Genomic DNA, 56432 nt, shown 5'->3' on the forward strand with positions numbered 1-56432 from the left:
CAGGAGATCTTGTTCCCCTGGAGCGGCCTTGTGTCGCGAAAGGGCTGCGCAGCAGCCCCTATCCGCTACAACTCGGTATCACAGGCCACCAACTGCCTCACCAACCCTTGCGCCAGCGCCGACAACCCATACCCCACCCGGCTCACCACCCCATAGCGGGTGTAGAACGCCTCTTCCTGCTCCGGCGCCAGGTCCACCAGTTTCAGCGCGACCAGCGCCCGATCTCCTTCATAAGGCCGCAAGTTCGCGCTGCAAGCGATGCCGATGGTGTCCGAGTGCAGCACGACGTTGAGCAGCGCATAGCCATGCTCGCATTCCACGCTGGGCAGAAAATCCTGTCGCCCGCTCAGGTCGCTAAGGATCTTGCGGATGTTCGGCGGGCGAAACGTGGTGGCCAGCGGGTAGTCGAACAGGTCCCGCGCCCTTACCTCGGCCAGCTCGGTCAATGGATGCCCCCGGCGGCAACAGAAGTGCCAGCGCTGTGGCCTGAGCTTGTGCACCTGGTAGTCCGGATCGGCCTCGAACTGGCGCGTGTCGGCGACGAAGAACTCGATCTCCTCGGCAATCAGCCGGCGATTGAGCGCCTGCCAGTTGTCCACCTGGAAGCAGGTGCGCGCTGCCGGGTATTCGGCGACGAAACGCGCCACCGCCCGGGGTACCAGCCCACCGGCTGGCGCTGGCCCGGAACCGAAGCGCACCACGCCGGTGGTGGCGCCGTTGAACTGGTTGATCTCGTTGACCAGGTTGTGCGCCCCATGCACCAGCCGCCGCGAATGCTCCAGCACCAGCAGCCCCTGCCGGGTCGGTGCCAGCTCCTTGCTGGCGCGGTCGACCAGGCGACAGCCGACGTTGTGCTCCAGCGTCTGGATGCTGCGGCTGAAGGCCGATTGCGAAAGGTTCACCGCCGCTGCCGCGCCGACGAAACTGCGGTGTTCGACAAGGGCGATGAAGTGGCGGAGCTGGCGCAGGTCGATATGCATTTTCTACATGGAAACTTTCGGTGGAATGCAATTGCTGGGAAGGGTTGGGAACCTTATAAAGGGAGTCACTTATTCCACAAAATATGAATTACAAATATTTATATACATTAAAAGAATATAAGCCCGCCTGACCGCGATTCGGTTCCGTCAACGGAAATGCTCGCCTGGGCCCATGCCTCAAGGAGCATCCGCATGTCCCGACTTTCCCGTTGGCCGGCGCGCGCGTCGTCGTTCGTCCTGCAACCCCTGGCGGCCGGGGTCCTGCTGGCCGCCGCCGGCAGCAGCTTCGCCGAGCAAGCACCTTCCGCGCCGGTCGCCGAGCCGCAAGCCAAGCTCGGTACCGTCACCGTCAATGCACGGCGCCGTGAGGAGACCGCCCAGAGCGTGCCCACGCCGATCAGCGTGCTTGGCAGCGAAACCCTGGAAACCCAGCGCATCTATCGGGTGCAGGACCTGCAGCAACTGGTGCCGAGCACCAACGTGTCCTACGTGCATGCCCGTCAGTCGAGCATTTCCATTCGCGGGCTGGGCAACAATCCGGCCAGCGACGGCCTGGAAGGCAGCGTCGGTGTGTATCTGGACAACGTCTACCTGGGCCGCCCGGGCATGGCGGTGTTCGACCTGCTCGACGTCGAGCAGCTGGAGGTGCTGCGTGGCCCGCAAGGCACGCTGTTCGGCAAGAACACCACCGCCGGGGTGCTCAACATCACCACGCGCAAGCCGACCTTCCATCAGGAGGGCAGCGTGCAGTCGTCGCTGGGCGAGGATGGTTACTGGCAGACCCAGGGCAGCTTTTCCGGGCCGCTCACCGACACCCTCGCCGGGCGCATCAGCGCCTACCACACCGAGGACGACGGCTATGTGAAGAACGTCTACAACGGGCATGACCTCAATGGCGGCAAGCGCCAGGGCTTTCGCACCCAGTTGCTGTTCAAGCCCAGCGAAACGTTCAACCTGCGCTGGATCGGCGAGTACAACGAAGAAAGCTCGGATAACGGCATCCTCAGCCTCTACAGCACCGGCCCGACCATCAATGGCGTGAACCGCTACGAGAGCCTGGCGGCGCAGGCCGGCGCCACCCTGGTATCGGGCAAGGATCGCAAGGTCAATTTCGACGCCGACCAGATGGTCAAGGTGTTCCAGGGCGGCACCTCGGTGGAGGCCAACTGGACCCTGCCCAACGACTTCACCCTGACCTCGATCAGCGCGTATCGCTGGTGGGACTTCACCCCGCGCAACGACGACGGCCTCAACGTGGCGGCCGCCTACAACGCCGGTGTTTCGGTGCGTGACAAGCAGTACTCGCAGGAAATCCGCCTGGCCTCGCCCAGCGGCGGCTTCTTCGACTACGTGCTCGGCGCCTACTACTTCAAGCAGGATCTGGACAACAAGTCCTTCACTTACTACGGGCCTCAGGCCGACATCTGGAACCTGACGCCCTCCGGCGCGCTGGCCAACGTCACCACCCTCGGCAACGGCCATATCGATACCGACAGCTATGCGCTGTTCGCCCAGGGCACCTGGCACCTGACCGAGCGCCTGGACTTCACCGCCGGGGTACGCGGCACCTACGAAGAGAAAAGCGCCTGGGTGACCCGCGATGCGCCCGCCGGAGGCGCCGCGGTGACGGGCGCGGCGGCGACCGCGCGGCAGGGTCGGGTAGGGGCCTACGATTCGGGCGACCTGAACCAGTACAGCTTCGCCCCGTCCGGGCTGCTCAGCCTGGGCTACCGCTTCAGCGACGACGTGCTGGGCTACGCCAGCCTGTCTCACGGCGAGAAGTCCGGAGGCGTCAACCTCACCGTCGGTGCCGCGCCGCGCCTGGGAACCGATTCGCTGCTGGTCGGCACCGAGCGCGCCAACAACGCCGAGCTCGGGATCAAGAGCACCCTGCTGGATAGCCGCCTGCAGCTCAACACCAACCTGTTCTGGACCCAGGTGCATGGCTACCAGGCCAACGTCTACGACCAGGTCAACCGTGTGCAGTACCTGGCCAACGCTGGCAGCGTGCGTTCGCGGGGACTGGAGTTCGAGGCCACGGCCCTGCCGGTCCGTGGCCTGACCCTGAACTTCAACGGGTCATGGAACGACGTGCGCTACACCGACTACAAGGACGCGCCGTGCCCGCCCGAGGTGAGCCTGGCCAACGCGGCGGCCACTTGCGATCTCACTGGTCATCAGGTGGTCGGCGCCTCCAAGTACATCGCCAACCTCAACGGCCAGTACAAGTGGCAGCTCAGCGATCGCATCGAGCCATACGTCACCGCCAGCTACGCCTTCCGCTCGAAGGCCGTCGGCACCATCGATGACTCCGAGTACGGCCAGATCCCCAGTTACGCCATCGTCAACCTGTCCACCGGCGTGCGCCTGGATCAGGGCGACGGCGTGCTCGACCTGTCGCTGTGGCTGAAGAACGCCGGCGACAAGACCTATTTCACCAGCCTGTGGAACTCCGCCAACGGTGGCTATGCCGGCGTGCTGGGGACTCCGCGCACCCTGGGCGCCACCGCCCGTTACGACTTCTGAGCACAAGGAGCTTTGCCATGAATGCCAAGACCCAACCGCACGACCTGCCCGAGGGCGCCTGCCTCACCGCCAAGGTGCCCGACCGCGACCAGTCCCTGCTCGGCGACGTGGTGGTCAACCCGTATCGACTGGCGCCGCTGACCGCGATCATCCGCGACGGGGGCCGCGTCCTGAGCGGCGCCCATGTGCGCGTGCTGGGGCGCGGCGAGCGCGGCGTGGACATCGCCTACGAGGTGTCCGACCGCTCGCTGTGGACCTACGGCGGGATTCCGGTGTTCGGCCTGTATCCGGACCACGTCAATCAGGTGGAGGTGAGCTACAAGCTCGATGGCGAGCGCATCCGCGAACGTTACGAGATCTATGCCCCGGCGGTGCGACTGCCGGTGGTGGCGAAGCAGACCGCCGCGCTGCCCGAGGTGGAGCCGATCAAGGTCGCGCCGGGCTTCGAAAAGCGCCTGTACCTGTTCAACCACCTGCTGGCCGAAATCCCCGGGGGCCGCGCCTTCAAGTGGAACGGCCTGGGTGGGGCCGCCGAATGGGATTCGGTGGGCAACAACTGGATCGCCGACAGCAACGGTGATGTGCGCTGGTACCTGGATATCGAGCAGATTCACGATTCCAATCGTCGCGATGGCCTGGGTGGCACCATGGGCTTCCACCAGACCCGCGACGGCAAGCTGATCTGGGGCCAGGGCCAGACCTACTCGAAGTTCGACCTGCTGGGGCGCAAGGTGTGGCAGCGCGGCCTGCCGGACAAGTTCGCCGACTTCTCCCACGAGATTCGCGAGACGGCGAATGGCACTTACCTGCTGCGGGTCGGCACCAGCGACTACCGCCGCCCGGATGGCAAGCGCGTGCGCTCGATCCGCGACCATATCATCGAGGTCGACGAGGCTGGCGACGTCCTGGACTTCTGGGACCTCAACCAGATTCTCGACCCTTATCGCAGCGAGCTGCTGGAAACCCTGGGCAAGGCGGCGATCCAGCTGCCGGACGGCGTGCAGAAGCAGGACGACCGGTTGGCCAACGAGCTGGCCGAGGGCGACCTGCCGTTCGGCGACACGCCGGGGGTGGGCACCGGGCGCAACTGGGCCCACGTCAATGCCATCGACTACGACGCCGATGATGACAGCATCATCGTTTCAGCGCGGCATCAAGGCGTGGTGAAGATCGGTCGCGACAAGCAGGTGAAGTGGATTCTCGCCGCGCCACAAGGCTGGCCGGCGCGGTTGCGGGACAAGGTGCTCGAGCCCGTGGGCGAGGGCTTCGAATGGTCCTGGACCCAGCACACCGCCTGGCTCACCGGGCGCGGCACGCTGACCGTGTTCGACAACGGCTGGGGCCGCGATTTTGGCCCGACCAGGCTGGCCGGCAACTACAGCCGGGCGGTGGAGTACAGGATCGACGAGGCCAAGGGCACGGTCGAGCAAGTGTGGCAGTACGGCAAGGAGCGCGGGGATGAGTGGTACAGCCCGATCACCTCGGTGGTGGCGTACCGGGCCGATACCGATACCCAGTTCATCTACTCGGCTTCGGTGAATTTCCTGACGCCCGAGAAGCTGACGAGCACTGTGCTCAATGAAGTGCGTCGCGGCACCCAGGAGGTGGCGGTGGAGCTGAAAGTGCACAGTCGCCAGCCGGGCAGCGTGGGTTACCGGGCGCTGGTGATCGACCTCGACAAGGCGTTCTGACCCCTTCCTTCTGACCGATGGTCTAACCTCTTACGGCCCAATCGCGGGGCAAGCCCGCTCCCACAGGAACCCTGCGCTCCTTGTGGGAGCGGGCTTGCCCCGCGATTGGGCCGTTTGTCAGGGGGGTGTTCAACCATTCGTTCTTTTTTTCGAACAGCCTATTGTCCAACACCCCAACCCCCGCTTAGCATTCCGTTTGAGATTTCAAACGCTCGGCACCCAGGCGTCGAACACCCTGGTGCACGAATTCCTGATGGCCGCCCCCTTTTGGGGGCGCCTTTTCAACAATCAATAATTCGCAGTAAAGGGAAGCCGACATGCAGCTCAAAGACGCTCAGTTGTTCCGCCAGCAGGCCTTCATCAACGGTGAATGGCTGGATGCGGACAGCGGTCAGACCATCAAGGTGACCAACCCGGCCACAGGTGAAGTGATCGGTACCGTGCCGAAGATGGGCGCCGCCGAGACCCGCCGCGCCATCGAGGCCGCCGACAAGGCCCTGCCGGCCTGGCGCGCACTGACCGCCAAGGAGCGTGCCGGCAAGCTGCGTCGCTGGTTCGAGCTGATGATCGAGCACCAGGACGACCTGGCCCGCCTGATGACCACCGAGCAGGGCAAGCCACTGGCCGAAGCCAAGGGCGAGATCGCCTACGCCGCCTCGTTCATCGAGTGGTTCGCCGAGGAAGCCAAGCGCGTCTACGGCGATGTCATCCCTGGCCACCAGCCGGACAAGCGCCTGATCGTCATCAAGCAGCCGATCGGCGTCACCGCCGCCATCACCCCATGGAACTTCCCGGCCGCGATGATCACCCGCAAAGCCGGCCCGGCCCTGGCCGCCGGTTGCACCATGGTGCTCAAGCCCGCGTCGCAGACCCCATACTCCGCCCTGGCCCTGGTCGAGCTGGCCACCCGTGCCGGCATCCCGGCGGGCGTGCTGAGCGTGATCACCGGCAGCGCCGGCGAAGTCGGCAGCGAACTGACCGGCAACGCCCTGGTACGCAAGCTGTCCTTCACCGGCTCCACCGAAATCGGTCGCCAGCTGATGGAAGAATGCGCCAAGGACATCAAGAAGGTGTCCCTGGAGCTGGGCGGCAACGCGCCGTTCATCGTGTTCGACGACGCCGACCTGGACAAGGCCGTCGAGGGCGCGATCATCTCCAAGTACCGCAACAACGGCCAGACCTGCGTCTGCGCCAACCGTATCTACGTGCAGGACGGCGTCTACGACGCGTTCGCCGAGAAGCTCAAGGCCGCCGTGGCCAAGCTCAAGATCGGTAACGGCCTGGAAGAAGGCACCACCACCGGCCCGCTGATCGACGGCAAGGCTGTCGCCAAGGTCCAGGAGCACATCGAGGACGCGGTCGCCAAGGGCGCCAAGGTGCTCTCCGGCGGCAAGATCATCGAAGGCAACTTCTTCGAGCCGACCATCCTGGTCGACGTGCCGAAAACCGCCGCCGTCGCCAAGGAAGAGACCTTCGGCCCGCTGGCGCCGCTGTTCCGTTTCAAGGACGAGGCTGAAGTCATCGCCATGTCCAACGACACCGAGTTCGGCCTGGCCTCGTACTTCTACGCCCGCGACATGAGCCGCGTGTTCCGCGTCGCCGAGGCCCTGGAGTACGGCATGGTGGGTATCAACACCGGCCTGATCTCCAACGAAGTGGCGCCGTTCGGCGGCATCAAGGCCTCGGGCCTGGGCCGCGAAGGCTCCAAGTACGGCATCGAGGACTACCTCGAAATCAAATACCTGTGCATCAGCGTCTGATCGCCAGGTAAACGCTTTTACCTCTGCCAGCGGGGCGCGAGAGCGACGTCTCGCTGGCCTTTTTGACATAGCGGTACCTGGTGGCCAGGGCATGTGTGGCAGTCGATCAACGAATACTGTGCACGCCTGCATCCAGCCACCCCCGAATAAAAGCGCCGCAGAACCGGCGCAATTGAGGGCACTATGAGCAAGACCAACGAATCCCTGATGCAACGCCGTGTAGCCGCCGTCCCACGTGGCGTCGGCCAGATCCACCCGATCTTCGTCGACACCGCGAAGAACTCGACCGTGATCGACGTTGAAGGCCGCGAACTGATCGACTTCGCTGGCGGCATCGCCGTACTGAACACCGGCCACCTGCACCCGAAAGTGGTCGCCGCCGTGCAAGAGCAGCTGACCAAGGTCAGCCACACCTGCTTCCAGGTGCTGGCTTACGAGCCTTACGTCGAGCTGTGCGAGAAGATCAACAAGCTGGTACCAGGCAACTTCGACAAGAAGACCCTGCTGGTCACCACCGGCTCCGAAGCCGTTGAAAACGCCGTGAAGATCGCCCGTGCCGCTACTGGCCGTGCCGGCGTGATCGCCTTCACCGGTGGCTACCACGGCCGCACCATGATGACCCTGGGCCTGACCGGCAAGGTCGTGCCGTACTCCGCCAGCATGGGCCTGATGCCAGGCGGCATCTTCCGCGCCCTGTTCCCGAGCGAACTGCACGGCATCAGCGTCGACGACGCCATCGCCTCGGTCGAGCGCATCTTCAAGAACGACGCCGAGCCGCGTGACATCGCCGCGATCATCCTCGAGCCGGTGCAAGGCGAAGGCGGCTTCCTGCCAGCGCCGAAGGAGCTGATGAAGCGCCTGCGCGCCCTGTGCGACCAGCACGGCATCCTGCTGATCGCCGACGAAGTGCAGACCGGCGCTGGCCGTACCGGTACCTTCTTCGCCATGGAGCAGATGGGCGTCGCGCCTGACCTGACCACCTTCGCCAAGTCCATCGCCGGTGGCTTCCCGCTGGCCGGTGTATGCGGCAAGGCCGAGTACATGGACGCCATCGCCCCGGGCGGCCTGGGCGGCACCTATGCCGGCTCGCCGATCGCCTGCGCCGCGGCCCTGGCCGTGATCGAAGTGTTCGAGGAAGAGAAACTGCTGGATCGCAGCAAGGCTGTCGGCGAGCGCCTGACCGCCGGCCTGCGTGAAATCCAGAAGAAGCACCCGATCATCGGCGACGTCCGTGGTCTGGGCTCGATGATCGCTGTGGAAGTCTTCGAGAAAGGCACCCACACCCCGAACGCCGCCGCCGTAGCCCAGGTTGTGGCCAAGGCGCGCGACAAGGGCCTGATCCTGCTGTCCTGCGGCACCTACGGCAACGTCCTGCGGATCCTGGTACCGCTGACCGCCGAAGACGCCCTGCTGGACAAGGGCCTGGCCATCATCGAAGAGTGCTTCGCTGAACTCGCCTGATGTGACGCGTTACAGAAAAACCCGCTTCGGCGGGTTTTTTTTGTGCCGTTTGTAGGGCTCAGGCGCTAAGGTTGTACGAGGATTCCGTGGAAGCTGCGAAGGATCGCGCGTCATATCTGGAGACTCGCCCATGAGCACTGCCAACCCCGTACCCCCTTGCGTACTGATCGCCGAAGGCGACCCCTGGGTGCGTGACATGCTCAGCGAAATGTTGCTCAGCGTGCGTTGCGATGCCCGCCTGCAAGTCTGCGCCGATGGTTCCCAGGCGCTGAGCGCGCTGGCGAGCAAGCCCGACCTGATCATCGCCGCGCGTGAACTGGCGGGCCTCGATGGCCTTGACCTGCTGCGCAAGGTGCGCGCCAAGGGCGACCGGCCCGGGCTGCCGTTCATTCTCATGAGCGACCGCACCGACAGCGCCAGCGTACGCGAGGCCGTGCCGTTGCAACCCACCGCGTACCTGAGCAAGCCGCTCGACCTGGACAACCTGCGCAAGCGCCTGGAAAACCTGCTGCTGGAAGTGGGTGAGCAGATCGCCTGCCCGGTGCCGCCGCTGCAACCCGGCGTGCGGTTGCCGGCCTACCTCGAGCAGCGGCGCGCCACGGCCGACGGCGGTCCGCTGTTCGCTGACGTGCAGGTGGCGGTCAAGCGTGCCCTCGAGCCCCATGGCCTCAACCTCAAGGTGCTCGAGGAAGAGGTGCGCAACGATCCGCAGATCACCGGCGTGCTCATCGCCGCGGCCAACAGTGCCGCCCTGCACCGCGAGGCGCCGGTGCAGACCTTGCTCCAGGCGCTGAACAAACTGGGCAGCACCCAGAGCATGAACCTCATCCTCGGCCTGACGCTCAAGCGCAGTGCCCGCCTGGGCGATCCGCTGCTGGCGCGGCATGCCGAGCATTACTGGAACCTGTCGTTGCACACTGCCGAATATGGCCGGACCTTGGCGCGCCTGCTCGAGGTCGACGAAGGGCTCTGCTATTGCGCAGGGCTGCTGCACTGCCTGGGCGATCTGGCCGTGCTGCGTACCCTGCAGGAGTGGCGCCTGGCCGGTGGCGAGCTGGACGAGGACCAGGTGCAGCTGTCGCTCAACGAGTTCGGCGCGCCATTCGGCTCGGCGCTGCGCACCCGCTGGCGCCTGCCGCTGAACCTGCGCGAGCTGATCGCCGCGGTGTACCAGCTCGGTGGCGGCGTCTACTCCCGCGAGATCCTGGCCATGAACCTGGCTGGCCAGCTGGCCAACCTGCGGCCCAGCGAGAGCCTGGAGAAAATCGCCGGCAGCAAGACTGCGCGGTTGCTCAAGCTTGGGCTGCCGGAGCTGTCGCGGCTGCGCAAGGTGGACCCCGAGGCGGTCGCGCGGGAGGAGGCCGAGCGTCAGGCGGCGGAAGCTGCCGAGCGCGAGCAGGAGGTGGCTCCGATCGCTACGCCGGCTGCTGATGCCGAACCGGCAGAGGACGAACAGCGTCCGACCTGATCGCCGAACGGGCTTGGGATCGCTCCTACAGGTATTGCGGACGACTGTTCGTATCCATGGAAACCCTTCAGGCGTAGTTTTCCAGCCACTCCACCAACGGAATGGCAGGGAAAATGAGCACGTCCAGACACCGTGGCCTGCGCTACCAGGTCTATCGATCTCAAGCGCGAAAGCTCGCCCATGCAGTGCTGTGCATCGATCAATGTGTATCCAGGCATGGGCTTGACGCCGACACGGTGTGTTTCGAGCCCATAGACCACAGGGCTTTCGACGCCTTTCAGCTATGGGGCGAGCAGACTCACCATTTCCCTTGGGAAGAGGTGCCGCGCTGGATGGGCCGCGATCGTAAAGGTTTCGACCTGTCGCTGTGGTCCGCGCGCGAGCTGTGTGGGCTCTGCTATGCCAGTCCCCGACAAAGCAGGCGGTGTATCAAGATTATCCTGCTGGAGGGCAAGCCAGGCCCGGCGAACCCATTGAGAGGGCTGGTGGCGTCGCTGTCACTGCAGGCGGTCGCCGCGTATGCACGGATGCTCAAGTACTCGCGAATAGAGGTTCAGCAACCAGACCCAGGTGCCGAGCCCTTGTACCAGTCGCTTGGCTTCGTCCGCGATAGGGCAGGAAGCCTCGTGATTCCAGTTGCGGCAATGAGCCCGCAAAGTACTCTCCACCTATCAGAGGTGCCCATGAGCTATTCGAAAGATTCCAGAAGAGCTGCCTTGATCAAGCGCTACACGGCCCAGGCTATCGCGCTGGCGGGTGAAATCACCGACCAGCAACGGCACTTTCTTGAAGTCGGTTTCAAGGAAGGTCGGGAAAAAGAGCCTGAGGGGATCCTGGCTGGACCACGTAGCGGCCCGATCGACTACGAGTGGTGCGCGGCAGGCTCGAAGTGAATCGGGCTGCTTGCTTGCGACAGTGCGGTCAGCCTTTCACGATCTGGTTCTTGCCCTGGCGCTTGGCGCGGTACATGGCCGCGTCCGCCCTGGCGAACAGGCTATCCAGCGTTTCATCCTCGTCCTGCAAGCCAGTGAGTCCCTGGCTCACGGTGACTCCGTAAGTGTGCTCGCCATGACTGAAGCTCAACCGCTGGATCTCCCGCTGCAAGCGCTCGGCGATCTGCTCTGCCACCTGTGCGGTGCAACCTGGGAACACCGCGGCGAACTCTTCGCCACCGATGCGCCCGAACTGGTCGCCACGTCGTAGCACGGCCTTGCCGCTGTCGGCGATGCGTTGCAGCACCTGGTCGCCTTCCTGATGGCCGTAGGTATCGTTGATGTGCTTGAAGTCGTCGATGTCCAGCAGCAGGAAAGCCATCGGCGTGCCGTCCTCGCGGGCGGTGTCGAAGGCCTGCTGGGCGCACTCGAAGAAGTGCCGGCGGTTGCTGCTTTGCGTGAGCACATCGGTGGTGGCCAGGCGTTGCAGTTCGCCTTCGAGCTGCTTCTTTTCGGTGATGTCCTCGGCGATGCCGACGATAATCACGCGCTGGTCGCCCTCGCGCTGCTGGTTGATGTAGCACTTGTCGCTGAGCCAGCGCACCTCGCCGGCAGCGTTGAGGATGCGGTACTCGCGGTCCTCGACGGTACCTTTGACCAGCACCTGGGCAAGGCTGCGCTCGGCGTACTCCAGGTCGTCGGGGTAGATGGCGTCGCGCCATTCGTTGTAGTCGGCCAGCACCAGGCTGGCCGGGCGACCGAAGATGCGCTCGTAGGCGGGGCTGACATAGAGCACCTGGCGGGTCTCCCAGTCGAAGGCCCAGAGCACGGCATTGACGCTGTCGAGCAGCGAACTGTACAGCTGCTCGCGTTCGCTCAGGCGTGCTACCTCGCCTTGGGCGTGGAGCAGGGCAAGCAGTGTCTGGGCGGCTTCGGGACGGGGTGTGCCGGTGGGCGTAGGGGGGAGGTCTTTGGCCATGAGCACGGAACGGTTCTCGACGTTGGGCGGGCGGCCACGGCGCGGCCCGCCACGCGGGCGATGTGCCGAGTTTGAGTCAGGAACGCAGGGGTAAGTTCCGGTCGGCGATGCCCCGTTGCGGGGCATGCCGATCAACGGTGGTCAGGCGTTGGCAGGGCGCAGCGAGTAAGTCTTGAGTTGCGCCGCGAAGTCGCGCAGCGACTGGATGCCGCTGGCCTCGGCCTCATGCACCCATTCCTTCATGGCGGCGAGCATGTCGTGGCCATTGGCGCTGGTTCTGGCCCAGATCTGCTGCAAGGCCAGTCGCCTTTCGTAGATGGTCTTGAGTGCCTGGCTGTGGGCCAGCATCGACTCGATGCGCAAGTGATGACGATCCTGCAGCAGGCTGGTCTCGCGTGACAGCAGGCGCTTGGCGCGGCGGAAGCGGTGGCGCACCGAGGCGTCGACCTTGTCCAGCTCCTGCTTCACCAGCGGCGCGATCACCAGCTTGCGGTACTGGGCCATGATCTGGAAGCGGTTGTTGAGGATGGCCATGGCGGTGTCCATGTCCAACGACGCCTTGCCTTCGACCCGATGGGCGATGGGCGCCACGCGCTGCACCTTGGCCAGGCGCAACAGGCTCAGCAGGCGGATCCACATCCAGCCCATGTCGAACTCCCAGCGGCGTACCGAGAGCTTCGCCGAGTTGGGGTAGGTGTGATGATTGTTGTGCAGCTCCTCGCCGCCGATGATGATGCCCCAGGGCACCAGGTTGGTGGCGGCGTCGCGGCATTCGAAGTTGCGGTAGCCCACCGCGTGGCCCAGGCCGTTGACCACGCCGGCGGCCCAGAACGGAATCCACGCCATCTGCACCGCCCAGATGGTGATGCCGATGGTGCCGAACAGCAGCAGGTCGATGACCGCCATCAGGACGATGCCGCCCAGCTTGAAGCGCGAGTAGAGGTTGCGTTCGATCCAGTCATCCGGGCAGTTCTTGCCATAGATGCGCAGTGTTTCCTCGTTGCGCGCCTCTTCGCGGTACAGCTCCGCGCCCTTGCGCAGCACGGTGCCCAGGCCCTTGTGCAGCGGACTGTGCGGATCGTCGGGGGTCTCGCACTTGGCGTGGTGCTTGCGGTGGACGGCGGTCCACTCGCGGGTGTTCTGCGCCGTGGTCAGCCACAGCCAGAAACGGAAGAAATGCTTGAGGCCCGCGTTCAGCTCCAGGGCGCGGTGGGCCGAGTAGCGGTGCAGGTAGATGGTGACGCTGACGATGGTGACATGGGTCATCAGCAGGGTGACCGCGACCAGTTGCCAGGCCGACAAGTCGAGCAAACCGTAGTACCACATAACGGGAAAGACCCTCGAAAACACAGGGGGAACAGCGCACGCATTATCCCTTGGCGGGGAAATAAAACCAGTCGCCCTTTTTGATAGGAAGTCACGGCATGTTTCAGCCCTTATAATGCCCCCTCATTTTTCATGGGCTCATCCACCCGACATGTCTGTTTCCGTTCGCGACGCCTTGCGCATGGCGGGGCTCTACCTGGTGCTTTCGTTGCTTTGGCTGGCGCTGTCCGAGCTGGTGCTGCACGGCATGTCCGACGACCCGCTGGCGCTGAGCGTGGGCCGGCAGATCAACGTGGTGATCTGGGTGCTGGTCAGCACGTTGCTGATCTTCGTGTCCCGTGCCCGTCTGCTCAACTTCATCGGCATCGGCGCGCGTCTGCGCAGCGAGGATCGCGAACGCCTGCGCATGGCCGCGGCGGTGTTCGACAGCACCCTGGAGGGTGTGCTGGTGACCGACCGCAATGGTTTGATCGTGCATGTCAACCGGGCATTCATGCGCATCACCGGCTACCAGCAGGAGGAGGTCATCGGCCAGCGCCCGAGCAAGTTCAAGTCGGGCCGCCATGGCGCGCCGTTCTACCAGCAGATCTATGCCACGCTCGCGCAGAAGGGCGAGTGGAGCGGCGAGATCTGGAACCGTCGCAAGAGCGGCGAAATCTATCCGCAATGGCAGACCATCTGCGCCATTCGTGACGACAGCGGCGAGCTTAGCCACTACGTGGCGGTATTCAGCGATATCAGCGCGATCAAGCACACCGAAGACGAACTGGCCTACCTCGCCCATCACGACCCGCTGACCGGTCTGCCCAACCGTCTGCTGTTCAACGATCGGGTCGAGCAGGCGCTGGCTTCGGCGCAGGCCAACAAGCGCGGCTGCGCCCTGTTGCTGCTCGACCTCGACCATTTCCAGAGCATCAACGATGGCCTGGGCCACACCATCGGCGACCAGTTGCTCAAGCTGGTCGGCGAGCGCTTGCGCCAGCTGCTGGGCAGTGGCGTGACCCTGGCCCGCCTGGGGGGGGACGAGTTTGGCGTGCTGGCGGAGAACTGCCAGCAGGTCGGCCAGGCCGGCAAGCTGGCGCAGAGCATCATCGAGCACCTGAGAGAGCCGTTCTGCTTCGAGGGGAACCGCCTGTTCACCAGCGCCAGCATCGGTATCAGCCTGTTCCCCAGCGATGCCCTGGTTGCCGAGCAGCTGTTGCGCAACGCCGATTCGGCGCTGTTCAAGGCCAAGAGCAGCGGTCGCGCCTGTTACGCGCTGTACACCGAGGAGCTGACCGCCCACGCCCAGCACCGGGTCGAGACGGCCGGCGAGCTGCGCCGGGCCCTGGAGCAGCAGGAGTTGCGGGTGTTCTTCCAGCCGGTCCACGACCTGTGCAGCGCGAGGATGATCGGCGTCGAGGCGCTGGTGCGCTGGCAGCATCCCCTGCGCGGCCTGGTCTCGCCGGCGGAGTTCATCCCGATTGCCGAGCGTACGGGCCTGATCGCCGAGATCGATGCCTGGGTTCTGGGGCAGGCCTGCCGGCAGATGGTGAAATGGCAGGCCGACGGCCGACGCCTGGCGTTCGTGGCGGTGAACATCTCCAGTCGGTTGTTCAGCCAGCGCGACCTTTACCGCCAGGTCGCCGACATCCTGCTCGACACCGGCCTGGACCCGGCCTTGCTGGAGCTGGAAGTCACCGAGAGTGCGGTGATGGAGGATCCGGAGGTGGCGCTGGAGCAACTGCACCGCCTGCGTGAGCTCGGGCTGAACCTGGCCATCGACGACTTCGGCACGGGATACTCGTCGCTGTTGCGGCTCAAGCGGCTGCCGGTGCAGAAGCTGAAGATCGACCAGGGCTTCGTCGCCGGGCTGCCCCATGACGAGGATGACATCGCCATCGTCCGGGTGATCATCGCCCTGGCGCGCAGCATGGGCATGCAGGTGCACGCCGAGGGCATCGAACAGGCCGAGCAGGCGCGCTTCCTGCTGGCGCAGCAATGCCAGTTGGGGCAAGGCTACTGGTTCGGGCGACCGGTGCCGGCGACGGAGCTGCACTGGGGCTGACATCGCATCGCGGGTAATCCGCGCACCCTGTGGGCGCGGGCTTGCCCGCGAAGCTTTCAACGCTTGTTCAAACCCTTGGCCAGGCGGTCCCCGCCCAGCTGGATCACCGCCACCAATGCCACCAGCATCACGATCACGGTCAGCATGATCTGGCTGTCGAAGCGCTGGTATCCATATCGATAGGCGATATCTCCCAATCCGCCTGCACCGATCGCCCCAGCCATGGCCGACGAGTTGATCAGCGTCACCAGGGTGATGGTGAAGCCGCCGACGATCCCCGGCAGCGCCTCGGGCAGCAGCACATGCCAGACGATGTGCCAGCGCCGGCAGCCCATGGCCTGGGCCGCTTCGATCAGCCCATGATCGACCTCGCGCAGGCTCACCTCGGCAATCCGCGCGAAAAACGGTGTCGCCGCGATGGTCAGGGGCACAACCGCCGCCCACACACCGTAGGTGGTGCCGACCACCAGGCGGGTGAAGGGGATCAGCGCGACCATCAGGATCAGGAACGGGATCGAGCGGAATAGATTGACGACGGCACCCAGCACCCGATTCAGCGCTGGCGCCTCGAAGATCCCGCCCTTGTCGCTGGTGACCAGCAGCACCGCCATCGGCACGCCGACGATCAGCGCGACCAGCGATGACACACCGACCATCAGCAAGGTGTCGAGCAAGCCTTGCAGCAAACGCTCAATCCACATGGCCCAGCACCTCTACGTCCGTGGCCCAGCGACGGGCTTGCTCCAGCAGTTGACGAGTGTCCAGCGGCGAGCCGCGCACGGACAGAATGAGTTGCCCCAGGGCATGTTCGCCGATGGTTTCGATGCCGCCCTGCAGTAGGCGCACCCGCCCACCCAGGTCGGCGAACAAGGCGCTGAGTTCCGGCTCGCCGACCAGGCCGAGCTTGAGTACCACGGCCGCGTCACGGCTGGCAGGGCTGGCGCGCAGGCCGGCTTGCAAGGCTTCGGGGAGTCGCGCTTGCAAGGGGGCCAGCAGGGTGCGGGTGACCTCGTGGCGCGGCGCGCCGAACACCTGCCAGACCTCGCCCTGTTCGACCACCTCGCCACGTTCGAGCACGACCACGCGGTGGCAGATATCGCGGATCACCGCCATTTCATGGGTGATCAGTACCACGGTCAGGCCCAGGCGCCGGTTGATGTCGCGCAGCAGTTCGAGGATCGCGGCGGTGGTTTCCGGGTCCAGCGCCGAGGTGGCTTCGTCGCACAGCAGTATCTCGGGGTCGTGTACCAATGCCCGGGCGATGCCGACCCGCTGCTTCTGCCCACCCGACAGTTGTGCCGGGTAGACGTGGTGCTTTTCCGCCAGGCCGACCAGTTCCAGCAGCTCGCGCACCTTGCGTTGGCGCTCGGCCTTGGCCACGCCGGCCACCTTCAGCGGCAGCTCGACGTTCTGCCACACGGTCTTGGCCGACATCAGGTTGAAGTGCTGGAAGATCATGCCGATGCGCCGGCGCAGGGCCACCAGGCGGTCCTCGTCGAACGGCGCGATATCCACCTGGTCGATCAGTACCCGGCCCTGGCTGGGTTGCTCCAGGCGGTTGATGGTGCGCAGCAGCGACGACTTGCCGGCGCCGCTGCGGCCGATGATGCCGAAGATCTCGCCCCGGCGGATGTTCAGGTCGATGCCTTGCAGTGCCGGCTGGCCCTGGCCCGGATAGGTCTTGCCCAGGCCGATGAAGCGGATGTGCGCCTGGTTCACCTCAGGACGCAGGGCCGTTTCCTCGGCCTTGAACGGTTCGGCGGGGGGGACGGGCGCCCTGAGGGCGCTGGCCTGGGCCATGTCAGCCTTCCCAGCCGGCCTGGTAGAGCTTGCCATGGGCCTTGTCCAGGGCGGCGCGCACGACCGGCGAGTGTTGGTAGATATCGACGAACCTGGCCAGGCGCGGGTCGTTTTTCTCCTGCGGGCGGATGACGAACTGGATCACGTATTCCTTGTTCTCCAAGCCATCGAACAGCAATGCCGAGGTGGCGTCGAAGCTGTTGGCCAGGCGGATATAGGCCGGATAGCCCTGGACCAGATCGGCGTCGTCATAGGCACGTACCAGTTGCACCGCTTCGACCTGGAGGATCTTGATCTTCTTCGGGTTGGCGACGATGTCGTCCTCGGTGGCCTTGTAGCCCACGCCCGGCTTGAGGCTGATCAGCCCGGCCTTGGCCAGCAGTTGCAGGCCGCGACCGCTGTTGATCGGGTCGTTGGCGATGGCCACGCTGGCGCCTTCGGGCAGCTCGGCGAAGTTTTTGTAGCGCTTCGAGTACAGGCCGACGTTGTTGATGATGCCCGGCGCGTACGGCACCAGGTCGAAGCCGGCGGCGGCCTTGGCGTTTTCCAGGAACGGAATGTGCTGGAAGTAGTTCACGTCGATGTCGCCGCTGTTGAGGCTGACATTGGGCGCGATCCAGTCGCTGAACTCGATCAGCTTCACTTCCAGGCCCTGTTTATGTGCCTCCTCCACTGCCGCTTCCAGCGGGATGGCGAAGGCGGCGGTGGTGCCGATCTTCAGCGGCTCGGCAGCAAGGCTGCTGGTGGCCAGGCCGAGGCCCAGGGCGATGGCCGCGACGGGCCGGAACAGTTTTTCAAGCATGGTGCAGGGCTCCAGTCAGGGCAGGGTTGTGGCGATAGGCCGCGCCGGGATGGTCGGCGGGCAGGCGGGCATCGGCGCTGGCGAACAGTTTCTGGCGCAGGCTGCCTTCGGCGTAGGCGGTCTTGTAGCGACCACGGCGTTGCAGGGCAGGGATCACCAGCTCGATGAAGTCTTCGAAGCTTTCCGGGGTGACGGTGCGGGTCAGGTTGAAACCGTCCAGACCGGTTTCGTCGATCCAGGCGATCAGTTGCTCGGCCACCTGCTCGGGGTCGCCGACCACGGTCACGTAGCGACCGCCCAGGGCGTGCTGTTCGAGCAGGCGCCGTCGGGTCCAGGCGCTTTCCTGCAGCTGGCGGGTGGCGGACTGGATGGCATTGCCCTTGGCGAAGCCGATGGGCTCGTCCAGCTCGTAGCGCGAGAAGTCGATGCCGGTGGAACTGGCGAAGTGCGCGACCCCGGCCTCGGCGCTGGCGTAGCGCAGGTATTCGGCATGCTTGGCCTGGGCCTGGGCCTCGGTCGGCGCGACGATCACGGTGATGCCCATGAACACCCTGACGGCCTGTGGATCACGCCCGGCCGTCTTGGCCGCGGCGCGTACCTTGTCGACCTGGACGCGGGTGCCAGCCTTGGTCTGGCCGCCGATGAACACGCATTCGGCGTGGTTGCCGGCGAAGGCCAGCCCGCGCGCCGAAGTGCCGGCCTGGAACAACACCGGCGTGCGTTGGGGCGAGGGCTCGCACAGGTGATAGCCCTCGACCTTGTAGAACTCGCCATGGTGCTCGACCTTGCGCACCTTGCCTGGATTGGCATAGATGCGCCGCTCGCGGTCGGCGATGACCGCGTCGTCGTCCCAGCTGCCTTCGAGCAGCTTGTACAGCACCTGCAGGTATTCATCGGCCTGGTCGTAGCGCCGGTCGTGCTCGGGTTGCTGCGCCAGGCCCATGGCCCGCGCGGCGCTGTCGAGGTAGCCGGTGACGATGTTCCAGCCGACCCGGCCGTTGCTCAGGTGGTCGAGGGTGGAAAGACGCCGGGCGAACAGGTAGGGCGCCTCGTAGGTGAGGTTGGCGGTGAGGCCGAAGCCCAGGTGCCTGGTCACCGCGGCCATGGCCGAGACCAGCAGCAGCGGGTCGTTGACCGGCAGCTGGATGGCCTCTTTCAGCGGCACGTCCACCGACTGGCCATAGACGTCGTAGGTGCCGACGATGTCGGCGATGAACAGTCCGTCGAACAGTCCGCGTTCCAGCAGGCGAGCGAGGTCGGTCCAGTAGGCCAGGGTCTTGTACTGGGTCGAGGTGTCCCGTGGGTGGGTCCACAGGCCGTGGTTGATGTGCCCGATGCAGTTCATGTTGAAGGCGTTGAGCAGAATCTCGCGGGCCATCAGATGGTCCCCCGGCGTGGTGGTTTCTCGTCGTTGAGGTAGTAGTTGCCGATGGCGTGGTACTTCCAGCGCACCGGGTCGTGCAGGGTATGCACGCGGGCGTTGCGCCAGTGGCGGTCGAGGTTGTGCTCGGCCAGGGTGGCCTGGCTGCCGGCCAGTTCGAACAGCGTGGTGCCGGCGGCCAGGGAAATCTCGGTGCTGATCGCCCGGGCCTCGGCCACGGCGATCGAGGCGGCGGCGAGGGTTTCGGCGTTGCTGTCGGCCTGGGCGATATCGAGGATTTCCCCGGCACGCTCGAGCAGCGCCTCGGCGGCGTGCAGGCGGATCGCCAGGTGGCCGAAGCTCTTCAGCGTGAGCGGGTCGTCGCTGGCCTTGTCGACGCCGGAGTCGATCCACGGGCGGCTGCGGGTGCGCACGAAATGCAAGGCGTCCTCGAAGGCGGCGCGGGCGATGCCGGTGTCGATGGCGGCGTGAAGGATCTGTGCCAGCGGGCCGACCGTGGTCGGGCGCTCGAAGGCGCTCTGGAACGGCACCACGTCCTCGGCACGGACCGCCACGTGGTTGAACACCACCGAGCCGCTGCCGGTGGTGCGCTGGCCAAAGCCGCTCCAGTCGTCGATCACTTCGATACCCTGGCTGTCGGCGGGCACGAAGGCCAGGTGCGACACGCCTTGTTCGTCGATCACCAGGGTCGGGATACGCTGGGCGTAGATCGCGCCGGTGCAGTAGAACTTGCGACCATCGATACGGAAATGATCGCCGTCGCGGGTCAGGCGGGTGGTGCGTTCGTGGGCATTCTTGGTACCGAGTTCGGCCAGCGCGTTGCCAAAGCGCTTGCCAGCCAGGACCTCGGCATACAGGCGTTGCTGCTGCTCGGGCGTGCCGTTTACCCGCAGCACTTCCAGGGCGTAGAAGTGGTTCTGTGGAATCTGCCCGATCGAGGCGTCGGCCTGGGCGATACGGGCAACGACCTTGGCCAGGGTCGCGCTGGACACGCCGGCACCGCCGTGAGCCTTGGGCACGCTGATGCCCCACAGGCCGGTCTGCACGAAATGCTCGAGCTCGGCGTGGGGCAGGCGGCGTTCGCGGTCGCGCGTGGCGCTGTCGTGGCGCAGTGATTGGGCGATTTCTTCGGCGACGGCCAGGGCCTGGGCGTCGCTGGTGATGAGGGATGCAGTCATTGTGCTCTCCAGGCCCCATCGCGGGGCCAGCCCGCTCCCACGAGCGTGCGTGGGAGCGGGCTGGCCCCGCGATGGGTCGATAATCAGATCCAGGAATGGCGGGCGGGCAGGGTGCCGTTGAGGTAGTAGGCGCCGACGGCGTGATACTTCCAGCGCACCGGGTCATGCAGGGTGTGGACCCGGGCGTTGCGCCAGTGCCGGTCGAGGTTGAACTCGGCCAGGCTGGCGCGGCTGCCGGCCAGCTCGAACAGTTTCTCGCTCGCTTGCAGCGCGATTTCGGTGGTGAGCACCTTGGCCTCGGCCACGGCGATCGAGGCGCGCGCGGCGGCGGCATCGTCGATGGGCGCCGCGTTGACTTCGTCGAGCACTTTGGCGGCTTTGCGCAGCAATGCCTCGGCGGCATGCAGATCAAGCTTCAGGCGACCAATGTCGGCGATCACATAGGGGTCGTCGCTGTTGCGCTCGACCTTGGCTTCGATCCACGGCCGTGACTTCTCCCGGACGAAGCTGATCGCGTCGTCGATGGCCGCTTCGGCGATACCGGCATCGATGGCCGCCTGGATCAACTGCGAGGCGGCGCCCTGAATGCTGGGCAGCTCGCGATGACGCCAGTTGTCCAGGACCAGGTCGGCCTCCACCGGCACCTGGTCAAGCAGCACGGTGCCGCTGGCGGTGGTGCGTTGGCCGAAGCCGGACCAGTCGTCGACGATGCGCAGCCCCGGGCTGCCCCGGCGCACGAACGCCAAGCGCTGGCGGCCTTCGTCGTCCAGGGCCTTGACCGCCACCCAATGGGCGAACAGGGCGCCGGTGGAGTAGAACTTCTCTCCGCTGATGCGATAGCCGTCGCCATCACGGCTGATGCGTGCCTTGAGCGTCAGGGTGTCCTTGGTGCCGCGCTCGGGGCCGGCGTTGCCGATGCGCCAGCCGTCGAGCACGGCGCGGAAGATCGCTTCCTGCTGCGCCTGACTGGCGGTCAGGCGGACCAGCTGCAGGATGCCGAACTGGTTCTGCGGGATCTGCCCCAGCGCGGGGTCGGCGGCGCTGATCAGGCGGAACACTTCGGCGATGGTCGCAAAGCTCACCTCGGGGCCGCCGAAGGCCCTGGGCACGCTGATGCTGCCCAGGCCGCTGCGGGTGAACTGCTCGATCTCGGCCCAGGGCAGCTTGCGCTGCTGGTCACGCCTGGCCGCCTGCTGGCGGGCCACCTCGGCCAGTTCACGGGCGGCCTGCAGGGCCTCTTCGTCGTTGCGCAGCACCTTGGCTGGCAGCAGCAGCGGCGAGCTGTCGACATCGCTGTGGAATTGGGTAGTTGGCTGGCTGGACATCAGTACCGCTCCTTGGCTGCACTCAATGCCCTGGCGTTGGCCACTGGGGTGATTGTGATCCTGACCATTCCTTACCTCACAAAGTTGAAGACGTCGCCTCGATGGCGACCGACGTTTGCTGGTCCGGTGGTCCGGTCGATATACCCTATTCGTTTAGAAAAAGTTTATGAACTACCGTTTAGGAATATGGATAGAAGTGTTGCTGGGGCTATGGAAGCAACGGTCTTGCTCAGGTTCCTCGATCTTGCGCGATCCCTGTGAGAGAGTGCCTGAAATAGCTGGGCATCCTGTGGGAGCGGCTTTAGCCGCGAACACGGGCGAAGCCCGTGCCATGCATCGCGTTGTCTGCCTCGCGGCGGTTCAGCGCCCCGATAAACCCGCTCCCACAGGACGGTGATCTTCTACCGAACAGCCACCACCAGCTTGCCCACGGCCTGGCGTTGCGCCAGGCGCTCGATTGCCGCGCCACCCTCGGCCAGCGCAAAGGTCTGCGACACCAGCGGCTTCAACTTGCCTTCGGCATGCCAGGCGAACAGTTGGCGGAAGTTGGCCGCATTGTCCTGCGGCTGGCGCTGGGCGAAGGCGCCCCAGAACACCCCAAGCACCGCCGCGCCTTTGAGCAGGGCCAGGTTCACCGGCAGTTGCGGGATCGTGCCGCTGGCAAAGCCCACCACCAGCAACCGCCCGTTCCACGCCAGCCCGCGCACGGCCTGATCGAACAACGCGCCACCGACCGGATCGTAGATCACGTCGACGCCCTGGCCCCCAGTGAGGCGCTTGATCTCCTCCTTGAGGCTGGCCTGGCTGTAGTCGATCAGCTCGTCGGCCCCTGCGGCCTTGGCAATCGCCAGCTTCTCGGCGCTGCTGGCCGCCGCGATCACCCTGGCGCCCAGGGCCTTGCCGATTTCCACCGCCGCCAGCCCCACGCCGCCCGAGGCGCCGAGCACCAGCAAGGTCTCGCCGGCCTTGAGCTGGCCGCGTTGGGTGAGTGCGTGCATCGAGGTGCCGTAAGTCATGCCGAAGGCCGCGGCCGTGCTGAAGTCCATGCCCGCCGGAATCGGCAGGACGTTGTAGAACGGCACCGCCACCTGCTCGGCGAAAGCCCCCCAGCCGGTCAGGGCCATGACCCGATCGCCGACCTTGAACGCCCCGGCCTTTTCGCCGACCGCGGCGACCACGCCCGCAGCCTCGCCGCCCGGCGAAAACGGCAGGGGTGGCTGGAACTGGTACTTGCCCTCGATGATCAGGGTGTCGGGGAAGTTGACCCCGGCGGCATGCACCTCGAGCAGGATCTCGTTCTTCTTCGGCGTGGGCGCGGCGACCTCCTCCAGGACCAGGTCCCGTGCCGGGCCCAGGGCTTTGCACAACAAGGCTTTCATCAGGGCTATTCCTTTGCGAGTGGTGGCCGATAAGTGTAGGAGGGCCGCCCCGAGGGTCAACGAGCATGGCCGGCCCTGATGAGTCGGCATAAGCCCGGGCTTGGGTTTGCCCGGCGCGCTGGGTAAGCTGGCGCCCACCGTATTGAGGAGTGAGTTCGTGAAAGCGTGGATCCTGATGGCGCTGGCCCTGATGCTGCCGGTGGCGGCGATGGCCGAGGAAAAGGAAGGCGAGCCCAAGGTCGCCTACATCACCCTCTCGCCGCCCTTCGTCGGCAACTATGCCCTCGATGGCGGGCCCAGGCTGCGCGTGTACAAGGCCGACGTCGCCCTGCGGGTGACCGGCGATGCCGCCGCCGCGGCGGTCAAGCACCATGAGCCGTTGATCCGCAACCAGCTGGTGGCGCTGTTCACCCAGCAGGGCGTGGACAACATGAGCAACGTCGAGGCCAAGGAACGGCTGCGCCAGGACGCCTTGAAGCAGGTGCAGCAGGTGATGGAGGCCGAAGAGGGCAAGCCGATCGTCGAGGACCTGCTGTTCAACAACCTGATCGTGCAGTAACGCCCCGCGCGCTCAGGCGCCCTTTGCCAGGGCGAGGATGGCGGTCCATTGTTCGGCGGTGACCGGCATCACCGACAAGCGGCTGCCCTTTTGCACCAGCGGTAGAGCCTCCAGCGTCGCCTGTTGCTTGAGCAGGCCCAGGCCAAGCACTTGGCCGAAGGTCCGCACATGCTCGACATCCACCGCGCTCCACGGGTTTTTCTCGGGGCTGGCCTTGGCGTCGTGATAGTGGCTGGCCGGGTCCAGCGCGGTTGGGTCCGGGTAGGCGGCGGCGCTGATCCGGGCAATGCCAGCGATGCCCGGGTGCGGGCAGCTGGAGTGGTAGAAGAAGAATTCGTCCCCTGCGTTCATGCTCCGCAGGAAATTGCGCGCCTGGTAGTTGCGCACCCCATCCCAGCGGGCACTGCCCAGGCGTGCCAGGGCTTCGATGGAGAGCTCGTCGGGCTCGGATTTCATCAGCCAGTAGGCCATGGATGCTGCTCCTGAAAGAGTTTGAAATAAATCCTTGCATGAAACCGACAGTCGGTTGGCGCCAAGGTTTGCGTGCGGCCTCACGTTGTCGGAAAATGCGCCGCTTTAAAGCTAGACGCTCCGGCCGCCACCCAGAAAGCCGCCGAGCATGGACAGTTTGCCTAGGGGGGCAATCTTCGATGAAACAACGTAAACCGGACCTGCTCTGGATCCTCGCCTTCATCTTCGGCCTGGGCGTGGTCACCACCGGTTACGCCCAGGGTTTCTGGGAGCGCAAGCTGGACGCCGCCTACCAGCAGGCGCCGGCCGCCCAGGTACAACAGCCGCACCGCTGATCCCCTTTGCCGCGCCGGCTCATTTCGGCGCCAGGTACCAACCGCGGTCAGAGACCGTGCCTTGCAACGGTACATCCCAGCTTGACTGGTCGAGGCGCTCGACCTTCTGGCACTCATGGGCCAGCCCCAGCAACCGCGGCTTCTTCCAGGCCTTGCGCCGGGCCAGGTAGGCCAGGCTGCGATCGTAGAAGCCTCCGCCCATGCCCAGGCGACCTCCCACCTCATCGAATCCGACCAGCGGCAGCAGGATCAGGTCCAGCGCCCAGATCGGCCGTTGGCGCTTGCGCGCGATCAGCGGTTCCGGAATGCGGAAGCGGTTGGGGCGCAGTTGCTCGCCTTGCTCGAAGCGCTGGAACACCATGCGCGTGCGTGGCCAGGCGTGCAGCACCGGCAGGTAGACGCGCTTGCCGCGCTTGTGCGCTTCGCGCAGCAGCAGGCGCGGGTCGATTTCGCCGTCATTGGGCAGGTACAGGGCGACATGCCGGGCGCGGCGGAACAGTGGATCCTGTGCCAGTTGCCGATAAAGCCCTTCGGCGGCCTGGCGTTGCTGGGCGGCTGTGAGCGCGCGGCGGGCGTTGCGCAGGAGGCGACGAAGCTGGGGACGGGTGAGCGGCGCGGTGTCGGTCATGGCACGGGCGATCCCAGGAAAACGAAAAGCCCGCCGTATGAGGCGGGCCGTTCTGAAAGCAGGCTCCCCGACAAGACCGCTATCGGTGTAGCCCTTGAACCCGAAAGTTCAAGGTGGAGATTGCAGGGGGCGTTAAGGCTTTCCGTCGGGCGGACATGCACACCGGCCCCAGCGTGCAACCCCCGTGGTTGTGCGTATCGGCTCAGGGACATAACCGACTGGCGCATCCCCCAGGGAGTGGCGCCAGTATACCAATCTCAGTCCTTTTTGCTAACCGGATCGTCGGACAGCGCCTGGTCGACCCGGTCCAGCAGGTCGCGCACCTGTTCGCGGGTGGCGCCCGCGCCGGTGGCTTGCGGCTGGTCCTGGCGATGCAGCAGTTCGTGGGTGATGTTCAGCGCGGCCATCACGGCGATGCGGTCGGCGCCGATCACCTTGCCGCTGCTGCGGATCTCGCGCATCTTGCCGTCCAGGTAGCGGGCGGCGCCGACCAGGTTGTTGCGCTCCTCGGGCGGGCAGATGATCGAGTATTCCTTGTCGAGGATCTGGACGGTGACGCTATTGCTTGAACTCATGAGTCTTGCTCCAGGGCCTTGAGACGCAGGATCATCGATTCGATCTTGCGCTTGGCGATCTCGTTCTTTTCGATGAGGTGGGCGCGCTCCTCGCGCCAGGACTTTTCCTGAGCTACTAAGAGTGCGTTTTGCCGTTTTAGTTGCTCGACCCGTTCGATCAGCAACTCGAACCGGCTCATCAGCGCTTGCAGGTCGTTCTCTTGCATGGGTTGCACTCGATTCCTTGACTCACCTGGCGATCATGCCTGCCCCAGGGGCGAGACGGCCAGTGCCGATGGTCTTGGCGCGTCTGCCGGTGCTAGGATACAAGGCCTCCATTCTAGTCATTGCGCCGTCTGGCGCCTAGCAGCCCATGCCCAATACTCAATCGCCCTACATCGCCTTCGCCATGTTGCTCTCGAGCAATGGCCACCCTGTCACTCCCGCCGAGCTCCATGGCCTGCTGATCGGCCGCAGCTGCGCCGGCGCCGGCTTCGACGCCGACGCCTGGCTGGCCGACGCGGCCCAGCTGCTCGAGACCGAGCCCGGCGACACCGTGCGCAACGCCCTGGTCGGCCTGCAGGAAATGGTCAAGGCCGAGTTGACCGGTGAAGACGTCGCCATCGTCCTGCTGCTGCCTTCCGATGACGCCGCGCTGGCCGACCGCGCCGCCGCGCTCGGCCAGTGGTGCCAGGGCTTCATCACCGGGTTCGGCCTGAACGCCGGTGGCAAGGAACTGTCCACCGATGCCAAGGAAGTGCTCCAGGACCTGGTGGCCATCTCGCAGGTCCAGGAAGCGCTGGAAGAGTCCGAGGACGGCGAAAGCGACTACATGGAGGTCATGGAGTACCTGCGTGTCGCCCCGCTGCTGCTGTACACGGAGCTGGCCAAGCCCGAAGCACCCGCGCCAAAGCCATCGCTGCACTGATCTGAACGGGGTCGTTTGCCCATGAGCCACATACCCAAGGCGGAGTACGCCCGTCGGCGCAAGGCGCTGATGGAGCAGATGGTCCCCAACAGCATCGCCATCCTGCCGGCGGCCGCGGTGGCCATCCGCAACCGCGACGTCGAGCATGTCTATCGCCAGGACAGCGATTTCCAGTACCTCAGCGGCTTCCCCGAGCCCGAGGCGGTGATTGCCCTGATCCCGGGACGCGAACATGGCGAGTACGTGTTGTTCTGCCGCGAGCGCAATCCCGAGCGCGAGCAGTGGGAAGGGCTGCGCGCTGGCCAGGAAGGCGCGATTCGCGACTTCGGCGCCGACGATGCCTTTCCCATCGGCGACATCGACGAGATCCTGCCGGGCCTGATCGAGGGCCGCGAGCGGGTCTACAGCGCCATGGGCAGCAACGCCGAGTTCGACCGTCGGCTGATGGACTGGATCAACGTGATCCGCTCCAAGGCCCGCCTCGGCGCGCAGCCGCCGAACGAGTTCGTTGCCCTGGATCACCTGCTGCATGACATGCGCCTGTATAAATCGGCGGCGGAAGTGAAGGTGATGCGCGAAGCCGCGGCGATTTCCGCCCGCGCCCATGTGCGGGCCATGCAGGTCTGTCGCGCCGGGCTGCACGAGTACAGCCTGGAAGCCGAGCTGGACTACGAGTTCCGCAAGGGCGGGGCGAAGATGCCGGCCTACGGCTCGATCGTCGCTGCCGGGCGCAATGGCTGCATCCTGCACTACCAGCAGAACGACGCGTCGCTCAAGGACGGCGACCTGGTGCTGATCGACGCTGGCTGCGAGATCGATTGCTATGCCAGCGACATCACCCGCACCTTCCCGGTGAGCGGGGTGTTCTCGGCGGAGCAGAAGGCCATCTACGAGCTGGTGCTCGCCGCCCAGGAAGCGGCGTTCAAGGAGATCGCCCCAGGTAAGCACTGGAACCACGCCCACGAGGCGACCGTGCGCGTGATCACCGAGGGCCTGGTGGCGCTCGGGCTGCTCAAGGGCGAAGTACAGGCGCTGATCGACAGCGAGGCCTATCGCGCCTTCTACATGCACCGCGCCGGGCACTGGCTGGGCATGGATGTGCACGATGTGGGCGAATACAAGGTCGGCGGCGAGTGGCGTGTGCTCGAACCGGGCATGGCGCTGACCGTCGAGCCGGGCATCTACATTGCCGCCGACAACCAGAGCGTCGCCAAGAAGTGGCGCGGTATCGGCGTAAGGATCGAGGACGACGTGGTGGTCACCCGCAAAGGCTGTGAAATTCTCACTTCAGGCGTTCCCAGGACCGTCGCCGAGATCGAGGCGCTGATGCGCGACGCCCGCAAGGATGCCGCATGAACCGTGTGAACCTGGCGATCATCGGCGGCGGCCTGGTCGGTGCCAGTCTGGCGCTGGCCCTGCAGGCCGGGGCCAAGGCCCGTGGCTGGAAGATCCTGCTGATCGAGCCGTTCGCTCCAGGCGACAGCTTCCAGCCCAGCTATGACGCGCGTTCCTCGGCGCTGTCCTATGGCACTCGGCAGATCTACGAGCAACTGGGGCTGTGGCAGACCATCAGCCGCCGCGCCGAGCCGATCCGGCAGATCCAGGTGTCCGACCGTGGCCGCTTCGGTGCCACACGCCTGGATGCCCTGGAAGAGGGCGTGCCGGCGCTCGGCTACGTGGTGGAGAACGCCTGGCTCGGCCAATGCCTGTGGCAGGCCATCGACAGCGAGGTGGTCAGCTGGCGCTGCCCGGCCGAGGTGAAGGGGCTGCAGGCGATCGCCGGTGGCTACTGCCTGCAACTGGACGATGACACCTCGCTCGAATGCGACCTTGCGGTGCTGGCCGACGGCGGCCGCTCGGGCCTGCGCGAGCAACTGGGCATCCATGTGCGTAGCACGCCCTACGACCAGAGCGCGCTGATCGCCAACATCACCCCCGGTGAAGCCCACGCCGGCCAGGCCTTCGAGCGCTTCACCGAACAAGGCCCGATGGCCCTGCTGCCGTTGCCGGACAACCGCTGCGCGCTGGTCTGGACCCGTCAGGGCATGGACGCCAGGCGCCTGGCCGAGCTCGACGAGCGCAGCTTCCTGCGCGAGCTGCAGGATGCCTTTGGCTACCGCCTCGGCGCGTTGCGCCAGGTTGGCGCGCGCCATCTCTATCCACTGGCGCTGGTCGAGGCCGAGGAGCAGGTGCGCCCGCACCTGGTGGTGCTTGGCAATGCCGCCCACAGTCTGCACCCGATCGCCGGCCAGGGTTTCAACCTGTCGCTGCGCGATGTGCAGTCGCTGGCCGACGCGCTGCTGGCCGGGCCGCAGCAGCCGGGCGACCTGGCCACGCTGCAGGGTTACCAGCAGCGCCAGCGTCTCGACCAGGCGCTGACCATCGGCTTCTCCGATCAGGTCACCCGCCTGTTCGGCAGCAACCAGCCGCTGCTGACGGCCGGACGCAATATCGGCCTGCTCGGCCTGGATCTGCTACCGCCGGCCCGAAGCTGGTTCGCCCGTCAGGCCATGGGCCTGGGTACCCGGCCAGACCCGCGAGGGCAGGCATGAGCGACGCACGCAGGCTGGCCCGGCGCGCGCGCATGCTGCGCTGGCTGCTCAACCTCTACCCGCCCTACCTGGGCGCGGGCATCCGTATCCAGGAAATCAGCCCGGACATGCGCAGCGCCAAGGTGCGCATGAAGCTGACGCGGTGGAATCGCAACTACGTCGGCACCCAGTTCGGCGGCAGCCTGTATTCGATGGTCGATCCCTTCTACATGCTGCTGCTGATCGAGCGGCTGGGGCGCGACTACATCGTCTGGGACAAGGCCGCCAGCATCGATTTCATCTCGCCGGGCAAGGGCCCGGTGCATGCCGAGTTCCACGTCGATGACGCGCTGCTGGACGAGATTCGCCAGCAGACCGCCAACGGCAAGAAATACCTGCCGCGGCTGCAGGTGGAGATCCGCGATGACGCCGGCGAGCTGGTGGCGCGGGTCGACAAGACCCTATATGTGCGGCTCAAGCCGCAAGCGAGGCAGGCGTAAGGCATGGAAATGCGCGCAGATCTGTTGATTGTCGGTGCCGGTATGGTCGGCAGCGCCCTGGCCCTGGCCTTGCGCCACAGTGGCCTGGAAGTACTTGTGCTCGATGGCGGCCCGCTGTCGGTCAAACCCTTCGATGGCCAGGCGCCGTTCGAGCCGCGGGTCAGTGCCCTGTCGGCGGCCAGCCAGCGCATCCTCGAGCGCCTGGGCGCCTGGGACGGCATCGCCCGGCGTCGCGTGTCGCGCTATACCGACATGCGCGTGTGGGATGGCAGCGGTACCGGTGAGATCCACTTCTCGGCGGCCAGCGTGCATGCTCAGGTGCTGGGTCATATCGTCGAGAACCGAGTGGTTCAGGATGGCCTGCTGGAGCGCTTGCATGACAGCGACGTCGGCCTGTTGGCCAACGCCCGGCTGGAGCAGCTGCGCCGCTCCGGGGACGAGTGGCTGCTGACCCTGGCCGATGGCCGCAAACTGCGCGCGCCGTTGGTGATCGCCGCCGACGGCGCCAACTCGGCGGTGCGCCGGCTGGCCGGTTGCGAGACCCGCGAGTGGGATTACCTGCACCACGCCATCGTCACCAGCGTGCGCTGCGGCGAGGCGCACCGGACCACGGCCTGGCAGCGTTTCACCGACGAAGGCCCGCTGGCGTTCCTGCCGTTGTCGCGGGACGGGCGCCAGGACTGGTGCTCGATCGTCTGGTCGACCACGCCGGAGCAGGCCGAGCAGGCCATGGCGATGGACGACGCGGCGTTCTGCCAGGCCTTGGAGCGCGCGTTCGAGGGGCGCCTGGGCGAGGTGCTGGAGGCTGACCCACGGGTCTGCGTGCCGCTGCGCCAGCGGCATGCCAAGCGCTATGTGCAGGAAGGGCTGGCGCTGATCGGCGACGCGGCGCATACCATCCACCCGTTGGCGGGGCAGGGGGTCAACCTGGGCTTTCTCGACGCCGCGGTGCTGGCCGAGGAGTTGGTACGCGCCTGCGAGCGTGGCGAGCGCCTGGCCGATGTGAAGGTGCTGAGCCGCTTCGAGCGGCGCAGGATGCCGCACAACCTGGCGTTGATGGCGGCGATGGAGGGCTTCGAGCGGTTGTTCCAGGCCAATCCGTTGCCACTGCGCTGGTTGCGCAACAGTGGGCTGAAGATGGTGGAGCAGATGCCGGAGGCCAAGGCGGTGTTCGTGCGCCAGGCATTGGGGTTGTCCGGGGATCTGCCGGAGCTGGCCAAGGCTTGAGATGGCTGCGACCCTTTCGCGGCACAAGGACTGCATGGCAGCCCCCAGCAACATCTGGTAACGGCTCGGCGGATGAGTCGTAAAATGGGAACCACTACCATTTGCACCTTTCATATCAGCGAGGAGTGCCCCCGATGTTGCCCCGCAAACCCCTACTGGCCGCCCTGGCCCTCACCCTGTTCGGCGGCACCGCCCAGGCGGCGGACGAAGTGGTGGTGTATTCCTCGCGCATCGACGAGCTGATCAAGCCGGTGTTCGACGCCTATACCGCCAAGACCGGCACCAAGATCAAGTTCATCACCGACAAGGAAGCCCCGCTGATGCAGCGCATCAAGGCCGAGGGCGAGAACGGCGTGGCCGACCTGCTGCTCACCGTCGATGCCGGCAACCTCTGGCAGGCCGAGCAGATGGGCATCCTGCAGCCGATCAAGTCGCCGATCATCGAGCAGAACATTCCGCCGCAGTATCGCGCCTCGTCCCACGACTGGACCGGCCTGAGCCTGCGTGCGCGGACCATCGTCTACTCCACCGAGCGGGTCAAGCCGGGCGAGCTGACCACCTACGAGGCCCTGGCCGATAAAAACTGGGAAGGCCGTCTGTGCCTGCGCACGGCGAAGAAGGTCTACAACCAGTCGCTGACCGCCACCTTGATCGAGAACCACGGCGAGGCCGAAACCGAGAAGCTGATCAAGGGCTGGGTCAACAACCTGTCCACCGACGTGTTCTCCGACGACACCGCCGTGATCCAGGCCATCGCTGCCGGCCAGTGCGACGTGGGCATCGTCAATACCTACTATTACGGTCGCCTGCACAAGGAAAAACCCGACCTGCCGGTGAAGCTGTTCTGGCCCAACCAGGGGGATCGTGGTGTGCATGTCAACCTCTCGGGCATCGGCCTGACCAAGCACGCGCCGCATCCGGAGGCGGCGAAGAAGCTGGTCGAGTGGATGACCGGCGAGGAGGCGCAGAAGCTGTTCGCCGACATCAACCAGGAGTTCCCGGCCAACCCGAAGGTCAAGCCTTCGGCGGAAGTGGCGGCCTGGGGCAGCTTCAAGGCTGACAGCATTGCGGTGGAAGTCGCCGGCAAGCGCCAGGCCGAAGCCATTCGCCTGATGGATCGGGCTGGCTGGAACTGAGCCTGTCTCTTATCCTTGAAGACCGATCGCGGGGCAAGCCCGCTCCCACGCCAGTCAGACTCGGCGTGGGAGCGGGCTTGCCCCGCGATGCTATCGCACAGCCATCGAGATTTTCGATTTGCCCCACACCCCCCAACGCCGCTGGTACTTCCCGGTTTTCCTGACCGCCGCCCTGGTGCTGCTGCCGCTGAGCGTCCTGCTGCTGTCCTGGCAGTCGGTCGATGCACAAATCTGGTCGCACCTGCTCGACACCCAGATGAGCCGCCTGCTGGGCAACACCCTGACCCTGGTGCTGGGCGTTGGCATCGGCGTGACCGTGCTGGGGGTGAGCCTGGCCTGGCTCACCAGCCTCTGCGAATTTCCCGGCCGGCGCTGGCTGGACTGGGCGCTGATGTTGCCATTCGCCATTCCGGCCTATGTGCTGGCGTTCGTCTTCGTTGGCCTGCTGGACTTCGCCGGCCCGGTGCAGACGGCGCTGCGCGAGGTGTTCGGCCCCATGCGCCTGCCCAGGGTGCGTTCTACCGGTGGTGTGATCACGGTACTGGTGCTGGTGTTCTACCCCTATGTCTACCTGCTGGCGCGCAACGCCTTCCTGGCCCAGGGCAAGGGCCTGATGGAAGCGGCGCGGGTGCTCGGGCTGTCGCCGCTGCAGGCGTTCTGGCGCGTGGCGCTGCCCGTGGCGCGACCCGCCATCGGCGCCGGCATCGCCCTGGCATTGATGGAGACGCTGGCAGATTTCGGCGCGGTGGCGGTGTTCAACTTCGACACCTTCACCACCGCCATCTACAAGACCTGGTACGGCTTCTTCAGCCTTTCCAGCGCGGCGCAACTGGCCAGCCTGCTGCTGCTGGCGGTGGTGCTGGTGCTGTACGGCGAGCGCCGTGCCCGGGGCGCCAACCACAGTGGCAACGAGCGGCCCCGAGGCCAGGCGCTCTATCACCTGCGCGGGATCAAGGCGCTGGCGGCCAGCGCCTGGTGCCTGCTGGTGTTCGCCTGCGCCTTCGTCATTCCCTTGCTGCAGCTGCTGGCGTGGTTCTGGCAGCGGGGGCGGCATGACCTGGACGAGCGCTACGTCGGGCTGGTCATGCATACCCTGTACCTGGGCGGCATGGCCGCGTTGATCACCGTCAGCGTGGCCATGCTGCTGGCCTTCGCCCGGCGCCAGGCGCCGACCCGCGGGATCCGTGCCGGCGTAGGGCTGGCCAACCTGGGGTACGCGCTGCCCGGCTCGGTGCTGGCCGTGTCGATCATGCTGGCGTTCAGCTACCTCGACAACCAGTGGGTGATCCCAATGTCCCAATGGTTCGGCGGGGCAGGGAAACCCCTGCTGCTGGGCAGCCTTTCGGCGTTGCTGCTGGCCTATCTGGTGCGCTTTATCGCTGTCGCCTATGGCCCGCTGGAAACCAGCCTGGAGCGCATCCGCCCATCGCTGCCGGAGGCGTCGCGCAGTCTCGGGGTCAGCGGACCAGGATTGTTTTTCAAGGTGTATCTGCCGTTGCTCGCCCCCGGCGCCCTGAGCGCTGCTTTGCTGGTGTTCGTCGATGTGCTCAAGGAGATGCCGGCGACCCTGCTGATGCGTCCCTTCGGCTGGGACACCCTTGCCGTACGCGTGTTCGAGATGACCAGCGAAGGTGAATGGGCACGGGCGTCGTTGCCGGCCTTGAGCCTGGTGCTGGTCGGGTTGCTGCCGGTGATCGGCCTGATCCGTCGTTCGGCACATCGTCCGGGACATCCGCGCTGAGGGTGCCACGCCGTCGCCTTGCCGCTACAATGCGCGGCATTCGCAGCGGCGGATCCTACAAGAACAGGTGATGGGTAAACATCGCCGACCGCCGCCGCCTCGCCACGCCCGGAAGGAGAAACCCATGGGACAGCGTACGCCTCTGTATGACCTGCACCTGGCGCTCGGCGCCAAGACGGTCGATTTCGGCGGATGGGACATGCCCCTGCATTACGGTTCGCAGGTCGAGGAGCACCACCAGGTGCGCAGTGACTGCGGGGTCTTCGATGTCTCCCACATGACCGTCATCGATGTCGACGGTTGCGCCGCCACGCCCTGGCTGCAACACCTGCTGGCCAATGACGTGACGCGCCTGGAAAACCCCGGCAAGGCGCTCTACAGCCCCCTGCTCAACGCCGATGGCGGGGTGATCGACGACCTGATCGCCTACCGCACCGAAGACGGCTACCGGCTGGTGGCCAACGCCGCCACCCGCGACAAGGTACTGGCCTGGCTGCAGGCGCACAGTGACGGCTTCAAGATTGAATTCAAGCTGCGCCCGGACTTGGCTATCCTGGCGATCCAGGGTCCGCAGGCCCGTGAAAAGGTGGCCGCCCTGGTCAGCGTGTCGCGCGCCGCGCTCATTCGCGAACTGCGCCCGTTCGAAGGCCTGGCCGAGGGCGACTGGTTCATCGCTCGTACCGGCTACACCGGCGAGGACGGGCTGGAGATCATCCTCCCCGCCGAACAGGCCCAGGCCTTCTTCAATGACCTGGTCGGCGCTGGCATCGCCCCGAGCGGCCTGGGTGCCCGCGACACCCTGCGCCTGGAGGCCGGCATGAACCTGTACGGCCAGGACATCGACGAATCCCATACTCCGCTGACCTCCAACCTGGGCTGGAGCGTCGCCTGGGAGCCGGCTGGCCGCGAGTTCATCGGCCGCGCCGGCTTGCTCGCGGAAATCGAGCAGGGCGTGAAGGAAAAACTGGTCGGCCTGGTGCTGGAGGAGCGTGGCGTGCTGCGCGCCCACCAGGTGGTCCGTGTATCCGGCATTGGCGAAGGGGAGATCACCAGTGGTAGTTTCTCGCCTACGCTGAGCAAGTCCATTGCCCTGGCACGCGTGCCCATGGCGACCGGCGACCGCGCCGAGGTGGAGATTCGCGGCAAGTGGTATCCGGTGCGGGTGGTCAAGCCGACCTTCGTGCGCCACGGCAAGATCCTGATCTGAACACTTAACGGCGGGCCGACCGCTGACCCAATCGAGGAAGACAAGACATGAGCAATATCCCCGCCGACCTGCGTTTTGCCGAAAGCCATGAGTGGGCTCGCCTGGAGGCCGACGGCACCGTGACTGTGGGTATCAGCGACCACGCCCAGGAAGCGTTGGGTGACGTGGTGTTCGTCGAGCTGGCCGAAGTCGGCAAGGTGTTCGCCGCTGGCGACGCCGCGGGTGTGGTGGAGTCGGTGAAGGCAGCCTCGGACATCTACGCGCCGGTGGGCGGCGAGGTGATCGCGGTCAACGAAGAGCTGGCCGACAGCCCGGAGCTGCTCAACGAAGAGCCTTACGGCTCGTGGATCTTCAAGCTCAAGCCGAGCAACCCGTCCGAGCTGGACAAGCTGCTGGATGCCGCCGGTTACAAAGCCGCCATCGGCGAGTAAGAATCGCGCAAGCCCGCTCCCCTGACGTGCCCATGCATGGGAGCGGGCTTGTCCCGCGATGAGGCCGGCATTGTAAAAGCAAGTTTTCCCGCAACATCGCCGATCCCTTCCTAGACTTGTAAGTCTCCACGAGAACTGGTCCAGGAAGAGATGATCGCCATGTCCCAGTCGCCATCCCTGCGTCAGCTGCAAGAGACCAACCCCTTCCTGCGTCGCCACCTCGGGCCCGATGCCCAGGAGCAGCAGGCCATGCTCGAGGCCCTTGGCGTCGCCAGCCGTGGCGAACTGATCGAGCAGACGGTGCCGCCGGGCATCCGCTTCAACCGCCCGCTCGACTTGCCGTCGGCCCTCGATGAACAGGCCGCGCTGGCCAGGCTCGCCGATTACGCCGCGCAGAACCAGCTGTGGACAAGCCTGATCGGCATGGGCTACCACGCCACCATCACGCCCACCGTCATCCTGCGCAACGTGCTGGAAAACCCCGGCTGGTACACCGCCTACACTCCCTATCAGCCGGAGATCGCCCAGGGGCGCCTGGAGGCATTGCTGAACTTCCAGCAGATGGTCATCGACCTTGCCGGCCTTCCCCTGGCCAATGCCTCGCTGCTCGACGAAGCCACGGCCGCCGCCGAAGCCATGGCCCTGGCCAAGCGGGTGGCGCGCAGCAAGAGCAACGCGTTCTTCGCTGACGAGCACTGCCACCCGCAGACCCTGTCGGTGCTCAAGACCCGCGCCGAGGGCTTCGGTTTCGAGCTGATCGTCGACTCCGTGGACAACCTGGACAAGCACTCGGTGTTCGGCGCGTTGCTCCAGTACCCGGATACCCACGGCGAGGTCCGCGACCTGCGTCCGCTGATCGAGCAGCTGCATGCCCAGCAGGCCCTGGCCTGTGTCGCCGCCGACATCCTCAGCCTGGTGGTGCTCACCCCGCCCGGCGAGCTGGGCGCCGATGTGGTGCTCGGCTCCACGCAACGCTTCGGCGTGCCCATGGGGTACGGCGGGCCGCACGCGGCCTATTTCGCCTGTCGCGACGACTTCAAGCGGGCCATGCCCGGGCGCATCATCGGCGTATCCCGCGATGCGCGTGGCAACACCGCTCTGCGCATGGCCCTGCAGACCCGCGAGCAGCACATTCGCCGCGAGAAGGCCAACTCGAACATCTGCACGGCCCAGGTGCTGCTGGCCAACATCGCCGGTTTCTACGCGGTCTACCACGGGCCCGAGGGCCTGCAGCGAATCGCCCAGCGCGTGCACCGGCTGACCTTCATCCTTGCCGCAGGCCTCGAAGCCAAGGGCATCAGACGCCTCAATCAGCACTTCTTCGACACCTTGACGCTGGATGTCGGCGGCACTCAGGCGGCGATCATCGAAAGCGCCGAGGATGCCCGCGTCAACCTGCGCATCCTCGGGCGCGGCCACCTTGGGGTGAGCCTGGACGAAACCTGCGATGAAGCCACGGTGCTGAAGCTGCTCGACATCTTCCTCGGCGTCGATCATGGCCTGGACATCGCCGCGCTCGACCAGCAGGCTCTGCCCGAAGGCATACCCGGCGCGCTGGTGCGCCGCACACCGTTCCTCCAGCACCCGGTGTTCAACCTGCACCACAGCGAGACCGAGATGCTGCGCTACCTCAAGCAGTTGGAGAACAAAGACCTGGCCCTGAACCAGTCGATGATCCCGCTGGGCTCCTGCACCATGAAGCTCAACGCCACCAGCGAGATGATCCCCATCACCTGGCCTGGGTTCGCCCAGCCGCACCCCTTTGCCCCGGCGGCCCAGGTGCAGGGCTACAAGGCGATGATCGACGAGCTGGAAAGCTGGTTGTGCGCCATCACCGGGTTCGACGCCATCTGCATGCAGCCCAACTCTGGCGCCCAAGGCGAATACGCCGGGCTGATGGCCATCACCCGCTACCACCGCAGCCGCCACCAGCCCGGGCGCACCCTGTGCCTGATCCCGTCATCGGCCCACGGCACCAATCCGGCGTCGGCGCAGATGGCTGGCATGGAGGTGGTGATCGTCGAGTGCGACGAGCAGGGCAACATCGATCTCGATGATCTGAAAGCCAAGGCTCACGCGGCGGGCGAGCGGTTGTCGTGCCTGATGGTCACCTACCCGTCGACCCATGGAGTGTACGAAGAGGGCATTCGCGAGATCTGCGAGGTGATCCACCAGCACGGGGGCCAGGTCTACATGGATGGCGCCAACCTGAACGCACAGGTGGGGCTGGCGCGACCGGCGGACATCGGCGCCGACGTGTCGCACATGAACCTGCACAAGACCTTCTGCATCCCGCATGGCGGAGGTGGCCCGGGCATGGGACCGATCGGCATCCGCGCCCACCTCAAGCCGTTCGTCGCCAGTCATCCGGTGGTTCCGGTGCCGGGCCTGGACCCGAACAACAGCGCCGTCAGCGCCGCGCCCTGGGGCAGTGCCAGCATCCTGCCGATCAGCTGGATGTACATCGCCATGATGGGGCCGCAACTGGCCGATGCCAGCGAGGTGGCGATCCTGTCGGCCAACTACCTGGCCAGCCAGCTGCGTGACGCCTTCCCGGTGCTCTATCGCGGGCGCAACCAGCGGGTGGCCCACGAATGCATCCTCGACCTGCGCCCGCTCAAGGCGCTTACCGGCATCACCGAGGAGGATGTGGCCAAGCGTCTGATGGACTATGGCTTCCATGCGCCGACCATGTCGTTCCCTGTGCCGGGCACCTTGATGGTCGAGCCGACCGAAAGCGAGTCGAAGGCCGAGCTGGATCGTTTCGTCGAGGCGATGCTGGCGATCCGCGCGGAGATCGCCCAGGTGCAGGAAGGCAACTGGCCGGCCGAGGACAACCCACTCAAGCATGCGCCGCACACCCTGGCCGACGTGCTGGCGCCATGGAGCAGGCCCTACACCCTCGAACAGGGCATCGCCCCCAGTGCTCACGCGCGCCAGCACAAATACTGGCCGGCGGTGAACCGGGTCGACAACGTGTATGGGGACAGGAATCTGTTCTGCGCGTGCGTGCCGGTGGAGGCGTATCGCTGAGGCCGCGTCGGCTGGACTTTTTTGCGGGTAAATCCGCCCCCACAGGTGGACTATCCAGCCTTGCCAGGCGCGGTGATCTCTGTGGGAGCGGGTTTACCCGCGAAGCGGATGACGCAGTGGATAACGGTTACTCGGCAACGGCGTTCTTGGCCAGGATGGCGTTGGCCAGTTCCATGTCGCTGGCCTGCACGCCCGGGTTGTCCGCGCGCACCTGACGCATCGCTGCTTCCAGGAACGGTCCGCGGATGGCGCCTTCACTGGCGACGAAGCTGCCGGCGTCGTCCTGGGCGGCGACGATCAGCTTGTGATCCTTGAACGTCAGGTAGGTCGAGGCGGTGGTCGCACCGGAGGAGATGATATTGCGCCAGAACGTGTCGGCCATGGCGGAGCCAATGGGCAGCGAGAACAGGACGGTGGCTGCGATGGCAGTTTTGAAACGCATGATGAATCACCTCGGTCGATGAGGGCTGTTGAGATGCCGGTTTGATCGCTTTTGTCACTGCCAAGTTCCCGGTCAGACAGGGGAATTCTTACTTATCCACAGACACGCAGTACCTCTTCGGCGCAGGTCAGACCCTGGTCGATCTTGTCCTGCGCGCAGCACCTCAGGTCGCGCAGGCCATCCGCGCTGGCCTGCCGCCGCAGGGCGGCGAGATCCGTGGCCGGGGTGATTCGCTCGCGCAAGGGGGCGCTGACCCTGAGCAGCTCGAACAGCCCGGTGCGTCCATGAAAGCCCGTTCCCCGGCACTGGCGGCAGGCCTGGCGATCCTCCGGTAGGGTATCGCGACATTCCGGGCACAGGGTGCGTACCAGGCGCTGGGCCATGACGCCGATCAGGGTGGCCTTGATCAGGTAGTCGGCGACCCCGAGTTCTTGCAGGCGGGTGATCGCGCTGCAGGCGTCGTTGGTGTGCAGGGTCGAGAGCACCAGGTGTCCGGTGAGGGCTGCCTGCACCGCTACCTGGGCGGTTTCGCGGTCGCGGATCTCGCCGATCATGATGATGTCCGGGTCCTGGCGCAGCAAGGCGCGCACGCCATTGGCGAAGTCCAGGTCCAGGGCGGGCTGGACTTGCAACTGGTTGAACGAGGGCTCCAACCGTTCGATCGGGTCTTCGATGCTGCACAGGTTTACCTGGGGGGTGGCGAGGTGCCTGAGACTGGCGTACAGCGTGCTGGTCTTGCCCGAGCCGGTAGGGCCGGTCACCAGCACGATGCCCTGGCGTTGCCGCAGCAGTGCCTGCCATTGCGCCAGCAGTCTGCCGCCCAGGCCCAGGTGCTCGAGGGTTTCATGCCGTTGCTGCGGGTCGAACAGGCGCAGTACCAGCTTTTCACCGTAAGGGGTGGGGAGCGTGGAAAGGCGCAGTTCCACTTCGGCCCCACCGGGCAGCCGGGTCTTCAGGCGGCCATCCTGTGGCCGGCGCTTTTCCGCGACGTTCATCCGCCCCAGATGCTTCAAACGGCTGATCATCGCCAGGGCGACGCCGGCCGGAAACGCATACACCGCATGCAGCAGGCCATCGATACGCAGGCGCAGGTGCCCTTGTTCGCGGCGCGGTTCCAGATGGACATCGCTGGCGCGTTGTTCGATGGCGTACTGCAGCATCCAGTCGACGATATGCGCGATGTGGGCGTCGTCGGCACTGGCGTGGGCATGGCCGTCGCCCAGTTCGAGCAGGTGCTCCAGCTCGCCGAGAGGGGGCGTTGGCGCCGGCCCCGCGCCACGCACCGAGCGGGCCAGGCCGAAGAAGGTCGCGCTCAGTTGGCGGATCTGCCGAGGGCTGGCCAGTACCCGGTGTATGACCTTGCCCAAGCTGCGGCTCAGATCGGCCTCCCATTCGCGCTGATACGGCTGGGCGCTGGCCACGGTGATGCTGTTCTCGTCCAGGGCCACGGCAAGGATGCCGTGACGTTGGGCGAAGGCCGCGGACATCAGGTTGGCGACGCTTGGCAGGTCGACCTGCAGCGGGTCGATATCCAGGTAGGGCTGGCCAACCTGGGGCGCCAGCCAGCGGCACAGGGCATCGAGGTCGAGTGGCTGGCCGGATTGAAGCGGGTCCGGCAGGGCGAGCTCGGCGATCAGTTCGAGCGGGTGCTGGTCGGGGCGCGCCTTGGCCCGTGCGAGGGCCTTGAGGGCGTCGCTGGCGCTGATTCGCTGCTCGGTCAGCAGGGCCTGGAGCAGGCGGTTGAAGTCAAGATCATGGGAGGTGTTGGCGTACATGACGGCATCCTTGCCAGGTGAAGAGTCGCCTGGGCAAGGCTAGCCGCGACGGGCCGATGGCAGCGGTACAAAGGGTTTCGGGATCTTGCCATGGCCCTTCAGCGGGTCGAGACCTCCGCCAGTTGCGGGGCATTGTCGAGGCGAACCCCGGTCACGCAGACCAGGTTGCGCAACTTCTGGGCGATTACTTCGGCGCGATGCCAGCTCAGGCCGGCGACGCCGATGGCCACGTCCAGCAGGTCGTCGTGCTGGCTCACCTGCACGCTGTGCGGGGTGAGGAACTGCAAGGCGAACAGGTTGAGTACCCGGCACAGGCTGTCTGGCTCGATCTCGGTCTGCAGGTGGTAGCGCACGCTGCTGTGGGCGGCGTTGGCGGCCCAGGCGTCGGTGCGGGGCGAGGGGAGGGGCCGTTCGAGTAGGTTCATGCTGGATCTCCGCGAAAGTGGGAAGATTCTTGCACGTCGTTCGCGGCATTTTTTCGCTATGATTCCGTTGATTCGCGCATTGTGCGAATTGTTCTATCTGAATTTTTCTTGATTAAGGAATTTTTTATGCGATCTGACTTGGATGCCTATGACCGACGCATCCTGGAGTTGCTGCAGGAGGACGCGTCACTGTCCAGCGCGCAGATCGCCGAGCGCGTGGGGCTCTCGCAGTCACCTTGTTGGCGGCGCATTCAGCGCTTGCGGGACGAGGGCGTGATTCGCGGGCAGGTGACCTTGCTGGACCGCAAGAAAGTGGGCCTGAACACGCAGATCTTCGCCGAAGTGAAGCTCAACGCCCACGGGCGCTCGAACTTCGCCGAGTTCACCGAGGCGATCCGCGGCTTTCCCGAGGTTCTGGAGTGCTATGTGCTGATGGGGGCGGTGGACTTCCTGCTGCGCATCGTCACCTCGGATATCGAGGCTTACGAGCGGTTCTTCTTCGAAAAGCTGTCGAACGTGCCGGGTATCCAGGAGGTGAACTCGATCGTGGCGCTTTCGGAGATCAAGTCGACCACGAGCTTGCCATTGAGGCCCTGAAGCGTCGATCGCGGGGCAAGCCCGCTCCTGCGCAGTGCAGGAGCGGGCAGTGCAGGCTCAGGCCTTGAGCAGGTGTTTCCAGGCGCGGTTCTGCTCGATGGTGCGAGCCTGTTCGATGCGGGCTTCGAGCAGTTCTTCCTTGCCTTCTTCGACCAGCGGCAGCTCGGCCAGCTCGTGCAGCTTGTTCAGCTCGCCGTAGAGGCGGTCCTGCTGCGGCAGGTCCAGCACCTGGCGGGCGTGGTGCAGCCAGGTCTGGATGCCTTCGATGCGCGGCAACTGCTCGGCCAGGTCCTCGGGGCGCTGCACGTACAGCGGCAGTTTAAGGGCGCGGGACTCCTCGCCCAGCAGGTGCTGCAGCCAGCTGGCCAGCTGCGCCTTGCCCTGGCGCTCGCCACGGCCCTTGCGCTCGGCGGTCCAGGCGCGGGCGGTCAGCCAGCGCGCGGTCTCCAGGGAGAACTGGCCCCAACGCGGGTCTTCCAGCTCTTCGGCGAACTGCTCGGGAGCGGCGCGGCGAATGTCCTCGTCATCGTTGCCGGCCAGCACCAGCGGGCGCCAGTCTTCCAGCAGCGCGTCGAGGCTGGCGCGCAGGGCGCGGGTAGTCGGGCGCGGCGCGGCTTGGCCAAGGCTGGCGGTGAGGGCGCGCAGTTCGGCCAGGCAACGAACCCAATCCTGCAGCAGGCGCCAGTGGCCATTGTGGCGATACTGCTCGGCCAGGCGCTGGCTGCTGCCCAGCAGTTGCCAGGCGAGGGCGGCGTAGGCTTCGTCCAGCGGCATCTCGGCCTGCAGTTCGGTCACCGGCAGGCCCAGCTCGTAGCTGTCCGGATCGAGCAGGCGGTAGCCGCGCTCGGCCTTGCTGATGTCGCAGGGCATCAGCGCCAGCGTGGCGGCGAGCTCGGCGGCCAGCTCCAGCAGCGCCTCAGGGGTGCCTTCACGCAGTTCCAGCTCCAGCTCGCAGATCTCTTCCTTGCGCTTGTCGGCGATCACGAAGCCCTGGTCGAGGGCGGCCTCGATCACCACTTTGGCCTTGCCACGGCCCCAGGCGATCTCGGCGTACTCACGGGTGAAATCGGTGGTGAACAGCGGCTTGATGGTCTTCTTGTCCAGCTCGGCCAGTTGCTCGGGCCAGCAGCTGGCATCGAGCTTCTTCAGGTCGAGCTTGACCTTGTCCAGGTACCACTCGTATTCGTTGCGCTCGGACAGCCCGGCCACGCTCTGCCCACGGCACTTCAGCGTCTGGATGATGACCTCGCCATCACGGCGCAGGCGCAGGGCGACGCGGGCGGCGGACAGGTCGCGCTCCGGGGTGTCGAAGTACTGGTTGAGCAGTTCGCGGGTCTGCCAGCCGGACTTGTTGCGCTTTTTCAGCAGAGGGTGCTCGCGCAGGGCGGCAAGGGTCTCGCGGCTGGCGCGGAGTTTGAGTTCGGTTTCTTTGTGCATCGCGGGCTCGGAAGGAGGGGCATCGTTGTCGAGCAGTCTACAGGAGTCGGGGGATGACTGTCGGTCCGTGCCGCCCCTTCGCGGGTAAACCCGCGAAAGACGCGCAACGCGGTCCCGGTAATGGCTTGCTCTACTAAGGGATTGCATTGTTATGATGACCTTCGATGCCGCCGAGGAGTCCGCGCATGCCGTTGCCGTCGCTGAAAGAACAGTTCGCCGCCCTGATCGCCGCCCCCTCGGTCAGTTGCACCCAGGCGGCGCTCGACCAGTCCAACCGCCCGGTCATCGACCTGCTGGCCGGCTGGCTGGGCGATCTCGGTTTCGCCTGCGAGATCCAGCAGGTCAGCCCCGGCAAGTTCAACCTGCTGGCCAGCCGCGGCACCGGCCCCGGCGGCCTGGTGCTGGCCGGGCACAGCGACACCGTGCCGTACGACCCGCAGCTGTGGAGCAGCGACCCGCTGAAACTCACCGAAGTCGATGGCCGCTGGGTCGGCCTGGGCAGCTGCGACATGAAAGGCTTCTTCGCACTGGTCATCGACGCGGTGATCCCGCTGCTCGAACACGATTTCAAGCAGCCGCTGCTGATCCTCGCCACCTGCGACGAGGAAAGCTCCATGTCCGGCGCCCGGGCCCTGGCCGAAGCCGGCCAGCCGCTCGGGCGGGCGGCGGTGATCGGCGAGCCCACCGGGCTCAAGCCGATCCGCATGCACAAGGGCATTCTCATGGATCGCATCGATATCCTCGGACGCAGCGGCCATTCGTCGGATCCGAGCCTGGGGCGCAGCGCCCTGGAGGCGATGCATGCGGTGATGGGCGAGTTGATGGCCCTGCGCCGTGACTGGCAGGAAAAATACCGCAACCCGCAGTTCAGCGTGCCGGTCCCGACCCTGAACTTCGGCTGTATCCACGGTGGCGACAACCCCAATCGTATCTGCGGCCAGTGCGCCCTGGAGTTCGACCTGCGTCCGCTGCCGGGCATGGACGTCGAGCCGCTGCGCGCGGCGATCCGCGCCAAGCTCGCGCCGCTGGCCGAGCGGCTGGAGGTGCGTATCGACTATGCGCCGCTGTTCCCCGAAGTGCCGCCATTCGAGCAGGCCGCCGACAGCGAGCTGGTGCGCCTGGCCGAACGCCTGACCGGCCATCGCGCCGAAGCGGTGGCCTTCGGCACCGAAGCGCCTTATCTTCAGCAGCTCGGTTGCCAGACCATCGTGCTCGGCCCCGGCGACATCGCCTGCGCCCACCAGCCAGGCGAGTACCTTGAAATGTCACGTATCGAGCCTACCGTGCGTCTATTGCGTGACCTGATCCGGCACTACTGCCTGGATTAAACGTCCATCGACCTGATTCGTTTCTGCCTAGAGGAGACCGCGCGTGACCGCAAGCCTGTTCCGACGATGACTTTCGAACGTTGTGCGCCTTTTCGTTCTCCGTTCACTTATCCACAGGCCCTGTCATGCCCGATTACGTCAACTGGCTGCGCCATGCATCTCCCTACATCAACGCCCATCGCGATTGCACCTTCGTGGTCATGCTGCCTGGTGACGGCGTCGATCATCCCAATTTCGGCAACATCGTCCACGACCTGGTGCTGCTGCACAGCCTGGGTGTGCGCCTGGTGCTGGTCCACGGCTCGCGCCCGCAGATCGAAAGCCGCCTGGCCGACCGTGGCCTGACCCCGCACTACCACCGTGGCATGCGCATCACCGACGCGGCCACCCTGGATTGCGTGATCGACGCGGTCGGCGCGCTGCGCCTGACCATCGAGGCCCGCCTGTCGATGGACATGGCCGCTTCACCCATGCAGGGTTCGCGCCTGCGGGTGGCGTCCGGCAACCTGGTCACCGCACGGCCGATCGGCGTGCTCGAAGGGGTCGACTACCACCATACCGGCGAAGTGCGCCGGGTCGACCGCAAGGGCATCAATCGCCTGCTGGACGAGCGCTCCATCGTGCTGCTGTCGCCGCTGGGCTATTCGCCCACCGGGGAGATCTTCAACCTCGCCTGCGAGGACGTCGCCACCCGCGCCGCCATCGAGCTGGGCGCCGACAAGCTGCTGCTGTTCGGCGCCGAGCCGGGCCTGCTGGACGAGCATGGGCAACTGGTGCGCGAGTTGCGCCCGCAGCACATCACCCCGCACCTGCAGCGCCTGGGCAGCGACTACCAGGCCGAGCTGCTCGATGCCGCCGCCGAGGCGTGCAAGGGCGGCGTGGCGCGCAGCCATATCGTCAGCTACGCCGAGGACGGCGCGCTGCTGACCGAGCTGTTCACCCGCGGCGGTGGCGGCACGCTGGTGTCCCAGGAGCAGTTCGAGGTGGTGCGCGAGGCGACCATCGACGACGTCGGCGGCCTGCTGGAGCTGATCAGCCCGCTGGAAGAGCAGGGCATCCTGGTGCGTCGTTCGCGCGAGGTGCTGGAGCGTGAGATCGAACAGTTCAGCGTGGTCGAGCGCGAGGGCATGATCATCGCCTGCGCGGCGTTGTACCCGATTGCCGACTCGGAGGCGGGGGAGCTGGCGTGCCTGGCGGTGAATCCGGAGTATCGGCACGGCGGTCGCGGTGACGAGCTGCTCGAGCGCATCGAGTCGCGGGCGCGCCAGCTGGGGCTCAAGACCCTGTTCGTGCTGACGACCCGGACCGCGCACTGGTTCCGTGAGCGTGGCTTCGCGCCTTGTGGCGTCGAACAGCTGCCGGCGGCAAGGGCTTCGCTGTACAACTACCAGCGCAACTCGAAGATCTTCGAGAAACCGTTGTAAACCTGTTCCGGCCTATTCGCGGGTAAACCCGCTCCCACAGGCATCACGCAGGCCTGAAAGGCAGCGCAGAACCTGTGGGAGCGGGTTTACCCGCGAAGCAGGCGACACCGAACTGAATGAAAAACGCCGCCCCTGAGGGCGGCGTTTTCGTTTACACGGTATGCAGGTACCAGTTGTACTCAAGGTCGGAGATCGAGTGTTCGAACTCCTCCAGCTCGCTTTCCTTGCACGCGACGAAGATGTCGATGTACTTCGGATCGATGTACTTGTTGAGGATCTCGCTGTCGTCCAGCTCGCGCAGGGCATCGCGCAGGTTGTTCGGCAGGCTCTGCTCCAGCTGTTCGTAGGCGTTGCCTTCGATCGGCGTGCCAGGCTCGACCTTGTTGGTCAGGCCGTGGTGCACACCGGCCAGCACGGCCGCCATCATCAGGTACGGGTTGGCATCGGCGCCGGCGACGCGGTGCTCGATGCGCACCGCGTCCGGCGAGCCAGTCGGTACGCGTAGCGCCACGGTACGGTTGTCCAGGCCCCAGCTCGGTGCGTTCGGCACGTAGAACTGAGCGCCGAAACGACGGTACGAGTTGACGTTGGGGCAGAGGAACGCCATCGAGGCGGGCAGGGTCTCGAGCACACCGCCGACAGCGTGACGTAGCGCGGCGTTCTGCTCGGGATCCTCGCTGGTGAAGATGTTGTTGCCATCCTTGTCCAGCACAGAGATGTGTACGTGCAGGCCGTTGCCTGCCTGGCCCGGGTAGGGCTTGGCCATGAAGGTGGTGTCCATTTCATGGTCGTAGGCGATGTTCTTGATCAGGCGCTTGAGCAGCACCGCGTAGTCACAGGCCTTGAGCGGGTCGGCGACGTGGTGCAGGTTGACCTCGAACTGCGCCGGGGCGCTTTCCTTGACGATCGCGTCGGCTGGAATGCCTTGTTCCTTGGCGCCTTCGAGAATGTCCTGCAGGCAGTCGGCATATTCGTCGAGATCGTCGATCAGGTAGACCTGGGTCGATTGCGGGCGCTTGCCCGAGATCGGCGAGCGTGGCGGCTGCGGGCGGCCGTTCACGTTCTCCTGGTCGATCAGGTAGAACTCGAGTTCGAACGCAGCGCAGATGGTCAGGCCCAGGTCGGTGAACTTGCTCACCACTTGGCGCAGCACTTCACGCGGGTCGGCGAAGAACGGCTCGCCCTCGATTTCGTGCATGGTCATCAGCAGTTGCGCGGTCGGGCGCTTCTGCCAGGGTTCGTTGGAGAGGGTGCCGGGGATGGGGTAGCAGATGCGGTCGGCATCGCCGATGTCCAGGCCAAGACCTGTGCTTTCGACGGTCGAACCGTTGATATCCAGGGCGAAGAGGGAGGCAGGCAGGTTGATGCCTTTCTCGTAAACCTTGTGGAGGCTGGTGCGCTCGATGCGCTTGCCGCGCACCACACCATTCATATCTGCAATCAGAAGGTCAACGTAGAGAACCTCAGGATGTTCCTTAAGGAACGCGTTCGCTTCGTTAAGCTGAACGGCACGCGGGGGTACCGACATGATGCAACACCTTTGTTGTTAAAAATATCAATCAAGGGGGGCTTGCAACCCCAGTCAATCGGAAAGACCTGGTGAAGTCAAGCCAGCCCCATGATGCCCTTAAATGGCACATCCACGGCAGATTTGCCGCATATCGGGGCGTGCCATTATCCGCTATTTTCGTGCTGAAGGGTTATTTCGAGCGGGGCGTGTTTTATTTTTTACGGAGGAGTTGTGTAAAAAAATGAACGAGGCTAAGCTCGGTCGCAACCCAGAACACAATAATACGAGGGTCACATGGTCCGCCTGTCGAGACCTGCCAGCGCCGCATGCACGGTGCGTTCAGGTACATCTCCCGGTTGCCGTCCGGTCATCGCGCGCCTGCGTCAGCAGGGGGCCGCGCTGGCCGCAATAATTGACGGTCTTGCTGAAAAGGCCATACCTCGTAACGCTTTAGCGCAACATTTCCTTTCCTTCTGCCCTTCGCTTTCATCACGGACACGCTCTTTTGCAGTGTATCCACTGTCGTCCTGCGCGGGGGTTTTTGCTTTAGCCATGCACAGCATCCAGAATCAAGGCGCGGGCCTGTCCAGGCCCCTCGGCGCCGTGTGCGCCGACTTTGCCCGACGCCTGGCGTCAGCGGCTGGCGGTTGCCGCCAACCGCGCCACATTGCCTCCTGAGGTATTTATGAGTAACAACCTCGACCAGCTCACCGATTGGTTGAAAGAGCACAAGATCACCGAAGTGGAATGCCTGATCAGCGACCTGACCGGCATCACCCGCGGCAAGATCTCGCCTACCAACAAGTTCATCGCCGAGAAGGGCATGCGCCTGCCCGAGAGCGTGTTGCTGCAGACCGTGACCGGCGACTACGTCGACGACGACATCTATTACGAACTGCTCGACCCGGCCGACATCGACATGATCTGCCGCCCCGACGAGAAAGCGGTGTTCCTCGTGCCATGGGCCATCGAGCCGACCGCCCAGGTGATCCACGACACCTACGACAAGAAGGGCAACCCGGTCGAACTGTCGCCGCGCAACGTGCTCAAGAAAGTGCTGCAACTCTACGCCGACAAAGGCTGGCAGCCGATCGTCGCGCCGGAGATGGAGTTCTACCTGACCAAGCGCAGCGAAGACCCGGACTTCCCGCTGCAGCCGCCGGTGGGGCGCTCCGGTCGCCCGGAAACTGGCCGCCAGTCGTTCTCCATCGAGGCCGCCAACGAATTCGACCCGCTGTTCGAGGACGTCTACGACTGGTGCGAACTGCAGCAGCTGGACCTCGACACGCTGATCCACGAGGACGGCACGGCGCAGATGGAGATCAATTTCCGTCACGGCGACGCGCTGCACCTGGCCGACCAGATCCTGGTGTTCAAGCGCACCATGCGCGAGGCCGCGCTCAAGCACAACGTGGCCGCCACCTTCATGGCCAAGCCGATGACCGGCGAGCCGGGCAGCGCCATGCACCTGCACCAGAGCGTGGTCGACGTGGCCACCGGCAAGAACATCTTCTCCAATGCCGACGGCAGCATGAGCGAGCTGTTCCTCAACCACATCGGCGGCCTGCAGAAGTTCATCCCCGAAGCGCTGCCGCTGTTCGCGCCCAACGTCAACTCGTTCCGCCGCTTCCTGCCCGACACCTCGGCACCGGTGAACGTCGAGTGGGGTGAGGAAAACCGTACCGTCGGCCTGCGCGTGCCGGATGCCGGCCCGCAGAACCGTCGCGTCGAGAACCGTCTGCCGGGCGCCGACGCCAACCCTTACCTGGCCATCGCCGCGAGCCTGCTGTGTGGCTACATCGGCATGGTCGAAGGCATCGAAGCCAGCGCGCCGGTCCAGGGCCGTGGCTACGAACGGCGCAACCTGCGCTTGCCGCTGACCATCGAGGACGCCCTGGAGCGCATGGAGAACAGCCGCGCGCTGGTGCAGTACCTGGGCAAGAAATTTATCGCCGGCTACGTTGCCACCAAGCGCGCCGAGCATGAAAACTTCAAGCGCGTCATCAGTTCCTGGGAGCGTGAGTTCCTGCTGTTTGCAGTGTGATCAACCCTGAGGCCGCCTATGGGCGGCCACCGGAAAATGGAGAGGCACATGAGCGTCAACAACCCGCAAACCCGTGAATGGCAAACCCTGAGCGGCGAGCACCACCTTGCACCTTTCAGCGACTACAAGCAGCTGAAGGAGAAGGGGCCGCGCATCATCACCAAGGCGCAGGGCGTGCATTTGTGGGACAGCGAGGGGCACAAGATCCTCGACGGCATGGCCGGCCTGTGGTGCGTGGCGGTCGGCTATGGCCGCGAAGAACTGGTGCAGGCGGCAGAAAAGCAGATGCGCGAACTGCCGTACTACAACCTGTTCTTCCAGACCGCCCACCCGCCGGCGCTGGAGCTGGCCAAGGCGATCACCGACGTGGCGCCAGAGGGCATGACCCATGTGTTCTTCACCGGCTCCGGTTCCGAGGGCAACGACACCGTGCTGCGCATGGTCCGTCACTACTGGGCGCTCAAGGGCAAGCCGAACAAACAGACCATCATCGGTCGCATCAACGGCTATCACGGCTCCACCGTGGCCGGCGCCAGCCTGGGCGGCATGAGCGGCATGCACGAGCAGGGCGGCCTGCCGATCCCGGGCATCGTGCACATCCCGCAGCCGTACTGGTTCGGCGAGGGTGGCGACATGACCCCGGATGAGTTCGGCGTGTGGGCGGCCGAGCAGTTGGAGAAGAAGATTCTCGAAGTCGGCGAGGACAACGTCGCCGCCTTCATCGCCGAGCCGATCCAGGGCGCCGGCGGCGTGATCATCCCGCCAGAGACCTACTGGCCGAAGGTCAAGGAGATCCTTGCCAAGTACGACATCCTGTTCGTCGCCGACGAAGTGATCTGCGGTTTCGGCCGTACCGGCGAATGGTTCGGCTCCGACTACTACGACCTTGCGCCCGACCTGATGACCATCGCCAAGGGCCTGACCTCCGGTTACATCCCCATGGGCGGTGTGATCGTGCGTGACAGCGTGGCCCAGGTACTCAGCGAAGGCGGCGATTTCAACCACGGCTTCACCTACTCCGGCCACCCGGTGGCGGCGGCGGTGGGCCTGGAAAACCTGCGCATCCTGCGCGACGAGAAGATCGTCGAGAAGGTGCGCACGGAAGTGGCACCCTACTTGCAAAAACGTCTGCGTGAGCTGCAGGACCATCCACTGGTGGGCGAGGTGCGCGGCCTGGGCCTGCTCGGCGCGATCGAGCTGGTCAAGGACAAGGCCACCCGCAGCCGTTACGAGGGCAAGGGCGTGGGCATGATCTGCCGTACCCACTGCTTCGAGAACGGCCTGATCATGCGTGCCGTGGGCGACACCATGATCATCGCGCCGCCGCTGGTGATCAGCCGCGAAGAGGTGGACGAACTGGTGGAAAAGGCGCGCAAGTGCCTGGATTTGACCTACGAAGCGATCAAATGACGGTCTGCTAGGCTGGCGAGGTGACATTAAAGTCGTTGCAAGGCCCTGCTTCTGTTGAAACAGCGCCTTGTAACTTGCCAGACTAACGGCTGTTTAGTCGCCCAGCGCGTGATCCGTGGGACCTGGCTGCTGAACAGATGGCTTGATAATAAATTCTGGAGCATAACGCATGAAGAAATTGGGCAAGACGCTGCTGGCCGCCGCCCTGATGGGTGCCATGGCCACCGCTGTTCAGGCTGAAGACAAGGTGTTGAACGTCTACAACTGGTCGGACTACATCGCGCCGGACACCATCGCCAAGTTCGAGAAGCAGAGCGGCATCAAGGTCAAGTACGACGTCTTCGACAGCAACGAGACCCTCGAAGCCAAGCTGCTGGCCGGCAAGTCGGGCTACGACATCGTCGTGCCGTCCAACAACTTCCTGGCCAAGCAGATCAAGGCAGGCGTCTACGAAGAACTGGACCGCTCCAAGCTGCCCAACTGGAAGAACCTCGACGAAGACCTGCTCAAGGCCGTCGGCGACGCCAGCGACCCGGGCAACAAGCATGCCTTCCCGTACATGTGGGGCTCCATCGGCATCGGCTACAACCCGGAGAAGGTCAAGGCCGCGCTGGGCGTGGACAAGATCGACTCGTGGGACGCCGTGTTCAAGCCCGAGAACATTGCCAAGCTCAAGAGCTGCGGCGTGAGCTTCCTCGATGCGCCGACCGAAATGCTCCCGGCCGCGCTGCACTACCTGGGCCTGCCCAGCAACTCCACCAAGTCCGATGACCTGAAGAAGGCCGAGGCGCTGTTCCTGAGCATCCGCCCATCGATCACCTACTTCCACTCGTCCAAGTACATCGGCGACCTGGCCAACGGCAACATCTGCGTGGCCGTCGGCTACTCCGGCGACCTGGAACAGTCCAAGGCCCGCGCCCACGAGGCCGGCGACAAGGTCAAGCTGGACTACATCATTCCGAAAGAAGGCGCCGGTACCTTCTACGACATGGTCGCCATCCCCAAGGATGCCGAGCACAAGGAAGCCGCCTACAAGTTCATGGACTTCCTGATGCAGCCTGAAGTCATGGCCGAGATCACCAATGCCGTGCGCTTCCCGAACGGCAACAAGGCCGCCACCCCGTTCGTGGACAAGGACATCACCAGCGACCCGAGCATCTATCCGCCTGCCGATGTGAAGAAACAGCTGTACGCGATCGCCGCGCCTGAAGCGGCGGCCCAGCGTGTCATCACCCGCAGCTGGACCAAGATCAAGTCGGGCAAGTAAGCCCGTCGCGGAACCCTCTGGGCCGGAGTTTCCCGGCCCAGAGGCCAGTAGAGGCAAATAAGTTTGCGGCAGCGAAGCCGTGAAGGTAAGTTGCGCGCCGGTTTTGCGTGTGCGGCCGAGATTTTCCGCCGGCAAAGGCACTGATTGTGAGGACCACCCACTTGTCTATTTCTGTTTTTCGCAAGGCCTTGATGGCTGGAGCGGGTCTGACGCTGGCTTGCAGCGTCCAAGCGGCGCCCACGGTGCATATCTACAACTGGTCCGACTATGTCGGCCCGAATACCCTCGCCGATTTCCAGAAGGAAACCGGCATCACCCCCAAGTACGACGTCTTCGACAGCAACGAGACGCTGGAAGGCAAGCTGCTGGCCGGGCGTACCGGCTACGACGTGGTCGTGCCGTCCAACCATTTCCTCGGCAAGCAGATCAAGGCGGGCGCGTTCCAGAAGCTCGACCGTGACCTGCTGCCCAACTACGCGAACCTCGACCCGGCGCTGATGAAGCGCCTGGAGAAGAACGACCCGGGCAACCAGTACGCCGTCCCCTACCTGTGGGGCACCAATGGCATCGGCTACAACGTCGAGAAGGTCAAGGCGGCGCTGGGCACCGACAAGATCGATTCCTGGGCGGTGCTGTTCGAGCCCGAGAACATGAAGAAGCTCAGCAAGTGCGGCGTGGCCTTCCTCGACTCGGCCGACGAGATGCTGCCGGCGGTGCTCAACTACATGGGGCTGGACCCCAACAGCAGCAACCCCAAGGACTACCAGAAGGCGGAAGAGAAACTGCTGGCCGTGCGCCCGTACGTGACCTACTTCCACTCCTCCAAGTACATCACCGATCTCGCCAACGGCGACATCTGCGTGGCCGCCGGCTTCTCCGGCGACATTTTCCAGGCCAAGGCTCGCGCCGAAGAGGCGAAGAAGGGCGTGAAGCTGGCCTACGCCATCCCCAAGGAAGGCGGCAACCTCTGGTTCGATGTGCTGGCGATTCCCAAGGATGCCAGCAACGTCAAGGAGGCCCATGCCTTCATCAACTATTTGCTGAAACCTGAGGTGATCGCCCAGGTCAGTGATTACGTCGGTTACGCCAACCCGAACCCCAAGGCTGGCGACCTGATGGACCAGGCCGTGAGGACTGACGCTGCGGTTTACCCACCGCAGGAAGTACTGGACAAGATGTTCGTCAACGCCGAGTTGCCACCCAAGGTGCAACGTTTGATGACCCGCAGCTGGACCAAGGTCAAGTCGGGCAAGTAACAATCCAGGCCCGCCAGCGCAGCGGCGGGCACATAAATCTTGTTGGGAGTTTCACTCATGGCAGTTGCCTCCGGTGCCTATAAGAAAGCCCTCGAGGGTGGCCAGCAACCCAAGCAGGTGCTGGTCAAGATCGATCGGGTCACAAAAAAATTCGACGAAACGGTAGCGGTGGACGACGTGTCCCTGGAAATCCGCAAGGGTGAGATCTTCGCCCTGCTGGGTGGCTCCGGTTCCGGCAAGTCGACCTTGCTGCGCATGCTGGCCGGCTTCGAGCGTCCGACCGAAGGGCGGATCTTCCTCGACGGCGTCGACATCACCGACATGCCGCCCTATGAGCGGCCGATCAACATGATGTTCCAGTCCTACGCGCTGTTCCCGCACATGACCGTGGCGCAGAACATCGCCTTCGGCCTGCAGCAGGACAAGATGCCCAAGGCCGAGATCGAAGCCCGCGTGGCCGAGATGCTCAAGCTGGTGCACATGACCCAGTATGCCAAGCGCAAGCCGCACCAGCTGTCCGGTGGCCAGCGCCAGCGCGTGGCCCTGGCCCGCTCCCTGGCCAAGCGCCCCAAGCTGCTGCTGCTCGATGAGCCGATGGGCGCGCTGGACAAGAAACTGCGCTCGCAGATGCAGCTGGAACTGGTGGAGATCATCGAGCGCGTGGGCGTGACCTGCGTGATGGTGACCCACGACCAGGAAGAGGCCATGACCATGGCCCAGCGCATCGCCATCATGCACCTGGGCTGGATCGCCCAGATCGGCAGCCCGATCGACGTCTACGAGACCCCGACCAGCCGTCTGGTCTGCGAGTTCATCGGCAACGTCAACCTGTTCGAGGGCGAGGTGGTCGACGACGCCGAAGGCCACGCGATCATTGCCAGCCCGGAACTGGAGCGCAAGATCTACGTCGGCCACGGCGTCACCACTTCGGTCGAGGACAAGCACATCACCTACGCCCTGCGTCCGGAGAAGCTGCTGGTCACCACCGAGCAGCCGACCTGCGAGCACAACTGGTCGCGCGGCAAGGTCCACGACATCGCCTACCTGGGCGGCCACTCGGTGTTCTACGTCGAACTGCCCACCGGCAAGATCGTCCAGTCGTTCGTCGCCAACGCCGAGCGCCAGGGCACCCGCCCGACCTGGGACGACGAAGTCTACGTGTGGTGGGAAGACGACAGCGGCGTGGTACTGCGCTCATGAAACTTCGCAAGCTCAAGCGAGCCTTCCAGCGCATAACCCCGGAGGGACGGCACCTGGTGATCGGCGTGCCGTTCATCTGGCTGTTCCTGTTCTTCATGCTGCCGTTCTTCATCGTGCTGAAGATCAGCTTCGCCGAAGCCGACGTGGCGATCCCGCCGTACACCGAGATCTACACCTATCTCGAAGGCAAGGTGCAGCTGGTGCTGAACCTGGCCAACTATGGGCTGCTGACCGAGGACGAGCTGTATATCTCGGCCTACCTCGGGTCGCTCAAGGTCGCCTTCTTCAGCACCCTGCTGTGCCTGCTGATCGGCTACCCGATGGCCTACGCCATCTCCAAGGCCAACAAGGAGTCGCAGACGGTCCTGCTGCTGCTGATCATGATGCCGACCTGGACCGCGATCCTGATCCGCGTGTACGCCTGGATGGGCATTCTCAGCAACAACGGCTTGCTCAACAGCTTCCTGATGTGGATCGGCCTGATCGACCAACCGCTGCAGATCCTCAACACCAACCTGGCGGTGTATATCGGCGTGGTCTACTCGTACCTGCCGTTCATGATCCTGCCGCTGTACGCCAACCTGGTGAAGCACGACCAGAGCCTGCTCGAAGCCGCATCGGACCTGGGTTCGAGCACCTTCAACAGCTTCTGGAAGATCACCGTGCCGCTGTCGAAGAACGGCATCATCGCCGGCTGCATGCTGGTGTTCATCCCGGTGGTGGGCGAGTTCGTCATTCCCGAGCTGCTCGGCGGCCCGGAAACCCTGATGATCGGCAAGGTGCTGTGGCAGGAGTTCTTCAACAACCGTGACTGGCCGGTGGCGTCCGCGCTGGCGGTGGTGATGCTGGTGATCCTGATCGTGCCCATCCTGCTGTTCAACCGCAGCCAGGCCAAAGAAATGGAGGGCCGCGCATGAAACGCTTCAGTTTCTCCAAGCTGATGCTGGTGCTCGGCTTGCTGTTCATCTACCTGCCGATGCTGATCCTGGTGATCTACTCGTTCAACGCCTCGAAGCTGGTGACGGTATGGGGCGGTTGGTCGGTGAAGTGGTACGTCGGCCTGCTCGACAACACCCAACTGATGGGTTCGGTGATGCGCTCGCTGGAGATCGCCTGCTACACGGCGATCGCCGCCGTGGCGCTGGGCACCCTGGCGGCCTTCGTGCTGACCCGGGTCACCCGCTTCAAGGGCCGCACGCTGTTCGGTGGCCTGGTCACCGCGCCGCTGGTGATGCCCGAGGTGATCACCGGTCTGTCGCTGTTGCTGCTGTTCGTGGCCATGGCGCAGATGATCGGCTGGCCCCAGGAGCGTGGCATCGTCACCATCTGGATCGCCCACACCACGTTCTGCGCCGCCTATGTGGCGGTGGTGGTGTCGGCGCGCCTGCGCGAGCTGGACCTGTCCATCGAAGAGGCGGCCATGGACCTGGGCGCCAAGCCGTGGAAGGTGTTCTTCCTGATCACCATCCCGATGATCGCGCCGTCGCTGGCGGCGGGCGGCATGATGTCGTTCGCCCTGTCGCTGGATGACCTGGTGCTGGCCAGCTTCGTTTCCGGTCCGGGTTCGACCACCTTGCCGATGGAAGTGTTCTCGGCCGTGCGCCTGGGCGTGAAGCCGGAGATCAACGCCGTGGCCAGCCTGATCCTGCTGTCGGTGTCGCTGGTGACCTTCCTGGTCTGGTACTTCAGCCGCCAGGCCGAAGAACGCCGCCGCCGGGCGATCCAGCAGGCGATCGAGGAGGGCGCCGCGGCGAACGTCTCGCAGCCGCAGGTCCGCCGTCCGGCCCGAGCCGCCGCGCAGGCCTGATCCATTCGCGGGCAAAGCGCACCGCCGCTCCCACAGGACCTGTATGCAGCAAGGTCCCTGTGGGAGCGGGTTCACCCGCGAAGGCTCCCCCACCGGATCAAAGCCAGACCGCATCCCAATGCGGATATTCCCTGACGTTATTGACCAGCCTCGCCCGTAGCGGATTGGCAACGATGTACCTGGCGATGTGGATC

At 65.1% G+C, this 56432-nt stretch carries 49 protein-coding genes and 1 other RNA gene (1 of these 50 running past the window's edge); 29 read left to right on the plus strand and 21 right to left on the minus strand.

What is annotated here, in order from left to right; all coding sequences use genetic code 11:
* Positions 1 to 65 precede the first annotated feature (65 nt).
* A complete protein-coding gene (locus N5D48_RS08720; RefSeq protein WP_279883132.1) occupies positions 66 to 980 on the minus strand; it encodes a LysR family transcriptional regulator in 915 nt (304 codons plus the stop codon).
* Positions 981 to 1172: 192 nt separating this feature from the next.
* Here N5D48_RS08720 and N5D48_RS08725 point away from each other — a divergent pair, with 192 nt between their 5' ends.
* The 6 genes from N5D48_RS08725 to N5D48_RS08750 all read left to right on the plus strand — a co-directional run bounded on the left by N5D48_RS08725 (position 1173) and on the right by N5D48_RS08750 (position 10779).
* Positions 1173 to 3506: a TonB-dependent receptor gene (locus tag N5D48_RS08725; protein WP_279883134.1), complete on the plus strand. Its 2334-nt coding sequence runs from the start codon at positions 1173 to 1175 to the stop codon at positions 3504 to 3506.
* 17 nt (positions 3507 to 3523) lie between these two features.
* The gene (locus tag N5D48_RS08730) at positions 3524 to 5197 is read left to right on the plus strand and encodes an aryl-sulfate sulfotransferase (protein ID WP_279883136.1); all 1674 of its coding nucleotides are present in this window, start codon (positions 3524 to 3526) and stop codon (positions 5195 to 5197) included.
* Between the two features lie 317 nt (positions 5198 to 5514).
* Complete coding sequence (gene gabD / locus N5D48_RS08735; RefSeq protein ID WP_279883138.1) at positions 5515 to 6957, plus strand: NADP-dependent succinate-semialdehyde dehydrogenase; 1443 nt, start codon at positions 5515 to 5517, stop codon at positions 6955 to 6957.
* A gap of 183 nt (positions 6958 to 7140) precedes the next feature.
* Entirely contained in the window at positions 7141 to 8418 is a 1278-nt protein-coding gene (gabT, locus tag N5D48_RS08740; RefSeq protein WP_279883140.1) for a 4-aminobutyrate--2-oxoglutarate transaminase, read from the plus strand.
* A gap of 130 nt (positions 8419 to 8548) precedes the next feature.
* Positions 8549 to 9886, plus strand: coding sequence for a response regulator (locus N5D48_RS08745; protein WP_279883142.1), 1338 nt, complete (start codon positions 8549 to 8551; stop codon positions 9884 to 9886).
* 113 nt (positions 9887 to 9999) lie between these two features.
* A complete protein-coding gene (locus N5D48_RS08750; RefSeq protein ID WP_279883144.1) occupies positions 10000 to 10779 on the plus strand; it encodes a hypothetical protein in 780 nt (259 codons plus the stop codon).
* 28 nt (positions 10780 to 10807) lie between these two features.
* On the opposite strand, the gene N5D48_RS08755 is transcribed toward N5D48_RS08750, so the two are convergent.
* Positions 10808 to 11797, minus strand: a complete 990-nt coding sequence (locus N5D48_RS08755) for a sensor domain-containing diguanylate cyclase (protein WP_279883146.1) — start codon at positions 11795 to 11797, stop codon at positions 10808 to 10810.
* 141 nt (positions 11798 to 11938) lie between these two features.
* Positions 11939 to 13123: a delta-9 fatty acid desaturase DesA gene (desA, locus tag N5D48_RS08760; RefSeq protein WP_279883148.1), complete on the minus strand. Its 1185-nt coding sequence runs from the start codon at positions 13121 to 13123 to the stop codon at positions 11939 to 11941.
* A gap of 151 nt (positions 13124 to 13274) precedes the next feature.
* Between desA and dibA the strand changes: the two genes are divergently transcribed.
* Entirely contained in the window at positions 13275 to 15170 is a 1896-nt protein-coding gene (dibA, locus tag N5D48_RS08765) for a phosphodiesterase DibA (RefSeq protein WP_279883150.1), read from the plus strand.
* Positions 15171 to 15226: 56 nt separating this feature from the next.
* Here the strand turns inward: dibA and N5D48_RS08770 are convergent, their stop codons facing one another.
* The 7 genes from N5D48_RS08770 to N5D48_RS08800 all read right to left on the minus strand — a co-directional run bounded on the left by N5D48_RS08770 (position 15227) and on the right by N5D48_RS08800 (position 23035).
* Complete coding sequence (locus N5D48_RS08770; RefSeq protein WP_279883151.1) at positions 15227 to 15871, minus strand: ABC transporter permease; 645 nt, start codon at positions 15869 to 15871, stop codon at positions 15227 to 15229.
* Positions 15861 to 16970 carry a methionine ABC transporter ATP-binding protein gene (locus N5D48_RS08775; RefSeq protein WP_279883153.1) on the minus strand — a complete coding sequence of 370 codons (1110 nt, stop codon included), beginning with the start codon at positions 16968 to 16970 and terminating at the stop codon, positions 15861 to 15863. The genes N5D48_RS08770 and N5D48_RS08775 overlap by 11 nt, the downstream gene beginning before the upstream one ends.
* A gap of 1 nt (position 16971) precedes the next feature.
* Positions 16972 to 17772 carry a MetQ/NlpA family ABC transporter substrate-binding protein gene (locus N5D48_RS08780; RefSeq protein ID WP_279883155.1) on the minus strand — a complete coding sequence of 267 codons (801 nt, stop codon included), beginning with the start codon at positions 17770 to 17772 and terminating at the stop codon, positions 16972 to 16974.
* Positions 17765 to 19150 (minus strand): LLM class flavin-dependent oxidoreductase, encoded by a 1386-nt coding sequence (locus N5D48_RS08785; protein ID WP_279883157.1) that lies wholly within the window; start codon positions 19148 to 19150, stop codon positions 17765 to 17767. Before N5D48_RS08785 ends, N5D48_RS08780 begins: the two co-directional genes overlap by 8 nt.
* Entirely contained in the window at positions 19150 to 20331 is a 1182-nt protein-coding gene (locus tag N5D48_RS08790; RefSeq protein WP_279883159.1) for an SfnB family sulfur acquisition oxidoreductase, read from the minus strand. Before N5D48_RS08790 ends, N5D48_RS08785 begins: the two co-directional genes overlap by 1 nt.
* A gap of 83 nt (positions 20332 to 20414) precedes the next feature.
* Complete coding sequence (locus N5D48_RS08795) at positions 20415 to 21656, minus strand: SfnB family sulfur acquisition oxidoreductase (RefSeq protein ID WP_279883161.1); 1242 nt, start codon at positions 21654 to 21656, stop codon at positions 20415 to 20417.
* A 401-nt stretch (positions 21657 to 22057) separates the two neighbouring features.
* Positions 22058 to 23035, minus strand: a complete 978-nt coding sequence (locus N5D48_RS08800) for an NADPH:quinone oxidoreductase family protein (protein WP_279883163.1) — start codon at positions 23033 to 23035, stop codon at positions 22058 to 22060.
* 157 nt (positions 23036 to 23192) lie between these two features.
* On the opposite strand from N5D48_RS08800, the gene N5D48_RS08805 reads away from it, so the two are divergent.
* Entirely contained in the window at positions 23193 to 23594 is a 402-nt protein-coding gene (locus tag N5D48_RS08805; RefSeq protein ID WP_279883165.1) for a flagellar basal body-associated protein FliL, read from the plus strand.
* Between the two features lie 12 nt (positions 23595 to 23606).
* On the opposite strand, the gene N5D48_RS08810 is transcribed toward N5D48_RS08805, so the two are convergent.
* Positions 23607 to 24065, minus strand: a complete 459-nt coding sequence (locus N5D48_RS08810; RefSeq protein WP_279883167.1) for an EVE domain-containing protein — start codon at positions 24063 to 24065, stop codon at positions 23607 to 23609.
* A 179-nt stretch (positions 24066 to 24244) separates the two neighbouring features.
* Here N5D48_RS08810 and N5D48_RS08815 point away from each other — a divergent pair, with 179 nt between their 5' ends.
* Positions 24245 to 24400 carry a hypothetical protein gene (locus N5D48_RS08815; RefSeq protein WP_279883169.1) on the plus strand — a complete coding sequence of 52 codons (156 nt, stop codon included), beginning with the start codon at positions 24245 to 24247 and terminating at the stop codon, positions 24398 to 24400.
* 19 nt (positions 24401 to 24419) lie between these two features.
* On the opposite strand, the gene N5D48_RS08820 is transcribed toward N5D48_RS08815, so the two are convergent.
* From N5D48_RS08820 to N5D48_RS08835, 4 genes are all read right to left on the minus strand, one after another.
* A complete protein-coding gene (locus N5D48_RS08820; protein WP_279883171.1) occupies positions 24420 to 25028 on the minus strand; it encodes a 5-formyltetrahydrofolate cyclo-ligase in 609 nt (202 codons plus the stop codon).
* Between the two features lie 60 nt (positions 25029 to 25088).
* A non-coding RNA gene (gene ssrS, locus N5D48_RS08825) (6S RNA) lies at positions 25089 to 25268 on the minus strand.
* A 17-nt stretch (positions 25269 to 25285) separates the two neighbouring features.
* A complete protein-coding gene (locus N5D48_RS08830; protein WP_279883173.1) occupies positions 25286 to 25603 on the minus strand; it encodes a cell division protein ZapA in 318 nt (105 codons plus the stop codon).
* Entirely contained in the window at positions 25600 to 25809 is a 210-nt protein-coding gene (locus N5D48_RS08835) for a TIGR02449 family protein (protein ID WP_217841242.1), read from the minus strand. Before N5D48_RS08835 ends, N5D48_RS08830 begins: the two co-directional genes overlap by 4 nt.
* A 146-nt stretch (positions 25810 to 25955) precedes the next feature.
* On the opposite strand from N5D48_RS08835, the gene N5D48_RS08840 reads away from it, so the two are divergent.
* From N5D48_RS08840 to gcvP, 10 genes are all read left to right on the plus strand, one after another.
* A complete protein-coding gene (locus N5D48_RS08840) occupies positions 25956 to 26510 on the plus strand; it encodes a YecA family protein (RefSeq protein ID WP_279883175.1) in 555 nt (184 codons plus the stop codon).
* Positions 26511 to 26531: 21 nt separating this feature from the next.
* Positions 26532 to 27866 carry a Xaa-Pro aminopeptidase gene (gene pepP, locus N5D48_RS08845; RefSeq protein ID WP_279883177.1) on the plus strand — a complete coding sequence of 445 codons (1335 nt, stop codon included), beginning with the start codon at positions 26532 to 26534 and terminating at the stop codon, positions 27864 to 27866.
* On the plus strand, positions 27863 to 29062 hold the full coding sequence (gene ubiH, locus N5D48_RS08850; RefSeq protein ID WP_279883179.1) for a 2-octaprenyl-6-methoxyphenyl hydroxylase: 1200 nt from the start codon (positions 27863 to 27865) through the stop codon (positions 29060 to 29062). The genes pepP and ubiH overlap by 4 nt, the downstream gene beginning before the upstream one ends.
* Complete coding sequence (locus N5D48_RS08855; RefSeq protein ID WP_279883180.1) at positions 29059 to 29541, plus strand: DUF4442 domain-containing protein; 483 nt, start codon at positions 29059 to 29061, stop codon at positions 29539 to 29541. The genes ubiH and N5D48_RS08855 overlap by 4 nt, the downstream gene beginning before the upstream one ends.
* 9 nt (positions 29542 to 29550) lie before the next feature.
* Positions 29551 to 30768, plus strand: a complete 1218-nt coding sequence (locus N5D48_RS08860; RefSeq protein WP_279883229.1) for a 2-octaprenyl-3-methyl-6-methoxy-1,4-benzoquinol hydroxylase — start codon at positions 29551 to 29553, stop codon at positions 30766 to 30768.
* 134 nt (positions 30769 to 30902) lie between these two features.
* Entirely contained in the window at positions 30903 to 31904 is a 1002-nt protein-coding gene (locus N5D48_RS08865) for an extracellular solute-binding protein (RefSeq protein ID WP_279883182.1), read from the plus strand.
* A 118-nt stretch (positions 31905 to 32022) separates the two neighbouring features.
* Positions 32023 to 33645 (plus strand): iron ABC transporter permease, encoded by a 1623-nt coding sequence (locus N5D48_RS08870; RefSeq protein ID WP_279883184.1) that lies wholly within the window; start codon positions 32023 to 32025, stop codon positions 33643 to 33645.
* Positions 33646 to 33769: 124 nt separating this feature from the next.
* Positions 33770 to 34852, plus strand: coding sequence for a glycine cleavage system aminomethyltransferase GcvT (gcvT, locus tag N5D48_RS08875; protein ID WP_279883186.1), 1083 nt, complete (start codon positions 33770 to 33772; stop codon positions 34850 to 34852).
* Positions 34853 to 34899: 47 nt separating this feature from the next.
* A complete protein-coding gene (gene gcvH, locus N5D48_RS08880; protein ID WP_279883188.1) occupies positions 34900 to 35283 on the plus strand; it encodes a glycine cleavage system protein GcvH in 384 nt (127 codons plus the stop codon).
* A 159-nt stretch (positions 35284 to 35442) separates the two neighbouring features.
* A complete protein-coding gene (gene gcvP, locus N5D48_RS08885; protein WP_279883190.1) occupies positions 35443 to 38316 on the plus strand; it encodes an aminomethyl-transferring glycine dehydrogenase in 2874 nt (957 codons plus the stop codon).
* A gap of 127 nt (positions 38317 to 38443) precedes the next feature.
* On the opposite strand, the gene N5D48_RS08890 is transcribed toward gcvP, so the two are convergent.
* From N5D48_RS08890 to N5D48_RS08900, 3 genes are all read right to left on the minus strand, one after another.
* Positions 38444 to 38758, minus strand: coding sequence for a DUF2388 domain-containing protein (locus N5D48_RS08890; protein ID WP_279883192.1), 315 nt, complete (start codon positions 38756 to 38758; stop codon positions 38444 to 38446).
* 92 nt (positions 38759 to 38850) lie between these two features.
* Positions 38851 to 40533: a GspE/PulE family protein gene (locus N5D48_RS08895; protein ID WP_279883194.1), complete on the minus strand. Its 1683-nt coding sequence runs from the start codon at positions 40531 to 40533 to the stop codon at positions 38851 to 38853.
* 98 nt (positions 40534 to 40631) lie between these two features.
* Complete coding sequence (locus N5D48_RS08900; RefSeq protein WP_279883196.1) at positions 40632 to 40958, minus strand: hypothetical protein; 327 nt, start codon at positions 40956 to 40958, stop codon at positions 40632 to 40634.
* Between the two features lie 126 nt (positions 40959 to 41084).
* Between N5D48_RS08900 and N5D48_RS08905 the strand changes: the two genes are divergently transcribed.
* Positions 41085 to 41555, plus strand: coding sequence for an Lrp/AsnC family transcriptional regulator (locus N5D48_RS08905; RefSeq protein WP_279883198.1), 471 nt, complete (start codon positions 41085 to 41087; stop codon positions 41553 to 41555).
* A gap of 57 nt (positions 41556 to 41612) precedes the next feature.
* Here the strand turns inward: N5D48_RS08905 and N5D48_RS08910 are convergent, their stop codons facing one another.
* Positions 41613 to 42992 (minus strand): CYTH domain-containing protein, encoded by a 1380-nt coding sequence (locus N5D48_RS08910; RefSeq protein WP_279883200.1) that lies wholly within the window; start codon positions 42990 to 42992, stop codon positions 41613 to 41615.
* A gap of 185 nt (positions 42993 to 43177) precedes the next feature.
* On the opposite strand from N5D48_RS08910, the gene argE reads away from it, so the two are divergent.
* Both argE and argA read left to right on the plus strand, forming a co-directional pair.
* The gene (argE, locus tag N5D48_RS08915; protein WP_279883202.1) at positions 43178 to 44320 is read left to right on the plus strand and encodes an acetylornithine deacetylase; all 1143 of its coding nucleotides are present in this window, start codon (positions 43178 to 43180) and stop codon (positions 44318 to 44320) included.
* A 125-nt stretch (positions 44321 to 44445) separates the two neighbouring features.
* On the plus strand, positions 44446 to 45744 hold the full coding sequence (gene argA / locus N5D48_RS08920; RefSeq protein WP_279883204.1) for an amino-acid N-acetyltransferase: 1299 nt from the start codon (positions 44446 to 44448) through the stop codon (positions 45742 to 45744).
* Between the two features lie 151 nt (positions 45745 to 45895).
* Here the strand turns inward: argA and N5D48_RS08925 are convergent, their stop codons facing one another.
* Positions 45896 to 47272, minus strand: coding sequence for a glutamine synthetase family protein (locus N5D48_RS08925; RefSeq protein ID WP_279883206.1), 1377 nt, complete (start codon positions 47270 to 47272; stop codon positions 45896 to 45898).
* A gap of 667 nt (positions 47273 to 47939) precedes the next feature.
* Between N5D48_RS08925 and N5D48_RS08930 the strand changes: the two genes are divergently transcribed.
* From N5D48_RS08930 to N5D48_RS08960, 7 genes are all read left to right on the plus strand, one after another.
* Positions 47940 to 49298, plus strand: coding sequence for a glutamine synthetase family protein (locus N5D48_RS08930; protein WP_279883208.1), 1359 nt, complete (start codon positions 47940 to 47942; stop codon positions 49296 to 49298).
* Positions 49299 to 49346: 48 nt separating this feature from the next.
* Complete coding sequence (locus tag N5D48_RS08935; protein WP_279883210.1) at positions 49347 to 50708, plus strand: aspartate aminotransferase family protein; 1362 nt, start codon at positions 49347 to 49349, stop codon at positions 50706 to 50708.
* A 169-nt stretch (positions 50709 to 50877) separates the two neighbouring features.
* Positions 50878 to 51975 carry a polyamine ABC transporter substrate-binding protein gene (locus tag N5D48_RS08940; protein WP_279883212.1) on the plus strand — a complete coding sequence of 366 codons (1098 nt, stop codon included), beginning with the start codon at positions 50878 to 50880 and terminating at the stop codon, positions 51973 to 51975.
* Between the two features lie 161 nt (positions 51976 to 52136).
* The gene (locus N5D48_RS08945) at positions 52137 to 53231 is read left to right on the plus strand and encodes a polyamine ABC transporter substrate-binding protein (protein ID WP_186712570.1); all 1095 of its coding nucleotides are present in this window, start codon (positions 52137 to 52139) and stop codon (positions 53229 to 53231) included.
* A gap of 57 nt (positions 53232 to 53288) precedes the next feature.
* Complete coding sequence (gene potA / locus N5D48_RS08950; protein ID WP_279883215.1) at positions 53289 to 54431, plus strand: polyamine ABC transporter ATP-binding protein; 1143 nt, start codon at positions 53289 to 53291, stop codon at positions 54429 to 54431.
* Positions 54428 to 55348, plus strand: a complete 921-nt coding sequence (locus N5D48_RS08955) for an ABC transporter permease subunit (protein ID WP_279883217.1) — start codon at positions 54428 to 54430, stop codon at positions 55346 to 55348. The genes potA and N5D48_RS08955 overlap by 4 nt, the downstream gene beginning before the upstream one ends.
* The gene (locus N5D48_RS08960) at positions 55345 to 56238 is read left to right on the plus strand and encodes an ABC transporter permease subunit (RefSeq protein ID WP_279883219.1); all 894 of its coding nucleotides are present in this window, start codon (positions 55345 to 55347) and stop codon (positions 56236 to 56238) included. Before N5D48_RS08955 ends, N5D48_RS08960 begins: the two co-directional genes overlap by 4 nt.
* A 97-nt stretch (positions 56239 to 56335) precedes the next feature.
* Here the strand turns inward: N5D48_RS08960 and N5D48_RS08965 are convergent, their stop codons facing one another.
* Positions 56336 to 56432, minus strand: the final stretch of a protein-coding gene (locus N5D48_RS08965; protein WP_279883221.1) for a transposase. Its footprint extends 341 nt past the window's final position; the window shows 97 of its 438 coding nt (coding positions 342–438); its start codon lies beyond the right edge, outside the window; the stop codon is at positions 56336 to 56338.

The sequence above is a fragment of the Pseudomonas sp. GD03858 genome, assembly GCF_029840925.1.
GTDB lineage: Bacteria > Pseudomonadota > Gammaproteobacteria > Pseudomonadales > Pseudomonadaceae > Aquipseudomonas.

What these genes read in the sequence shown, in the direction of transcription:
- N5D48_RS08720 (WP_279883132.1), bottom strand. Translation starts at nt 980, where the DNA reads ATGCATATCGACCTGCGCCAGCTCCGCCACTTCATCGCCCTTGTCGAA.
- N5D48_RS08725 (WP_279883134.1), top strand. Translation starts at nt 1,173, where the DNA reads ATGTCCCGACTTTCCCGTTGGCCGGCGCGCGCGTCGTCGTTCGTCCTG.
- N5D48_RS08730 (WP_279883136.1), top strand. Translation starts at nt 3,524, where the DNA reads ATGAATGCCAAGACCCAACCGCACGACCTGCCCGAGGGCGCCTGCCTC.
- gabD (WP_279883138.1), top strand. Translation starts at nt 5,515, where the DNA reads ATGCAGCTCAAAGACGCTCAGTTGTTCCGCCAGCAGGCCTTCATCAAC.
- gabT (WP_279883140.1), top strand. Translation starts at nt 7,141, where the DNA reads ATGAGCAAGACCAACGAATCCCTGATGCAACGCCGTGTAGCCGCCGTC.
- N5D48_RS08745 (WP_279883142.1), top strand. Translation starts at nt 8,549, where the DNA reads ATGAGCACTGCCAACCCCGTACCCCCTTGCGTACTGATCGCCGAAGGC.
- N5D48_RS08750 (WP_279883144.1), top strand. Translation starts at nt 10,000, where the DNA reads ATGAGCACGTCCAGACACCGTGGCCTGCGCTACCAGGTCTATCGATCT.
- N5D48_RS08755 (WP_279883146.1), bottom strand. Translation starts at nt 11,797, where the DNA reads ATGGCCAAAGACCTCCCCCCTACGCCCACCGGCACACCCCGTCCCGAA.
- desA (WP_279883148.1), bottom strand. Translation starts at nt 13,123, where the DNA reads ATGTGGTACTACGGTTTGCTCGACTTGTCGGCCTGGCAACTGGTCGCG.
- dibA (WP_279883150.1), top strand. Translation starts at nt 13,275, where the DNA reads ATGTCTGTTTCCGTTCGCGACGCCTTGCGCATGGCGGGGCTCTACCTG.
- N5D48_RS08770 (WP_279883151.1), bottom strand. Translation starts at nt 15,871, where the DNA reads ATGTGGATTGAGCGTTTGCTGCAAGGCTTGCTCGACACCTTGCTGATG.
- N5D48_RS08775 (WP_279883153.1), bottom strand. Translation starts at nt 16,970, where the DNA reads ATGGCCCAGGCCAGCGCCCTCAGGGCGCCCGTCCCCCCCGCCGAACCG.
- N5D48_RS08780 (WP_279883155.1), bottom strand. Translation starts at nt 17,772, where the DNA reads ATGCTTGAAAAACTGTTCCGGCCCGTCGCGGCCATCGCCCTGGGCCTC.
- N5D48_RS08785 (WP_279883157.1), bottom strand. Translation starts at nt 19,150, where the DNA reads ATGGCCCGCGAGATTCTGCTCAACGCCTTCAACATGAACTGCATCGGG.
- N5D48_RS08790 (WP_279883159.1), bottom strand. Translation starts at nt 20,331, where the DNA reads ATGACTGCATCCCTCATCACCAGCGACGCCCAGGCCCTGGCCGTCGCC.
- N5D48_RS08795 (WP_279883161.1), bottom strand. Translation starts at nt 21,656, where the DNA reads ATGTCCAGCCAGCCAACTACCCAATTCCACAGCGATGTCGACAGCTCG.
- N5D48_RS08800 (WP_279883163.1), bottom strand. Translation starts at nt 23,035, where the DNA reads ATGAAAGCCTTGTTGTGCAAAGCCCTGGGCCCGGCACGGGACCTGGTC.
- N5D48_RS08810 (WP_279883167.1), bottom strand. Translation starts at nt 24,065, where the DNA reads ATGGCCTACTGGCTGATGAAATCCGAGCCCGACGAGCTCTCCATCGAA.
- N5D48_RS08815 (WP_279883169.1), top strand. Translation starts at nt 24,245, where the DNA reads ATGAAACAACGTAAACCGGACCTGCTCTGGATCCTCGCCTTCATCTTC.
- N5D48_RS08820 (WP_279883171.1), bottom strand. Translation starts at nt 25,028, where the DNA reads ATGACCGACACCGCGCCGCTCACCCGTCCCCAGCTTCGTCGCCTCCTG.
- N5D48_RS08830 (WP_279883173.1), bottom strand. Translation starts at nt 25,603, where the DNA reads ATGAGTTCAAGCAATAGCGTCACCGTCCAGATCCTCGACAAGGAATAC.
- N5D48_RS08835 (WP_217841242.1), bottom strand. Translation starts at nt 25,809, where the DNA reads ATGCAAGAGAACGACCTGCAAGCGCTGATGAGCCGGTTCGAGTTGCTG.
- N5D48_RS08840 (WP_279883175.1), top strand. Translation starts at nt 25,956, where the DNA reads ATGCCCAATACTCAATCGCCCTACATCGCCTTCGCCATGTTGCTCTCG.
- pepP (WP_279883177.1), top strand. Translation starts at nt 26,532, where the DNA reads ATGAGCCACATACCCAAGGCGGAGTACGCCCGTCGGCGCAAGGCGCTG.
- ubiH (WP_279883179.1), top strand. Translation starts at nt 27,863, where the DNA reads ATGAACCGTGTGAACCTGGCGATCATCGGCGGCGGCCTGGTCGGTGCC.
- N5D48_RS08855 (WP_279883180.1), top strand. Translation starts at nt 29,059, where the DNA reads ATGAGCGACGCACGCAGGCTGGCCCGGCGCGCGCGCATGCTGCGCTGG.
- N5D48_RS08860 (WP_279883229.1), top strand. Translation starts at nt 29,551, where the DNA reads ATGCGCGCAGATCTGTTGATTGTCGGTGCCGGTATGGTCGGCAGCGCC.
- N5D48_RS08865 (WP_279883182.1), top strand. Translation starts at nt 30,903, where the DNA reads ATGTTGCCCCGCAAACCCCTACTGGCCGCCCTGGCCCTCACCCTGTTC.
- gcvT (WP_279883186.1), top strand. Translation starts at nt 33,770, where the DNA reads ATGGGACAGCGTACGCCTCTGTATGACCTGCACCTGGCGCTCGGCGCC.
- gcvH (WP_279883188.1), top strand. Translation starts at nt 34,900, where the DNA reads ATGAGCAATATCCCCGCCGACCTGCGTTTTGCCGAAAGCCATGAGTGG.
- gcvP (WP_279883190.1), top strand. Translation starts at nt 35,443, where the DNA reads ATGTCCCAGTCGCCATCCCTGCGTCAGCTGCAAGAGACCAACCCCTTC.
- N5D48_RS08890 (WP_279883192.1), bottom strand. Translation starts at nt 38,758, where the DNA reads ATGCGTTTCAAAACTGCCATCGCAGCCACCGTCCTGTTCTCGCTGCCC.
- N5D48_RS08895 (WP_279883194.1), bottom strand. Translation starts at nt 40,533, where the DNA reads ATGTACGCCAACACCTCCCATGATCTTGACTTCAACCGCCTGCTCCAG.
- N5D48_RS08900 (WP_279883196.1), bottom strand. Translation starts at nt 40,958, where the DNA reads ATGAACCTACTCGAACGGCCCCTCCCCTCGCCCCGCACCGACGCCTGG.
- N5D48_RS08905 (WP_279883198.1), top strand. Translation starts at nt 41,085, where the DNA reads ATGCGATCTGACTTGGATGCCTATGACCGACGCATCCTGGAGTTGCTG.
- N5D48_RS08910 (WP_279883200.1), bottom strand. Translation starts at nt 42,992, where the DNA reads ATGCACAAAGAAACCGAACTCAAACTCCGCGCCAGCCGCGAGACCCTT.
- argE (WP_279883202.1), top strand. Translation starts at nt 43,178, where the DNA reads ATGCCGTTGCCGTCGCTGAAAGAACAGTTCGCCGCCCTGATCGCCGCC.
- argA (WP_279883204.1), top strand. Translation starts at nt 44,446, where the DNA reads ATGCCCGATTACGTCAACTGGCTGCGCCATGCATCTCCCTACATCAAC.
- N5D48_RS08925 (WP_279883206.1), bottom strand. Translation starts at nt 47,272, where the DNA reads ATGTCGGTACCCCCGCGTGCCGTTCAGCTTAACGAAGCGAACGCGTTC.
- N5D48_RS08930 (WP_279883208.1), top strand. Translation starts at nt 47,940, where the DNA reads ATGAGTAACAACCTCGACCAGCTCACCGATTGGTTGAAAGAGCACAAG.
- N5D48_RS08935 (WP_279883210.1), top strand. Translation starts at nt 49,347, where the DNA reads ATGAGCGTCAACAACCCGCAAACCCGTGAATGGCAAACCCTGAGCGGC.
- N5D48_RS08940 (WP_279883212.1), top strand. Translation starts at nt 50,878, where the DNA reads ATGAAGAAATTGGGCAAGACGCTGCTGGCCGCCGCCCTGATGGGTGCC.
- potA (WP_279883215.1), top strand. Translation starts at nt 53,289, where the DNA reads ATGGCAGTTGCCTCCGGTGCCTATAAGAAAGCCCTCGAGGGTGGCCAG.
- N5D48_RS08955 (WP_279883217.1), top strand. Translation starts at nt 54,428, where the DNA reads ATGAAACTTCGCAAGCTCAAGCGAGCCTTCCAGCGCATAACCCCGGAG.
- N5D48_RS08960 (WP_279883219.1), top strand. Translation starts at nt 55,345, where the DNA reads ATGAAACGCTTCAGTTTCTCCAAGCTGATGCTGGTGCTCGGCTTGCTG.